The sequence below is a fragment of the Pseudomonas sp. 51_B genome (assembly GCF_017491595.1).
Lineage (GTDB): Bacteria > Pseudomonadota > Gammaproteobacteria > Pseudomonadales > Pseudomonadaceae > Aquipseudomonas > Aquipseudomonas promysalinigenes.
In genome coordinates this window covers 1-55,627 of the sequence record NZ_JAFGYW010000023.1, presented here as the reverse complement: position 1 = coordinate 55,627, position 55,627 = coordinate 1, and the positions used below count along the sequence as shown (strand labels likewise).

Below are 55,627 nucleotides of genomic sequence, written 5' to 3'. Positions count from 1 at the left end.
CAGGGTGAAGTACTTGGCGCTCTGGTAGTGGTTATGTTCGAGCAAGGTCGGCGGGTTGTTTTCGGCGCCGTCGATCACCCCAGTCTGCAGGGCGCTGAAGATTTCACCGGTGTCCATGGCAATGCCGTTACCGCCCATGGCGTTCATCATATCGATGAACAGCGGGTTGCCCTGCACGCGGATCTTCATGCCTTTGAGGTCTTCAAGCTTGCGCACGGGCTTTTTCGTGTACAGGCTGCGCGAACCGCCATCCATCCAGGCCAGGGCAACCAGGTTGAATTCGGAGTTGGTGATCTTATCGAGGATTTCCTGGCCGATCTCGCCGTCGATGACCTTGCGCATGTGTGCGTGGTCTCGGAACACGAACGGCATGTTGAACACGTTCACATCAGGCACTACCGGGCCGACGATGCCAAGGCTGACGCGGGTCATCTGCACCGCACCGATCTGTGCTTGCTCGATCACCTCCTTCTCAGAGCCCAATACCCCGCCTGGGAACATCTTGAACGTGATCTGACCATTGCTGGCCTGTTCAAGCTTTTTGCCCATGTTCTGTTCGGCAACCACGGTCGGGTAACCGGCCGGGTGGATTTCGGCGAACTTGATGTCCAGTGCCGAGGCTGGCATGGACAGGCTGAAAGCGAAGGGAAGTACGGCAAGAAGCAGCTTGCGTTTGAAGGTCATGGTGAAACTCCGTGGTTTTTATTATCTGGTTTCGCGCGTGATGCTGGGTGTTGGGTGATCGGGCCGGCCGCGTTCAAGGACGCCAGGCCGGCTCCTCCAGGCCCTGAACACCGGGGCGTAAAGCAAATACGCCTCCGGCCAGGGGTTGGTCGCTGAGGTCGCCCTCTGCCGGGCGAATGGAGGTGACGAACAAGGTGCTCAAATCGGCGCCGCCAAAGGCACACATCGCCGGTTTTTTCACGGGCACCGTCAGCGAGCGGTCCAGCCGCCCATCCGGGGTGAAGCGATGAATCTGCCCGGCGTCGTTAGCGCAGATCCAGTAGCAGCCGTCGGTATCGATGGCGGCGCCGTCAGGGCGGCCTGGGAAGGCCCGCATGTCGACGAACAGCCGCTGGTTGTGCGGGGTGGCGCTGTCGATGTCGTAATCGAAGGTCCAGATCTTCTGCACGTTGGGATGCGAGTCGGACAGGTACATGCGAGTGCCGTCCGGGCTGAAGGCCAGGCCATTGGGCACGATCATGCCCGTCAGTTGCTGGTGTACCTGGTTTGCGCCATCGACCCGATACAGTGCACCGACATGGGCACCTTGCGGCATGTCCATGAGCATGCTGCCGGCCCAGAAGCGGCCCTGGCGGTCGCAACGCCCGTCGTTCAAGCGCATGCCCGCTTGGGCGTGTTCGACCGCGCTGTACAGGTGGCTTTCAAGGCTACCGTCTGCCTTGGTTTGCAGCTGGAAAACGCCGCTTTCCATGCCCGCCAGCCAACCCTGGGCCGTGCGGGCAATACAGGCCAGCATCTCGTCGCCCTGCCACTGCTGATGGTTGCCATCCTTCCAGCGGTGCAACTGGCGGGCCGGGATGTCCACCCAGTACAGTGCTTGCTCGATCGGGTGCCAAACGGGGCTTTCGCCGGTGCCGTTGCGGGCGTCGACTATCAGTTCGCAGTGCATGCTCAAGCCTCCTGGCCGGGCGCTGAATCAGTTGAAGGGGCCGGATGCGACGAAGGCACCGCCCTGATAGACCATGCTCGGGTCGTCGGCGGCTGGCGCAGGTTGGGCCTCTACCGCTGCGCGAAACACTTCGGAGCTGTCCTTGGGCTGGTAACCCAAGTGCGCAGCGTGGCGGTTGTCCCACCAGACGGTGCGGTTGGCCGATGCGCCGTAGACCACGGTATGGCCAACCCCAGGGGTGAACAGGCCGCGCTCGATCAGTTGGGTCAGGTCGTCGTAGCTCAGCCACGTGCAGAGCATGCGTGGGTTTTGTGGCGCCTCGAACGAAGAGCCGATGCGAATGCTGACGGTTTCTATGCCATAGCGGTCGAAATAGAAGCTGGCGACATCCTCGCCGTAGCACTTCGACAGCCCGTAGTAGCTGTCAGGCCGGCGCAGGGCGTGGGCATCGATCGATTGGTCCTGGCGGTAGAAGCCGATCACGTGGTTGGAGCTGGCGAAGATAATGCGCTTGACCCCGTGCTTGCGGGCCGCTTCGTAGATGTGAAACACACCGCAGATGTTGGGGCCCAGAATGTCCTCGAACGCATGCTCGGTAGACACGCCGCCGAAGTGCACGATGGCATCGACGCCTTCGACCAATGCATGGACCGCAGCCTTGTCGGCAAGGTCACAGGTGATGACTTCTTCTTGAGGCCCGCTGGCGGGTGCCATGGGCGCGATGTCGGAAAGGCGCAAGACTTCGGCGCAGCCAGCGAGGCGTTGGCGAAGGACCTGGCCCAGGCCGCCTGCCGCTCCGGTGAGCAGCAGGCGCTTGAAGGGGGTGATGGTCATGGCAGCTCTACTTGTAATTGTTGTAAGTTGTCGTATGACTTGGGTGATTATCGACAGTGCTTCCGCGGGTTGTCAATGCTGCTTGTCTGGCTTTGTTTTTCTCTTTGCGGCGCAAGCCGCTGTTACGGGCTTGGGTCAATTGCAAAAGCAGGCCTGGTGGCAGCGGGTTTGCCCGTGAACACGGGCCAAGCCCGCGCCCTGGGATCACAACAACGACAGCGGATAGTTGAAGATCAACCGGTTCTCATCGAATTCATTGTTGCTGTAGTCCCGGCGAATGCTCGAGTTGCGCCATTTCACGCTCAAATCCTTGAACGGCCCGCTCTGGATCACATAAGCCAGCTCCGACTCGCGGACCCATTCCTTGCCGTTGTTCACCGCGCTGGTGTGTACATCACGGCCACTGATATAGCGGTTCATCAGGGTCAGCCCCGGCACTCCGAGCGTGACGAAGTTGAAATCATGGCGCACCTGCCAGGAGCGCTCGTTGGCATTGTCGAAACTGGAGTTGTAACTGTCGTTGGCCAATGTGCCGCCGCTGGTGCCGTTGACTCGCATCCAGGTATCGCCATCGACCTTCTGCAACCCGACCCAGAAGGTATTGCCGCCATATTTGGCCGAGAACATCCCTGAGTAGGTTTTGTTATCCAGTTTGCCGGCACGCTCAGAGCCGTCCTCACCCCCCCGGAAGTAGCCCAGGTTGGCACCGAGGGTCCAGTTACCCAGCGGTTGGCTATGGCTCAATTGCAGATACTGCTGTTCGTACACATCCTTGAGCACCGCGTTCCATGCGCCGAGCAGAGTGCGGTCCTGGTTGAACTTGTATTCACCGCCGACGAAGTTGAACCGATCCGACAGTGCACCGGCGTAACTCATGTCTTCCATGCTTGCGTCGTTGCGCGGGCTGTTGCCACGGAATTGACCGCCGTACAGGGTCAGCCCGGCAATTTCGTTGGAAGTGACTTGGCCGCCGCGAAAGGTCTGTGGCAGGGAGCGCCCGTCGTCCGAGCGCAGGATCGGCAGCACCGGCATCCATTCGCCGATTTTCAGCTCGGTCTTGGAGATACGTGCCTTGCCCGCCACCGCCAGGCGGCCATAGTCATCCGCCGGCCGCCCATCGTCATGGCGTGGCAGCAGTGCTGTACCGTAGGTGCCGCCACCGCCATCGAGCTTCACCGACCACAAGCCCAGCACATCCACGCCCAAGCCCACCGGGCCCTGGGTGAAGCCCGAGCGCGCATCGAGAATGAAGCTCTGAGTCCATTCTTCGGCCTTGCTTTGGGGGTTGCTGGGGTTGGTGAAATTACGGTTGATATAGAAGTTGCGCAGGCCTAACACGGCCTTGCTGTCTTCGATGAAGCCTTGGGCGAGGCTGATGCCCGGGATGCTACCTAGCAGGCTGGCGCCAACAAGTGCAAAGGGGAGGGTGTTATGGCAGATTTTCGACATGGAGAGGATTCGCTTTTGTTGTTTTTGTTATGTGTTGTCATACAACTTCGGCGATTTTTTAACAAGCTGGGAATGAACTGTCAACGCTGCGGAGTGCAATAAGTTCGCGCTGTCGAGTGAATATGTGGTGTCGAAAGCTCTAACTAAGGGCCTTGAATAAAATTAAGGTCATAGTATGACGGCGGCGAATGGGAGCCTTGGCGTTCTTTGGTCTCGAAGAACTGAGCCCTCCCGGTGCTTGGCTTGGACTTGGCTGTGGGGCGCAAATCGCGCGCCGCCCGCGCGCCGCTAGATCTCCCAGGCGCTAAAAGGCTCAAGCCAACGCCCAAAAAAAATCCGACACCAGATTACTGGTGTCGGATTTTTCAACCCCGGCTTGGGCTCAAAAGCTTAAATGAACAGCTTTAGGCCATGCGGCAGCCTTCTTTAGGCTCGGCCCGGACTATCAATCCCAGCTCAACGCACCACCGGTCTGATACTCGATAACCCGAGTCTCGAAGAAGTTCTTCTCTTTCTTCAAGTCCATGATTTCGCTCATCCATGGGAACGGGTTGGTAGTCCCTGGGTACTCTTCCTTCAGGCCAATCTGGGTCAGGCGACGGTTGGCGATGAACTTGAGATAGTCCTCCATCATCGCTGCGTTCATGCCCAGTACGCCGCGTGGCATGGTGTCACGGGCGTATTCGATCTCCAGCTGGGTCCCTTGCAGGATCATCTGGGTCGCTTCTTCCTTCATCGCCGCATCCCACAGGTGCGGGTTCTCGATCTTGATCTGGTTGATCACGTCGATACCGAAGTTCAGGTGCATCGACTCGTCACGCAGGATGTACTGGAACTGCTCGGCAACGCCAGTCATCTTGTTGCGGCGGCCCATGGACAGAATCTGGGTGAAGCCGCAGTAGAAGAAGATGCCTTCCAGTACGCAGTAGTAAGCGATCAGGTTGCGCAGCAGCTCTTTGTCGGTTTCCACGGTACCGGTGTTGAATTCCGGGTCGGAGATGGCGCGGGTGTATTTCAGGCCCCAGGCGGCTTTTTTCGCTACCGATGGGATCTCGTGGTACATGTTGAAGATCTCGCCTTCATCCATGCCCAGCGACTCGATGCAGTACTGGTAGGCGTGGGTGTGGATCGCCTCTTCGAACGCCTGGCGCAGGATGTACTGGCGGCACTCCGGGTTGGTGATCAAACGGTACACGGCCAGGGCCAGGTTGTTGGCAACCAGGGAGTCGGCGGTGGAGAAGAAGCCCAGGTTGCGCATGACGATGCGGCGCTCGTCCTCGGTCAGGCCATCCTGGCTCTTCCACAGGGCGATGTCGCCGGTCATGTTGACCTCTTGCGGCATCCAGTGGTTGGCGCAGCCGTCCAGGTACTTCTGCCAGGCCCAGTCGTACTTGAAGGGCACCAACTGGTTGAGGTCGGCGCGGCAGTTGATCATGCGCTTCTCGTCAACGGCAACGCGGGCCGAGGAGCCTTCCAGCTCGGCCAGGCCTTCGGCGATGTCCAGGGCGTCCAGCGCAGCCTTGGCACGCTTGACCGCATCGGAGTCCGATGCCGTGGCCGCGCGGGCTTCCAACGCGGCAGCACCGCCGGCGCTGTCGAGCTTGTCGAGGGTGGTGGCGGCAGCGGCCTGCGCGGGGGTGTTGCCTTTGGCGGCGACTTCGCCGTCTTCTTTATCGAATTCGTCCCAGCTCAGCATGGTGAGAGTCTCCTGCTTGAGGGTCATCTATGAAGTATGACCGGTGGATCTTGGTTGCGTTGCTTGGCCCCGGGTGGGGTAGTGCGGTGCACGCAAATCTGAATGCCCTTCGAAGGGCTAACCTGGGCGTGGGCGCCCGGGTCTATTGTGTCTGGCCGTGTGGCAGGCTGCGGCAGGGCCGGCCTCTTTGCAGGTGAACCCGACCCCACGACTGCATGGAAAAGAGGCTTCCCGTAGGAAGCCTCAGCCACGCCTTACTGGCAGGCTTCGCAATCCGGCTCGTCGATCGCGCAGGCTTTCGGCACTGGCGCTGGGCCTGCTGCCTGGGCCGGGGCGCTGTCGCCGCCGCTGGATACCGCGTTGAGCTTGCCGGTGTTGATGGTCGACTTCTCGGTGCTGGTCGCGGCCAGGGCACGGAGGTAGTAGGTGGTCTTCAGACCACGGTACCAGGCCATGCGGTAGGTCACGTCCAGCTTCTTGCCCGAGGCACCGGCGATGTACAGGTTCAGCGATTGCGCCTGGTCGATCCACTTCTGGCGACGGGAGGCTGCATCGACGATCCACTTGGTCTCGACTTCGAACGCCGTGGCATAGAGGTCTTTGAGCTCTTGCGGAATGCGCTCGATCTGCTGCACCGAACCGTCGTAGTACTTCAGGTCGTTGATCATTACCGAGTCCCACAGGTCGCGGGCCTTCAGGTCGCGGACCAGGTACGGGTTGATCACGGTGAATTCGCCCGACAGGTTCGATTTCACGTACAGGTTCTGGTAGGTCGGCTCGATCGACTGCGATACGCCGGTGATGTTGGCGATGGTCGCGGTTGGCGCGATGGCCATGATGTTCGAGTTACGGATGCCTTTCTGTACGCGGGCACGGATCGGGGCCCAGTCCAGCGATTCTTCCAGGTTGACGTCGATGTACTTGGCGCCACGGGCTTCGATCAGGATCTGTTGCGAATCCAGCGGCAGAATGCCCTTGGACCACAGCGAACCCTGGAACGTCTCGTAGGCACCGCGCTCGTCGGCCAGGTCGCAGGAAGCCTGGATCGCGTAGTAGCTGACCGCTTCCATCGACTTGTCGGCGAACTCGACGGCAGCGTCGGAGCCGTACGGGATGTGCTGCAGGTACAGCGCGTCCTGGAAGCCCATGATGCCCAGGCCGACCGGGCGGTGCTTGAGGTTCGAGTTACGCGCTTGCGGCACCGAGTAGTAGTTGATGTCGATCACGTTGTCGAGCATACGCACGGCGGTGTTCACGGTGCGTTGCAGCTTGGCGGTGTCCAGCTTGCCATCGACGATGTGGTTCGGCAGGTTGATCGAGCCCAGGTTGCAGACCGCGATCTCGTCCTTGTTGGTGTTCAAGGTGATTTCGGTGCACAGGTTCGAGCTGTGGACCACGCCCACGTGCTGCTGCGGCGAGCGCAGGTTGCACGGGTCCTTGAAGGTCAGCCACGGGTGGCCGGTCTCGAACAGCATCGACAGCATCTTGCGCCACAGGTCTTTGGCCTGGATGGTCTTGAACACCTTGATCTTGTTGTACTCGGTCAGGGCTTCGTAGTACTCGTAGCGCTCTTCGAAGGCCTTACCGGTCAGGTCGTGCAGATCGGGGACTTCCGATGGCGAGAACAGGGTCCACTTGCCGTCATCGAAGACACGCTTCATGAACAGGTCAGGGATCCAGTTGGCGGTGTTCATGTCGTGGGTACGACGACGGTCATCACCGGTGTTCTTGCGCAGCTCGATGAACTCTTCGATGTCCAGGTGCCAGGTTTCCAGGTAGGCGCAGACTGCGCCTTTGCGCTTGCCACCCTGGTTCACGGCCACGGCGGTGTCGTTGACCACTTTCAGGAACGGCACCACACCCTGGGACTTGCCATTGGTGCCCTTGATGTAGGAGCCCAGTGCACGCACAGGGGTCCAGTCGTTGCCCAGGCCACCGGCGAATTTCGACAGCATGGCGTTGTCGTGGATCGCGTGGTAGATGCCCGACAGGTCGTCCGGCACGGTGGTCAGGTAGCAGCTCGACAGCTGCGGGCGCAGGGTGCCGGCGTTGAACAGGGTTGGGGTCGAGGCCATGTAGTCGAACGACGAGAGCAGGTTGTAGAACTCGATCGCACGGGCTTCTTTGTCTTTCTCTTCCAGCGCCAGGCCCATGGCCACACGCATGAAGAACACCTGCGGCAGCTCGAAGCGCACACCATCCTTGTGGATGAAGTAACGGTCGTAAAGGGTCTGCAGGCCCAGGTAGGTGAACTGCTGGTCGCGCTCGTGGTTGATCGCCTTGCCCAGTTTTTCCAGGTCGAATTCGGCCAGCGCCGGGTTCAGCAACTCGAATTCGACACCTTTGGCGACGTAGGCCGGCAGAGCCTTGGCGTACAGGTCGGCCATCTCGTGGTGGGTGGCGCTGTCGGCGACATTGAGGAAGCCCAGGCCTTCGGCGCGCAGGGTGTCCATCAGCAGGCGGGCGGTGACGAACGAGTAGTTCGGCTCACGCTCGACCAAGGTGCGGGCGGTCATCACCAGGGCGGTGTTGACGTCTTTGATGGCCACGCCATCGTAGAGGTTTTTCAGGGTTTCGCGCTGGATCAGGTCGCCGTCGACTTCGGCCAGGCCTTCGCAGGCTTCGCTGATGATGGTGTTCAGGCGCGCCATGTCCAGCGGCGCCAGGGTGCCGTCAGCCAGGGTGATGCGGATGCTCGGGTGCGGCTCGACAATCGACTCGGTGCTGACACGGGTGGCGCGCTCCTTGGCGCGTTGCTCGCGGTATATCACGTAGTCACGGGCGACCTTTTGCTCGCCGGCACGCATCAGGGCCAGTTCGACCTGGTCCTGGATTTCTTCGATGTGGATGGTGCCACCCGATGGCATGCGACGCTTGAACGTAGCGCTGACCTGCTCGGTCAGGCGCGCGACGGTGTCGTGGATGCGCGACGAGGCAGCGGCGGTGCCGCCTTCAACTGCGAGAAACGCCTTGGTGATGGCAACGGTGATCTTGTCGTCGGTGTAAGGGACGACAGTGCCGTTACGCTTGATCACGCGCAATTGGCCGGGGGCAGTGGCGGCCAGATCCTGGTTGGAATCTGCGGCCTGCGGCGCCAAGGCCTGCGGGTTCTCGCGAGTTGTGTCGGTTTGCATGGGTGGGTGTCTCCACAGTTTCAATAGTGTTCAGGCGCCTTCTGAGCGCCCACCGTTCCGTCCACTTGCTCGATGACCTTTGCAGGGGATGCGCCGTGCACGCGCATCCGCCCGCTCGGGCGTACCGACTTCGGGACAGATCAGGAATTTGGGGCAAGAACCTTGCCGCTCCCTGGCCGAAGTCATTTGCTTTGGGCTACACCAAAGCAGGCTGTTCAGTGTCCGCTAGGAGCGGTTGGATCGTAGAAACCACAACGAGTTCTGCCAGAAAAATCGCTTGAATTTCTCTGCTGACTCATGCTTGGTGTTGATGGGTGAAACCCAACATCTAGTGGTTTGCTGTGCTGGGGATACAAGATAATGCGGTCCATGGGTCTTTGCAAGGCGATCGCTTGTGGATAACTTGTGCGTACTTTGTGAGTGAATAGTGGGTAATCGCTGTAGGCCTTGTGGCAACAGGTGTGCAGTATTTTTTGCGCTCAATCGATGGGGCATGGCATTAGATGTGTGGTGATTATGGGATCGAGGGCCGCCCGCACGGGCGGCCCTCGATCCCATGGACGGCAAACAACTACAGCCCTACCCTCAAGCCCTAACGCAATCCAAAAACAAGAAAGGCAAAAGCCATGGAGCACCCGACTCACCGCATCCTTATCGTCGAAGACGACCAGCGCCTGGCGGAACTCACTGCCGAATACCTTCAGGCCAATGGCTACGAAGTCGCCGTGGAGGCCGACGGCGCCCGCGCCGCCCGGCGCATAGTCGACAGTCAGCCTGACCTGGTGATACTCGACCTGATGCTGCCCGGTGAAGATGGCCTGAGCATATGCCGGCGCGTGCGCGGCCAGTATACCGGCCCGATTCTGATGCTCACCGCCCGCAGCGACGAGCTCGATCAGGTCCAAGGCCTGGACCTTGGGGCCGACGATTATGTCTGCAAACCGGTTCGCCCGCGCTTGCTGCTGGCACGGATTCAAGCCTTGCTGCGACGCAGCGAAAGCCCAGACCCCAAACGTCAGGCGCTTACCTTCGGTGCGCTGCGTATCGACAACCGCCTGCGCGAAGCCTGGCTCGGCACGCTGCCCATCGAGCTGACGAGTGCGGAATTCGACTTGCTTTGGCTGCTGGCCAGCAATGCTGGGCGGGTGTTGTCGCGCGAGCAGATCTTCACAGCACTGCGCGGGGTCGGCTACGACGGCCAGGACCGCTCCATCGACGTGCGTATTTCCAGGATTCGCCCCAAGATCGGTGACGACTCGATCCATCCGCGGCTTATCAAGACGCTGCGCAGCAAGGGTTACCTGTTCGTCGGCGATGCACCATGAAGCATTCGATCTTCCTGCGTATATACGGAGGCATGCTGGCCGTACTGGTGTTAGTGGCGCTGCTCGGGGTGCTCAGCCTACATCTGGTCAACGAAGTACGCGCGGCCCAGCACCGCGAGCGCCTGGCCCAAGGCACATTCAGCCTGATGGCCGATAACCTCGCGCAGCAGAACGCCACCGAGCGCAAGCGCTCACTGCTGATGTGGGAGCGCCTGCTGGGCGTGCCGCTGTCTCTGCAGCCCATGTCGGCCCGCACCCTGGAGGGAGGGCAGCGTGCGCGGCTGTATCGAGGCTTGGTGGTGGTGCAAAAAACCGGCCCGCACGCCGCTCAGGTGCTGCGTAAGGTGGGCCAGGAAGACCTGTTGCTGGTGGCGCAGGTCAAGCAGGTCAGCGAGCAGTTGGCGCGTGCCACCCTGTACCTTTTGGCCGATGAGTTGGTGCGCTACCCGGTTACCGAACAGCCGCAGCGCTTGGCAGAGCTGGCCCGAAGCAAAGGCTTCGGTTTTGGTGTGGCGCTGCAGCGCATCGAACGGGTTGGGCTAGATGATGATCAGCGGCGCCGGGTAGAGGAGGGTGACACGGTGATGGCCCTGGGCCGCGACGGTGATTCGGTTCGCGTGTTCGCCGGTCTGCCGGGCTCGCCGCTGGTGCTGGAAATCGGCCCGCTTCATCAGCTCAACCCCTATCCGCCGCAGTTGCTGATACTGATCACCTTCCTCGGCCTGTGCCTGATCGGCCTGGTGGTGTACTTGCTGGTGCGCCAGTTGGAGCGGCGGGTTTCAGGCATGGCGATCGCCGCCACGCGGATTGCCCAAGGCAGTCTGGACACTCGCGTGCCGGCCGGCGATGCCGACTCCGTGGGGCACCTGGCTGCAGCCTTCAATGGCATGGCAGAGCACCTGCAGCGTTCGCTGAACATGCAGCGCGAACTGGTGCGCGCGGTGTCCCATGAATTGCGCACCCCGGTAGCGCGCCTGCGCTTTGGCCTGGAAATGATCGAAAGTGCCACCAGCGATCAGGCCCGTGCCAAGCACTTGGCCGGCATGGATGGCGACATTCAGGACCTGGACAAGCTGGTCGACGAGATGTTGACCTACGCCCGCCTTGAGCAGGGCGCCCCGGCACTGAAGTTTCAGCGTGTCGAGCTCGATGCCTTGCTCGACCGGGTGATCGAAGAGCTGGCGCCGCTCAACAGCCAGGTCCGATTGCTGCGTGGCCCCTGCCAAGCCAATGAAGGCTGCTGGGTCGAGGCTGAACCGCGCTACCTGCACCGTGCACTGCAGAACCTGGTGAGCAATGCGTTGCGCCATGCCAGCAGCGAGGTGCGCCTGAGCTACCAGTTGGGCCAACAGCGTTGCCGGATCGATGTGGAGGATGATGGCCCGGGCATTGCGGAAGGTTACTGGGACCGCATCTTCACGCCGTTCACCCGGCTCGACGACAGCCGCAGCCGCGCCTCTGGCGGGCATGGGCTTGGATTGTCGATCGTGCGGCGGATCATTTACTGGCACGCAGGCCGCGCCACGGTGGGGCGCAGCCAGGCGCTCGGTGGCGCCTGCTTCAGCCTCAACTGGCCCCGCGAACAGCCGGAGCAGTAAGGCTCAGACGCTGATCAGGCTAAGCAGGTGGCCGTCTTGCAGGCAAAACTGGCCGTCCACTTCGGTGCCCTGCGGCCATTGGGCTGACAGGTCGGTGAGCAGGCGCAGGCGCGCCAAGCCATCGGCGGACCATGCCAGTACCTCGGCGTGTTCGAAATAGAAGCGCTGCCGGGTCAGGGGGTAAAGCGCCTTGAATAGGCTTTCCTTAAGCGAGAAGGTCAGGGTGACGGTCAGGCCCATCTGCCCAGGGTCCAGGCGCTCGCATTCGGCGGGAGTCAGGATTTCGCCCATCAGCCGCGCGGCGCGCTCGTCATCGAGTAGCGCTTCCTGGTCCAGGCCCAGGCCGCGACAGGTGCCTTCGCTGGCCACCACAGCGGCTGCCCAGCCCTTGCCATGGGTGATCGAGCCACAGATGCCGGCGGGCCAGATCGGCGCGCGGTCTTCATGGCTGCCTGGTACGTAATCGCGGCCATCCAGGCACTGCAGTGCGGCGCGGGCGCAGACCCGCCCGGCCAGGTATTCGGCCTGGCGCTTGGCAACCGAGCGCTGCAAGCTGGCGCTGGGCACGATACCTGCGCGTTGAAAATCGTCCACAGCAAGGCGGGCGGGGTCGAACGCACAACTGGCCAGAGCCGCACCAGGAAGCGGTCGCGGTAGAGGCCAGTGGTGCTGGAGCGGGGCACAGCAGGCGGGGTGATTGTTCATGGCCGTTATTGTAGCGGCCTGTGGGGCGCTACTTGAACACTTGCTTGAAGAATGCCTGCATGTCCGCCCAGGAGCTCTTGTCTGCCGCCTCGTTATAGCCGATGTCCGGCCCACCGTGTTCACCGTGGCTCAGCCGATCGGCGTCGGGGTTGGTGAAACCGTGTTTGGCACCGGCAATGCTGACGAACTGGTAGTTCACCTTGGCCGCATCCATCTCCGCCTTGAACGCGTCTACCTGCTGTTGTGTGACCATGCTGTCGTCAGCACCGTGCTCGACCAGTATATAAGCGCGAACCACACCAGGCTTGGTGACCGGCGTCTGGGTGGCCAGCGGGCCATGGAAGCTCACCACGGCGTCCAGCCTCGCGCCACGGCGCGCCGCATCGAGCACCACCTTGCCGCCAAAGCAGTAGCCGATGGCGCCAAGCTTGTGCCTGTCGGTGTAGGGCTGTTTTTTCAATAGGTCCAGCCCGGCGTCGAAGCGCTTGGCCGCTTCGTCCGGGTCTTTGCTCACCTCGGCCATGAATGCCTGGGCGTCCTGTGGGTGCTCGGTGTGCTTGCCTTCGCCGTACATGTCGATCGCCAGCGCGCTGTAGCCCAGCGCAGCAAGGTCGCGGGCACGACGCTTGGCATAATCGTTGAGCCCCCACCATTCGTGCACCACCAACACGCCCGGGCGCTCACCCTTGATGGCGTCGTCGTAAGCGTAATAGCCAATCAGCGCTGTGCCGTCGGCATCTTGATAGCGGATATCGCGGGTTTGCACTGCCGCTTGGGCGAGGGCGGCGCTGCACATCAGGGTCAGGGCCAGCAGGGCGCGCATGTTCACTACTCCTTGGTTTGCAGGCAGATCGTTCAGCTGTGGTTCAGTCAGGGTTCAGCCGCGGTTCAGGGCTCCCTGCTTACTCTAGCTTCCAGACCGCAACAGTGCCTTTATCTGGAGTATCACACCATGAAAACATTCCATTCCCTGCTCGCCGCCGTGGCCGTTTGCGCCGCAGGCATGACCTCGGTCCAGGCTGCCGATGACAACTTCGCCAGCCTGACCTACGGCCAGACCAGCGACAAAGTGCGCAAGTCTGGCTTGCTGCAGAGCAACACCGACCACCTCAATGCCGACGGCATCATTGGCAAGGACGATACCTGGGGCGTGCGCCTGGGTAAGATCAACGACCAGGGCCGCTACTACATGACCTATGACAACGTCTCGGGTGACCACAGCGGCGTCAAGCTGCGCCAAGAGAACCTGCTCGGCAGCTATGACCTGTTCCTGCCGGTGGGCGATACCACCAAACTGTTCGGCGGTGGCAGCCTGGGCATGACCAAACTGACTCAGGATTCACCAGGGGCCAGCCGCGATACCGATTACGGGTATGCCGTGGGCCTGCAGGCTGGGGTCATTCAGGAGATCACCGATAATGCCTCGATGGAGCTAGGCTACCGTTACCTGCGCACCAATGCCGCCACCGAGTTGGGTGCCAGCGGCGGGCCCAAGGAGGGCACCCTGCGCCTGACCAGCAGTGCACAAACCTACCTGGCCGCAACTTACAAGTTCTGACCGGCGAGCCGAGTTATCCTGTACTGTCCTGTTCGCGGGTAAACCCGCTCCTACAGCGATCCCCTGTAGGAGCGGGTTTACCCGCGAACAGGCCCATACAGGCACATACCAAAGGAGCCTTGCATGAAATTGCTGGTGGTCGAGGACGAAGCCCTGCTGCGGCACCACCTCCACACCCGTCTGGGCGAAAGCGGCCATGTGGTCGAGGCCGTGGCCAACGCCGAGGAGGCCTTGTATCAGGCCGAACACTTCCATTTCGACTTGGCCATCATCGACCTTGGCCTGCCTGGCATCAGCGGGCTTGAGCTGATCGGCCGCCTGCGCAGCCTGGGCAAGGTCTTTCCCATCCTCATACTCACCGCCCGCGGCAACTGGCAGGACAAGGTCGAAGGCCTGGCCGCCGGTGCCGACGATTACCTGGTCAAACCGTTCCAGTTCGAGGAGCTCGAGGCGCGTCTGAACGCCCTGTTGCGCCGTAGCAGTGGCTTCACCCAGTCGACCATTGCCGCCGGCCCGCTGCTGCTGGACCTCAACCGCAAGCAAGCGACCTTGGATGAGCAACCCTTGGCACTGACCGCGTACGAGTACCGGATTCTCGAATACCTCATGCGTCACCACCAGCAGGTCGTGGCCAAGGAGCGTTTGATGGAACAGCTCTATCCGGGTGACGAGGAGCGCGACCCCAATGTCATCGAGGTGCTGGTCGGCCGTTTGCGCCGCAAGCTCGAAGGTGATTGTGGCTTCAAACCGATCGACACGGTGCGCGGCCTGGGTTATCTGTTCACCGAGCGCTGCCGATGATCCGCTCGCTGCGGGTGAGGCTGATGCTCGCGGCGGCGGTGCTGGCGTTGCTGTTCATGCTGGCGCTGTTGCCGGCCTTGCAGAAAGCCTTCAGCCTGGCCTTGCAGGAGTCGATCGAGCAGCGCCTGGCATCGGATGTGACAACGCTGATTTCCGCCGCCCGCATCGAGCATGGCCAATTGCAGATGCCCGATCTGCTGCCGGACGAGCGCTACAAACTGCCCTATACCGGCCTGTTGGGCTACATCTTCGATCGTGATGGCAACCTGGTCTGGCGCTCGCGCGCAACCACTGACCGGCACATCAATTATCAGCCCCGCTACGACGGGCGCGGTAACGAGTTCGCCCGCATCCATCAGGACGATGGTGAAGAATTCTTCGTCTACGATGTCGAGATCAAACTGCTCGGTGGCCAGAGCGCCGCTTACAGCATCGTGGCGTTGCAGCCGGTCAGCGAGTACAAAGCTACGCTCAATGGCTTGCGCGAAAAGCTCTATCTGGGCTTTGGTGCAGCCCTGCTGGCCTTGCTGATGCTGCTGTGGGGCGGCCTGACCTGGGGCCTGCGCTCGTTGCGTCAGTTGAGCCTCGAACTGGACCAGGTGGAGTCCGGGGCGCGCGATGGCCTGAGCGGCGAGCACCCTCGTGAGCTACTGCGCCTGACCCGCTCGCTGAACCGCCTGCTGAGCAGCGAGCGCGAGCAACGCGCACGCTATCGCGATTCGCTGGGGGATCTGGCCCACAGCCTGAAAACGCCGCTGGCGGTATTGCAGGGCGTGGGCGAGAGCATGCAGCAGCGCGCAGGTGAACGTGAGCAGGCCCGAGTACTGCAAAGCCAGATCGAGCGCATGAGCCAGCAGATCGATTACCAGCTGCAACGCGCAAGCCTGCGCAAAAGCGGCCTGGTGCGCCACAGCGTAGCGCTGTTGCCGGTGCTGGAGAGCCTCTGCAGCACCCTGGCCAAGGTCTACCGCGACAAGCAGGTGCAGGTCCTGCTGGATGTGCCTGCCCAGGCCCATGTGCCGATGGAGCAGGGCGCGTTGCTGGAACTGCTGGGTAACTTGCTGGAAAACGCCTATCGGTTAAGCCTGGGGCAAGTGCGGGTGAGCCTTGAGCAGGCGCCAGGCACGCAGACCTTGTGCATCGAAGACGATGGCCCTGGGGTGCCGCCCGACCAGCGCGAGCGCATTCTGGAACGCGGTGAGCGCCTGGACCGTCAGCATCCAGGGCAAGGCATCGGGTTGGCTGTGGTCAAGGACATCGTCGACAGTTATGACGCCGAGCTGACCCTCGATGAATCCGCGCTGGGTGGTGCCGCGTTCTGCATCAAGCTGCACGTGGACTGATCGGCCCTTCGGGCGGATTCCCGCCATATCCGCTGTACATTTCCCGCCATCGGGCGGAAATCCGCCATCCATTTTCAGAGAAATCGCCCCGTCGTTGGGCATGTACGCCAGTCAAACACATGCTTTGCACCCAAGCTGGGCATTTTGGCATTGCCCTTGCTATGTCCATTGCCAGAGCCCAGCCAAGGCCGCTCGAACACAACGACAAATCCCTCCAGGTGCAGGAGGGTTAGCGATTCAGGTGCCCCACACCCTGGAAAAGGGTGGAGCCGGCACACTTGAGGAAAATGAGCCATGACGACACGTCAGCCGCTGTACAAATCACTGTATGTCCAGGTGTTGGTTGCCATCACCATCGGCATCCTGCTCGGCCACTTCTACCCGGAAACCGGCGTCGCCCTCAAACCTTTGGGTGATGGTTTCGTCAAACTGATCAAGATGGTCATCGCCCCCATCATCTTCTGTACCGTGGTCAGCGGCATCGCCGGCATGCAGAGCATGAAGTCGGTCGGCAAGACTGGCGGCTACGCGCTGTTGTACTTCGAAATCGTCTCCACCGTCGCGCTGATCATCGGCCTTGTTGTGGTCAACGTGGTGCAGCCAGGCGCTGGCATGCACATCGACGTCAGCACCCTGAACGCTAGCAGCGTGGCCGCTTACGCCGCTGCCGGTGCGCAGCAGACCACGGTTGGCTTCCTGCTCAACATCATCCCTAGCACCGTGGTGGGCGCTTTCGCCAACGGCGACATCCTGCAAGTGCTGATGTTCTCGGTGATCTTCGGCTTCGCGCTGCATCGTCTGGGCAGCTACGGCAAGCCAGTACTGGACCTGATCGACCGCTTCGCCCATGTGATGTTCAACATCATCAACATGATCATGAAGCTGGCGCCGGTCGGTGCCTTCGGTGCAATGGCCTTCACCATCGGCCAGTACGGCGTGGGTTCGCTGGTGCAGCTGGGTTATCTGATGGCGTGCTTCTACATCACCTGCCTGCTGTTCGTGCTGGTGGTGCTGGGCGGTATCTGCCGTGCCCACGGCTTCAGCGTCCTCAAGCTGATCCGCTACATCCGCGAAGAGCTGATGATCGTGCTGGGTACTTCTTCTTCGGAATCGGCCCTGCCACGCATGCTGGCCAAGATGGAGCGCCTGGGTGCCAAGAAGTCGGTCGTCGGCCTGGTCATCCCGACCGGCTACTCGTTCAACCTTGACGGTACTTCGATCTACCTGACCATGGCCGCGGTGTTCATCGCCCAGGCTACCGATACCCACATGGACATCACCCACCAGATCACCTTGCTGCTGGTGCTGCTGGTGGCGTCCAAAGGGGCTGCCGGTGTGACCGGTTCGGGCTTCATCGTCCTCGCCGCCACCCTGTCGGCCGTCGGTCACCTGCCGGTCGCAGGCCTGGCGCTGATCCTGGGTATCGACCGCTTCATGTCCGAAGCCCGCGCCCTGACCAACCTGGTTGGCAACGCCGTAGCCACTGTCGTGGTTGCCAAGTGGGTCAAGGAAATGGACGACGACAAGCTGGCCTCGGAGCTCGCTTCTGGTGGTGCACCACTGGAAATGAACCTGCCGACCGACGACTTGGGCGTTGCGGAAGTACCGGTTCGCTAAGACTTGCCGGTAAAAGAAAAGGCGACCCTCGGGTCGCCTTTTTCGTGCCTGGTTATTCGACGCGGGTTTCGCCGCTGTACACCAACACCGCCCGGCAGCGCCGGCACAGATAGCGCCGCCCCTGGCGTACCAGCTTGTGGCGCTGGGCCGTGAAGGGGAAATCACTTTCCGGGCATGGGCACCGGTAGATATAACGGGTCACCACTCGGCGCTCGACGGCATAGTTGTGGCAGCGATTGGGCGGGAGTTCGTACACGCCGCGCATGATCAGCTGCCATTCCTCACCGTGGGCCTGGATACGGTCGCCGAACAACTGATGAGCCACCAGGTGCGCCACTTCATGGGCCACCGTCTGGCGCAGGAAGTCGTCCTGGTTCTCTCGGTACAGTTGCAGATTGAAGCGCAGCCGGTTTTCGTGCAGGTGGGCAACGCCGGCCTTCTGGCCGCGAAGTTTGAAACTGACTTCCGGGCGCGGGAAGGGCCGCTTGAAAAAGGCTTCGGCTTGCTGGTAACAGGTTTCGACGCGTTGTTTGAGCAGCTCGGGCATGGCGGGGCGGTTCTCCTGGCCGGGCATTATGCCGCAAGCATGGCCAGCCTGCCGAGCCACCGGTCAGCAGGCAGACAAAGGCCGCCTTACGGCGGCCTCTGCTTGATGCCCTATGTTGGCTTGTAATTATGAAGCGCTAGTTGGTGTACACGGGCCCCACGCCCAGGCCCCAGATGATCACGGTCAGAGCCATGATGGCCACCAGTACCACCAAGCCTACTGCCAGTACGGAGCTTGAAAACAGAAAGCCCTCATCGGAAGGGATGTTCATGAATGTCGGCAACCCGACATACAGCAGGTAAACGGTGTAGCAAATGGCCGCGGTCCCCACCAGCATGCCAAGCCACAGGTGCGGGTACAGTGCCGCAAGGCCACCGATGAACAAGGGGGTAGCAGTGTAGGTGGCGAAGGCGATGCACTGCGCCATCGACGGGTTGGCGTCATAGGTGCGGGCCATCCAGTGAATGAATGCGCCCATCACTGCGACACCGGCGAGCATGGCCAGATACGACATGATGCTCATCCAGACAGCGCTTTCCATGGTCAGCATCACCGCCGGTCGGCTACCTATCACCCAGCCCACCTGGGTCGTGCCGATAAATGCGGAAATGGCGGGTATCGCCGCCAGAATCAGGGTATGGGTGAGGTACATGTGGCTGATGGTTTCTTCTTCGCCACGGATCTCGCGCCATTCCTGGTCGGGATGGGTAAACAGCCCCACTACGTGATGAATCATGCCGATCACTCCTCTTGTAGTTGCCAGTCGCCCCCCCTATGGAGCGCAAAAGGCCCGAGGCCATGGCACCGAAGCTCAACGGTAATGTGGCCTTATGTCGCAGTATAGGGAGTCAATCCCGGCATAAAGCCCGGTTTTTAGAGCAAATCGCGCTGTGTGGGCTGCTGTTGATTACCTTGAAGTCTTTATCGGAATCCCTACAGGTGCTCGCGGTTTGTGCGTAAAATAGCCGGCTTTTGTCACACCTCGCGGATCCAAGCGCTATGGGCACCCTCTCGGTCAACCAGAACAAACTGCAAAAACGCCTGCGTCGCCTCGCAGGCGAAGCCATTACCGACTACAACATGATCGAGGATGGCGACAAGGTCATGGTCTGCCTGTCCGGCGGCAAGGACAGCTACACCATGCTCGATGTTCTGTTGCACCTGCAGAAGGTGGCGCCGATCACCTTCCAGATCGTGGCGGTGAACATGGACCAGAAGCAGCCGGGCTTCCCCGAGCACGTGCTGCCGGCCTATCTCAAGGAACTGGGCGTCGAGTACCACATCGTCGAAAAAGACACCTATTCAGTGGTCAAGGAGCTGGTACCTGAGGGCAAGACCACGTGCTCGCTGTGCTCGCGCCTGCGCCGTGGCACCCTGTACACCTTCGCCGATGAAATTGGTGCAACCAAGATGGCTTTGGGTCATCACCGTGATGACATCGTCGAAACCTTCTTCCTCAACATGTTCTTCAATGGCGCGCTCAAAGGCATGCCGCCAAAGCTGCGCGCCGATGACGGCCGCAACGTGGTGATCCGCCCGCTGGCCTACTGCAGCGAGAAAGACATTCAGGCCTACTCGGACATGAAGCAATTCCCGATCATCCCGTGCAACCTGTGTGGCTCGCAGGAAAACCTGCAGCGTCAGGTGGTCAAGGACATGCTGGTTGAGTGGGAACGCAAGCACCCAGGCCGCACCGAGAGTATCTTCCGCGCCATGCAGAACGTGGCGCCCTCGCAACTGGCCGACCGCAACCTCTTCGACTTCACCAGCCTGAAGATCGACGAGAGCGCTACCCCTCGCTTTCTCGACGTGGTGAACATTTAACCTCATGCGCGATTATCAGTGGCTGCACGAGTACTGCCTCAACCGTTTCGGCTCGGCTCAGGCCCTGGAAGCGTTCTTGCCGCAGCCGCGCACGCCTGCGCAGCTGCGCGCAATCACTGACGACCGCTATCTGTCGACCCTGGCCCTGCGGGTGTTCCGGGCTGGGCTCAAGCACAGCCTGGTCGATGCCAAGTGGCCTGCGTTCGAGCAAGTGTTTTTTGGCTTCGATCCAGAGAAGGTCGTGCTGATGGGGGCCGAACATCTGGAGCGGCTGATGCAGGACGAGCGCATCATCCGCCATCTGGGCAAGCTCAAGAGCGTGCCGCGCAACGCACAGATGATCCTCGATGTGACGAAAGAAAAGGGTAGTTTCGGTGCCTTCGTCGCCGACTGGCCAGTGACCGACATCGTCGGCCTGTGGAAGTACTTGGCCAAGCACGGTAACCAGCTGGGTGGGCTTTCGGCGCCGCGTTTCTTGCGTATGGTCGGCAAGGATACCTTCATCCCCACCGATGACATGGCGGCCGCGCTGATTGCGCAGAAAGTGATCGACAAACAGCCGACCAGCCAGCGGGACCTGGCGCTGGTGCAACAGGCGTTCAATCAATGGCACCAAGAGAGCGGCCGGCCGCTGTGCCAGTTGTCGGTGATGCTGGCGCATACCGTTAACCATTGAGGCCTGCTCTGGCCGCTTCACGGGTAACCCCGTTCCCACTAGGGCTGATGATGTCGTGAGCTGATCGCCAGCCCATTGGAGCAACAGTGTTGCTCACTTTCGGCATGTTGCGCTGCGAAGGGCCGGGCACAGGTACACAAAGCCGCGCCTAGAAACCACCCACAAAGCGACTAACGCCCTTCGCCCGCCATGCGCCGTTCGAACTGAAACTTCCAGCGCACATACAGTAGCCCAGCGATGAACAACCCCAGGCTCGCCACTATTTCGACCCAACCGAACACCGCCCGCGCCGGGTCGAACGCCGCCAGTACGCCCTTGATGAAATAAATGTTCACCACGAAGCAGACCCAGGCATGCGCTCGGGCGCTGCCCAGCAGCATGCCCGGCAACAGCAACAGCAGCGGCACCACTTCGATCGCCAGAATCACTTCGACCCGCGCCCCGTGCAGGTTGGCGAACCACAGGTTGTTCACCACCAGCAGGGCGATCAGGCCCAGGAAGAACGCCAGGCTCAAGGCCCGCGCCAGCCGCAGGCGAGGTGCCAGCCAGTCGAGCGATGGGAGCACCTTGGGCTTTCTAGCCACGTGCCGCCTCCAAGGCCTTGGCCGTGTTCGCCAGGCGTTGGCCAAGGGCACGACATAGCGCGATCTCATGGGCGTCGAGTTCACGCTTGCCGTCCGCACCAGCATGGTGGCTAGCGCCATACGGAGTGCCACCACCACGGGTCTCGAGCAGGGCCGATTCACTGTAGGGCAAGCCCATCAGCAGCATGCCGTGGTGCATCAGCGGCAGCATCATCGACAGCAGGGTGGTTTCCTGGCCACCGTGAAGGCTGGCGGTGGAGGTGAATACGCCTGCCGGTTTGCCGACCAGCTCGCCACCGAGCCACAGGCTGCTGGTGCCGTCGAGGAAGTATTTCAGCGGCGCGGCCATGTTGCCAAAGCGCGTCGGGCTGCCCAGCACCAGCCCGGCGCAGTGGCGCAGGTCATCGAGGGTTGCATACAGTGCGCCGCTAGCCGGGATATCCGGCGCCACGGCCTCGCACTCAGTGGAAATGGCCGGTACTGTGCGCAGGCGCGCTTCCATGCCCGTCAGCTCGATGCCGCGAGCGATGTGCCGGGCCATCTCGCTGGTCGAACCATGGCGGCTGTAATACAGCACCAGAATATAAGGGGCGCTCACGGCAGGATCTCCAGCACCTTCTCAGGCGGGCGGCCGATCACCGCTTTGCCGCCAGCGACCAGAATCGGCCGTTCGATCAGCTTGGGGTGCTGGACCATAGCGTCGATCAGTTGCGCATCGGTCAACGCTGGGTTGGCAAGGTCCAGGGCTTTGTATTCGTCTTCGCCACTGCGCAGCAGTTGGCGGGGGGCGATGCCCAGTTTGCCGAGCAGGGCTTTGAGCGTCGCGGCGTCGGGCGGGGTTTCCAGGTAGCGCACGATGGTCGGCGTCAGGCCGCGCTGTTCGAGCAGTTCCAGCGCGCCGCGGGATTTCGAGCAGCGCGGGTTATGATAGAGCGTCAAGTCAGTCATGTCGGGTCGCATCCAGCTGGGTGTGGCGGCTATTCTAACCGCAGCGACTGACCTATTTGCTTGAAACTTCGAGAAGGATTGACCCATGGCAAAGCGTCTGGCAGCAGTACTGGCCATCACCGCAAGCTTGTTGCTCGGTGGTTGCGGTGCCGATTACGGCGTGGACCAAGATGGCAAGACGGTAAAAGCCCAGCAGATCGACGGGCACTGGGTGGTACTCAATTATTGGGCCGAATGGTGTGGCCCTTGTCGCACCGAAGTGCCGGAGCTGAATCAGGCAGCCAAGCAGTGGGCGGCCGACGGCATCAAGGTGGTGGGGGTGAATTTCGATGGCCTGCAAGGTGCTGAGCTCAAGGAGGCAGCGCAGGCCCTGGGTATCGATTTCACGGTGCTGGCCCAGGACCCGGCCGAGCGCTATGACCTGCCGCGCAGCGAGGCACTGCCAGTCACCTACATCATCGACGACAAGGGCAAAGTGCGTGAGCAGTTGCTGGGCGAGCAGACCCTGGAAGGGCTGCAGGCGAAGATCAAAGCCCTCAAAGGCGCGTGATCGATGAGGGCCGCACAGCGGCCCTGTGAGTTTTCAGCCTTCCTCGGGCCAGAAGCGCAGCGGCTTGCCCTCGGCCGGCCAGAAGCGCATTTGTTCGATGGGCGATACATCCCAACGCTGGACGCTCTCCAAGGCCTGCAGGAACTGTTTTTCCTGCTCCATCAAAGCAGGCCCACAAAGCTTGCGGGTCTTGCCTACCTTGCCGAAGCTCAAGTGCTTACCGTCCAGTGTGTACGGGGCAAACCAATGGTTGCAGCCGGCGTTACCGTAGGCGCGGCCATCGCTGGCCAAGGTCAGGGTGAGGTGGCTGTAGTCGATCAGCGGGCGCTCGCCGATCCACTCCAGTACATAGCTGCGGTCTTGCTGTAGCCGGTTGGGTTCATTGGCGCAGCCGAGCAGGCCGATGGCTACCAGTGCGCCCGTCAGCAGATGCTTCACTCGGCGCTCTCCTGGCAACGCGGGCACAGGTGCTTGTCGCCACGGCTCGCCCAGCCCAGTTCTGCGACACGGGCACTGGCAGCTGGCTGCCGGGCAGCTTTGCCAAGTTTTGCATCGACGGCGAACTCGAAGTCCAGTACAGCGTCGCAGCTGTCGCACTCGACCTTCCAGGTGAGTATTTCCAACTCGTTGAACACCGGGCCGCTGGCTACAGCAACCCATTGCCCGCGAGGGTTGATCAGGTGGCGTACGCTTTCAACGGTCAGGCGCATGGCCAGGTCCTTGCTGCCCTTGAGGGTGACGATCAGGACATCGCCTTTGTGCATCGAGCCGCCATTGCCAGTCACCTGATAACGGCCGGGCAGCAAGGCGCGGCATTCGATCAAGGTGTGTTGCGGGTTGAAAAGGGTATAGCGGAAATCGTGTTCGACCATGGGTCCTCCAGAAATGCCGCGTATCCTAGCATCAACCACTGACCACATTCTGCGGATTGCCAGCCGCCCAGCGGATGATGTTGTCCAGCGTGGTACTGGCGATACCGTCCAGTGCCTCGCGGGTCAGAAAAGCCTGGTGGGCGGTCACGATCACATTGGGGAAGGTCAGCAGCCGTGCCAGCACATCATCCTGCAGTGGCATGTCGGAGCGGTCTTCGAAGAACAGTTGCGCCTCCTCTTCATAGACGTCCAGGCCCAGGTAGCCAAGCTGGCCGCTTTTGAGGGCGTCGATCAACGCCGGGGTGTCGACCAGTGCGCCACGGCCAGTGTTGATCAGCATCGCACCGGGTTGCAGCAGGCTTAGGCTCTGGGCGTTTATCAAATGCCGGGTGTGCTCGGTCAGCGGGCAGTGCAGGCTGATGATCCGAGCTTCGCGCAGCAGTTCGGGCAGCTCCAGATAGCGGGCGCCGAGGGCCAACAACTCAGGGTTGGGGGAGGGGTCGTATGCCAGCAATTGGCAGCCGAAACCGGCCATGATGCGCGCGAACGCAGCGCCGATCTGGCCGCTGCCAACCACGCCGACGGTCTTGCCATGCAGGTCGAAGCCGGTCAGCCCATGCAGGCTGAAGTCGCCTTCGCGGGTGCGGTTGTAGGCGCGGTGCAGCCTGCGGTTAAGCGCCAGAATCAGGGCCACGGCGTGCTCGGCTACTGCATGGGGTGAATAGGCCGGAACGCGTACGATGCCCAGGCCAAGGCGCTGCGCGGCAGGCAGGTCTACGTGGTTGTAGCCGGCCGAACGCAGGGCAATCAACCGCGTGCCGCCAGCGGCCAGGCGCTGCAACACCTGAGCGTCGAGTTCATCGTTGATGAATGCGCAGACCACCTCGAAGCCACTTGCCAGAGTAGCGGTGTCCAGGGTCAGGCGGGCGGGCTGATAGTGCAGGTCCAGGGCGCTGCCGCTGGCGGCCCGGGTAAAGCTTTCCTGGTCGTAGTGTTGGCTACTGAACAACAGCACGCGCATGGCATACCTCCGTTAGTGCAATGGCAACCGCCCGGCTACAGGGCCTGTGCTGCGAGGCGGCCGATCGCCGCATCCAGCTCATCCAGCGCCTGCAGTGCCTGGGGGCTGCCCTGTTTGAGCAAGGTTTCGCTGCGCTGGCAGGCCGCACGCAACTGGGGTACGCCGCAATAGCGCGAAGCGCCGTTGAGCCTGTGCACCTGCTCGATCAGCGTCGTGCTATCGCGCGCCTCGCGGGCAGAACGGATTGCCAGGCGGTCACTTTCCAGCGATGCCAGCAGCATCGCCAACATGTCGGCTGCCAGGTCGGACTTACCAGCGGCCAGGCGCAGACCCTCGTCCGGGTCCAGTACCGGCAGCTCGCGGCTTTCACCCTGCTGTTCGTTTGTGAGCTCCTGTGCCGAGGTGCCAAGGCTCAAGCCGGCCCACTTCATCACCACCTGGGCCAGTTGTCGCTCGCTGATCGGTTTGGTCAGGTAGTCGTCCATGCCACTGTGCAACAAAGCGCGCTTTTCGTTGGCCATGGCATGGGCGGTCAGGGCAACGATCGGCAGCGGGCTGCCGCTTTGGGTCTTTTCCCAGAGGCGGATCTGCTCGGTACAGGCGCGCCCGTCCATGCCTGGCATCTGCACGTCCATGAACACCAGGTCGAACGGCTCGGCCTGTACCGCTTGCACTGCGGCATAGCCGTTGTCCACCGCGACCACTTGCGCGCCCAGGTCTTCAAGTAGCGTCTGCACCAGTAGCAGGTTGGCGGCATTGTCGTCGACGCACAGGATCTTCGCCCTGCGCTGGCCGCCGCTGGTCAGCCCCGGCTCGGCCAGTGGCCGGCGCGGCTGCACCAGCTCCAGCAGCAGGCGGCGCAACTTGCGCGTGCAGGTCGGCTTGGTCAACAACTGCCCATGGCCATTGGGCAGGTAGGGGTGGTAAAGCCCCTGCTCGGTGGTTGGGCACAACACTACGCACTGGCACTGCAAGCGCTCCAGTTGCTGGTTGTACCGGCCTAGCTGCTCCGGCGACAGGCTGCCGAGGTTAGCGCCGAGTACCGCGAATTCGAATGGCATGCCCGCCTGCAGGCCTGCCTGCACCGCTTCGAGCAATTGGTCGTAGGACGCGAATAGGCTGACGCTCAGGCCACAATCTTCCAGTTGGTGCTGCAGGGCCTGGCGCGCCAGTTCATGGCCGTCGACGATTGCCGCTCTGCGCCCGAGCAACGGTTGCAGCGGTTGCTGCTCTATGTCGTCATGGGCCTTGGGCAGGCTCAGGCTGATCCAGAACTGCGAGCCTTCCCCAGGCGTGCTGTCGACGCCTATTTCACCGCCCATTTGTTCGATCAGGCGCTTGGAGATCACCAGCCCCAGGCCGGTACCACCGGGCTGACGGGCCAGCGAGTTGTCAGCCTGGCTGAATGCCTGGAACAACGTGCGCACATCCTGCGGCGACAGGCCGATGCCAGTGTCTTGAACGCTGATGCGCAACTGGGCGCTGTCTTCATGCTCGTCTTCGAGCATGGCCCGGACCACGATGGTGCCTTCGCGGGTGAATTTGATCGCGTTGCTAACCAAGTTGGTGAGGATCTGCTTGAGCCGCAACGGGTCGCCGATCAATGACGAGGGGGTATCGCGGTAGATCAGGCTGAGCAGTTCCAGCTGTTTGGCATGGGCGGCGGGGGCCAGGATGGTCAGGGTGTCCTGGACCAGGTCGCGCAGGTTGAACGGGATGCTGTCGAGCACCAGTTTGCCGGCCTCGATCTTGGAGAAGTCGAGGATCTCGTTGATGATGCCCAGCAGGTTGTCGGCAGATTTCTCGATGGTGCCCAGGTAGTCCAGTTGCCGCGGCGTCATTTCGCTTTTCTGCAGCAGGTGGGTGAAGCCAAGAATGCCATTGAGCGGTGTGCGGATTTCATGGCTCATGTTGGCCAGGAACTCCGACTTGATGCGGCTGGCTTCCAGGGCCTCTTTGCGTGCCATGTCCAGCTCGATGTTCTGGATCTCGATGGTTTCCAGGTTCTGGCGAACATCCTCGGTCGCCTGGTCGATGCTGTGCTGCAACTCTTCGTGTGCCCCGTGCAGTGTCTCGGCCATGCGGTTGATGCCGCGGGCCAGCTCGTCCAGTTCATGGCTGCCCATGGCCGGCAGGCGCTCGTCCAGGTGGCCGTCCTTGAGCTGGTTGACCGCATGCTTGATGCGTGCGATCGGGTCATTGATGGTGCGGCTCATGCGCATCGCCAACAGGCCACTGAGGGCCAGGCAGGCAAGGATCAGCAGCACGCTGGTGAACAGGTTACGGTAGCCGCGCAGCAACATACCGTCGTGGGACAGCTCGATTTCCACCCAACCCAGCAACCGCTCGGCCTCGTCGGGCACGGCATCGGTCGCCAGGTCGCGGTGGTGGCCGAAAACCGGCATCAGGTAGCGGGTTGCATCATTGCCGGTGCGTTGCAGCAACTGTGTACCGGTTCCGCCACTGGGGGGCAGGTTGATCATGCTTGGGCCGGCGTGGGCCAGGCGGCTGCGATCAGGCGCCAGAAACGCCACTGCGCGCACGTCGGCCTGCTCCAGGGTCTGCGCGGCAATGCGCTCAAGTTGGGCCGGTGTGCGGCGTGCCAGGGCCGGTGCGGCCAGCGGTGCCAATTGCTCGGCGAGCAGCTTGCCGCGCTGCATCAGTTGCGTGCGCAATTGGTCTTGTTGCAACCAGGTGAAATAGCTACCCAGCACCAGTGCCATCAGGCTGGCCGGCAGCAGCGCCAACAGCAGCACCCGGCTTCTGATTCCCAAACGATCGAGCACAGTCGCCTCCTGTGATGTGCCTGCGCCGTCGTCGCTGCGACGGGACAAAGCGGAAAGTTACTCCGCTGGCTGCCCTAATGCACCTTTTCAATTTCTTTTCATTGCCCTGCCGAGGCGCTTGTCGCTGGGCAGTTGCCTGGCGAGTAGGCATACACAATAATCCAGCAATTGAGAATTTATGGCAGTTGCTAATGAATCCTGTAACTAATTGCGTTTCCCGCATCCTCGCCATCGAAGACGATCCGGTGCTGGGGGGTACCTGCACGACGCGTTACAGCGAGGTGGCTTTCAGGTCACTTGGTGCCGCGATGGGCTTGAAGGGCTGGAAGCGGCAAAGCGGCAGTCCTTCGACGTGGTGTTGATGGACATCCTGCTGCCAGGCCTCAACGGCCTGGATGCCCTTGCCCGGTTGCGCCATAGCCATGCCACCCCGGTGATCCTCATGTCGGCGCTGGGTGCCGAGGCGGATCGTATCAGCGGGTTCCAGCGCGGTGCCGACGACTACTTGCCCAAGCCCTTCAGCATGGCCGAACTGCAGGTGCGAATAGAGGCGATCCTGCGCCGGGTTGCCCTCGAGCGCCGGCATCAGCCGCCTTTGCAAGCCGACGATGGCACGTTGCAGTTCGACGAATCCCTGAGTGACGTCAGCCTGGCAGGGCAGCCGGCTGGCCTGACCCCTAGCGAATATCGCCTGTTCGATATGCTTTACCGCAATCGCGATGAAGTGCTCAGCAAGCCCTTTCTTTATCAGCACGTGCTCCAGCGCGGCTATTCGCGTCATGACCGCAGCCTGGACATGCACGTCAGCCAGATACGCCGCAAGCTTAAGGGCATCGGTTACCACGAGCGGCAGGTCCGCACGGTATGGGGCAAAGGCTACGTACTGAGCGCCGGCGAGGCGGACTGAAGATGCTCGATCGCCATTCGTTGTTCTGGAGGCTGGCCATTTTGCTGGTGGGCTTCTGCCTGTTGATGATCGGCCTTAGCTACAGCTGGGGCCGGCATATGGAAACCCGCAACGCATTTCTCGACGAACCGGCCCGCCAGGTGCTGCGCGGCTATGCCAGCGAGGCTGAGCAGGCGTGGCGCGGCGGTGGGCGCGAAGGCCTGGACCGATGGGTCAGTGCAATGCATCAGCGTGAGCACGGCTGGATCGGCGTGCTCGACCTCAACCTCAAACCGCTCAACAGTGCAGCCCCAGGGCCCGAGGTGATGCAGCGGCTGACCCGCTTGCGCGGCGTCGACTGGCCCATGAGCCGGCGCAGCACTGAGCAGCCGTGGTTGCGCATACCGTTTCCCGGCGCGCCGCAGCAAGGCATGCTGGTGATGGAGCTGCCCACCCGGCTCAACCCCGGCCAGTACCGCCTGGCCTGGCAGATCGTCACCAACGGCATCATCCCCGGTGTGTTTACCTTGCTGCTGTGCGTGGGGCTTTACCGGATGTTGATCGTGCCCCTCAACCAGTTGCGCGAGCAGGCCTCTGCTTGGCGCGCCGATCAACTCAACGCCCGCCTGGACTCGCGCCTGATCGCCCGGCATGACGAACTGGGGGAGCTGGCGCGCGCTTTCGACCAGATGGCCGAGCGACTGCAGGATACCGTGGCCATGCAGCAACAGCTGCTGCGTGATCTGTCCCATGAAATGCGCACGCCACTAAGCCGCTTGCGAGTGGCTTGCGACGGCGAGACCGACCTGGTGCGCCTGCGTGAACGCCTGGTGCGCGAGGTGGGCTGCATGCAGCAGTTGGTGGAGGACACACTGCAATTGGCCTGGCAGGATGCCGAGCGGACACCGATGAACCTTGAACCTATCCAGGTACAAGCGCTATGGGACCTGCTGGCAGAGAATGCTCGCTACGAAAGCGGTTGGGCCCCTGAACGCCTGCGCTGCGACTTGCCAGCTGATTGTTGGGTACAAGGCAACCTCAACTACTTGGCCCAGGCGTTGGAGAACCTGTTGCGCAACGCCATCCGTCATTCGCCTGACAATGGTGTGGTGCGCCTGGACGGCCAGCGAGAGGGCGGCTATTGGCGTTTATGGCTGCAGGACGAGGGCGCAGGTGTAGCCGATGCAGATCTGGAGCGGATCTTCGCACCGTTCTCCCGGCTCGAAGGCTCACGACCCGGGGATGGTGGTTTTGGCCTGGGCCTGAGCATTGCCCGCAGTGCCATCCAGCGTCAGGGCGGCACGCTTTGGGCAGAGAATGCAATCCAAGGCTTGCGCTTGTGCATGCGGCTGCCGGTCATCCCGCCAGCCTGTGGCGGAGCGGGCGTGGTTGATAAGGGCACCAGCGCTGCGGGCGCACAGGGATTTGGCCGCTTATAGCGGTTGGCTATAGTCACCGCAGATTGCGTGATATGGCCGGGAAGGGTTTGCCGGTATGATAGGCGCCCCTGCCGTCCGGATTGTGAAATACACCATGACCTTGCAGTACCCAACCATCGCCGATTGCGTCGGCAATACGCCTCTGGTTCGCCTGCAGCGCATCGCTGGGCAAACCAGCAATACCCTTCTGCTCAAGCTTGAAGGTAACAATCCTGCCGGCTCGGTCAAGGACCGCCCGGCGCTGTCGATGATCACCCGCGCCGAACTGCGCGGCCAGATCAAGCCAGGCGACACCCTGATCGAAGCCACCTCTGGCAACACCGGCATCGCTCTGGCGATGGCCGCGGCGATCAAGGGTTACAAGATGATCCTGATCATGCCTGACAACTCCACCGCTGAACGCAAGGCAGCGATGACCGCCTACGGCGCCGAGCTGATTCTGGTGACCAAGGAAGAGGGCATGGAGGGTGCTCGCGATCTGGCCGAGAGGCTGCAGGCCGAGGGCCGCGGTTTGGTTCTTGACCAGTTCGCCAATGGTGACAACCCCATCGCCCACTACAACAGCACCGGCCCGGAGATCTGGCAGCAGACTCATGGCAGCGTCACCCATTTCATCAGCTCGATGGGCACCACTGGCACCATCATGGGCTGCTCGCAGTACCTCAAAGAGCAGAACCCCAACGTGCAGATCGTCGGCCTGCAGCCGATGGAAGGCTCGGCCATCCCCGGTATCCGCCGTTGGCCCGAGGAGTACCTGCCGAAGATTTTCGATGCCACCCGTGTCGACCGGGTTATGGACATGTCGCAGCAGGAGGCCGAAGACACAACCCGCCGCCTGGCGCGCGAAGAGGGCATTTTCTGTGGCGTGTCCTCAGGTGGTGCGGTAGCCGCCATGCTGCGCCTGTCCCGCGAGGTGGAAAACGCCGTGATGGTCGCGATCATCTGCGACCGCGGCGACCGTTACCTGTCCACCGGCCTGTTCGACCCAAGTTAAATGTCAAAGAAAAAAAGCAATAGCGGCCTGCGCTTTCAACCAGCTGGCGGCAGCCGCACGCCTCAGGTCCCCGTGGGCAAGAAGCAGCGCCTGGATATCGAGCGCCTGGCCGGTGACGGCCGCGGCATCGCCTTCGTGGAAGGGCGCACCTGGTTCGTCAGTGGCGCCCTGGCAGGTGAAGCGGTCGAAGCGCGCGTGCTCAATGCCCGCGGCAAGGTGGTCGAGGCGCGCCTTGAGCGTGTGCTGCAGGCCAGCCCCGAGCGCCGTCAGGCCCCATGCCGCCATTATCAGCGGTGTGGCGGCTGTAACCTGCAACACCTGCCCCACGACGCCCAGTTGGCGCTCAAGCAGCGGACTTTGGCAGAGCAGCTGCAACGTGTGGCTGGTGTGCAGCCCGAAGCCTGGGCCGCACCGCTGAGTGGGCCGGAATTCGGCTATCGGCGCCGGGCACGTGTGGCCGTGCGCTGGGACGCCAAGGCCAAGCACCTGGACGTTGGGTTCCGCGCCGAGGCCAGTCAGGAAATTGTCTCCATTAATGACTGCGCCGTGCTGGTACAGCCTTTGCAGTCTATTCTCCGGCATTTGCCGACCGTGCTGCGCTCGCTGAGCAAGCCGCAGGCCATCGGCCATGTGGAGCTGTTCAGTGGGACCGCCGAAGCTGTGCTGGTGCGCCATGTGGCACCGCTGCCGGAAGACGATCTGCTGCGCCTGCAGGCATTTTGCGACCAAGCCAAGGCCCAGCTTTGGCTGCAGGGTGAAGGGGAGCCGCAACCTTGCGATGGCGCTGCGACGCTGGGCTTTGCCTTGTCGCCTTGGCAGCTTGAGCTGGCATGGCGCCCCGGGGACTTCGTTCAGGTCAACGCCCAGGTCAACACCGCGATGATCGAGCAGGCCTTGGCCTGGCTCGCGCCCCAGGCGCACGAGCGGGTGCTGGACCTGTTCTGCGGGCTGGGCAACTTCGCGCTGCCGCTGGCGCGCCAGGCCCGGGAGGTGGTGGCGGTTGAAGGTGTACAGGCCATGGTCGATAGAGCCGCAGCCAATGCCCGAAACAACGATGTGCATAACGCAGCGTTTTTTCAGGCCGATTTATCGCAGCCTTTGGCAGGCGCCGAATGGGCCGCCGAGGGCTTTTCTGCGGTACTCTTGGATCCACCGCGCGACGGTGCATACGAGGTGGTGCAAGGCATCGCCCGTCTCAACGCCAAGCGCTTGGTGTACGTATCGTGCAACCCGGCCACACTGGCGCGAGACGCCCAGGTGCTGGTCGGCCAGGGGTACCGGTTAAAAAGGGCCGGGATTCTCGACATGTTTCCTCAGACGGCACATGTCGAAGCCATGGCGTTATTCGAAGCGGGCTAGCAAACTGGCCCCTTGGTGCGGTTTCCACGGAAGTGAAGCTGTACGGTGATAGCCAGCGCACCCGTGTGGTGCGCTGTATGGAAAGGTATAACAAAGATGGTACAGGTGAGAGTGCACCAGCCGGTCAATACGGACGGCAGTATCAATCTCGATGCATGGCTGGACCATGTGGTGAGCGTCGATTCGGCTCTGGATCGCGTGGCGTTGAAAGAGGCCTGCGAGTTCGCCCAGGAAATCGAAAAGAAGGGTAACCCGGCAAAGCATTCGTGGGCCGATGGTACGTCCAGTTTTCAGGCTGGCCTGGAAATTGCCGAAATCCTCGCCGATCTGAAGCTCGATCAGGACTCGTTGGTCGCGGCGGTGATCTACCGCTCGGTACGCGAAGGCAAGGTGACCCTGGCCGAGGTTGGCCAGCGTTTCGGCCCGGTAGTGTCCAAGCTGATCGACGGCGTGCTGCGCATGGCCGCCATCAGTGCCAGCCTCAGCCCACGTCAGTCGCTGGTGCTTGGTTCCCAGGCGCAGGTCGAGAACCTACGCAAGATGCTCGTGGCCATGGTCGATGACGTGCGTGTGGCCCTGATCAAGCTGGCCGAACGCACGTGCGCGATCCGCGCCGTGAAATCCGCCGATGACGAAAAACGCCTGCGCGTGGCGCGCGAGGTGTTCGACATCTATGCGCCGCTGGCACATCGGTTGGGTATCGGCCACATCAAATGGGAGCTGGAAGACCTGTCTTTCCGCTACCTGGAGCCTGACCAGTACAAGCAGATCGCCAAGCTACTGCATGAGCGCCGCCTGGACCGTGAGCGGTTTATCAGCGATGTGATGAACCAGCTGCAGAACGAACTGTTGGCCACCGGGGTCAAGGCCGATATCAGCGGCCGGGCAAAACACATCTACTCGATCTGGCGCAAGATGCAGCGCAAAGGCCTGGAGTTCAGCCAGATCTACGACGTGCGTGCGGTACGGGTACTGGTGCCGGAGGTGCGTGACTGCTATACCGCGCTCGGTATCGTGCACACCCTGTGGCGGCACATCCCCAAAGAGTTCGACGACTACATCGCCAACCCCAAGGAAAACGGCTACCGCTCGCTGCACACGGCGGTGATCGGCCCCGAGGGCAAGGTGCTGGAAGTGCAGATCCGCACCCACGGCATGCACGAAGAGGCCGAACTTGGCGTTTGCGCCCATTGGCGCTACAAGGGCACCGACGTCAAGCCAAGCTCGAACCATTACGAAGAGAAGATTTCCTGGCTGCGCCAGGTACTTGAGTGGCATGAAGAGTTGGGCGATATCGGCGGCCTGGCCGAACAGCTGCGGGTCGATATCGAACCCGACCGGGTCTATGTATTCACCCCCGACGGCCATGCCATCGACCTGCCCAAAGGTGCCACGCCGCTGGACTTCGCCTACCGGGTGCACACCGAGATCGGTCATAACTGCCGGGGCGCCAAGATCAACGGGCGCATCGTGCCGCTCAACTACACCCTGCAGACCGGCGAGCAGGTGGAGATCATCACCAGCAAGCACGGTAACCCAAGCCGTGACTGGCTGAACTCCAACCTGGGCTACGTCACCACTTCACGGGCCCGGGCCAAGATCGTTCACTGGTTCAAACTGCAGGCCCGTGACCAGAACGTCGCTGCCGGCAAAACCTTGCTTGAGCGCGAACTCAGCCGCCTGGGCCTGCCGCAGGTGGACTTCGAACGGCTCGCCGAGAAGACCAATGTCAAGACGGCCGAGGACATGTTCGCCTCGCTCGGTGCCGGCGACCTGCGCCTGGCGCATTTGGTCAACGCCGCCCAGCAGTTGCTCGAGCCCGAGCGGATCGAGCAGATCGAATTGGTGCCGCGCAAGCCTACGGGGCCGCGCACCGGCAAGCGTGGCGATATCCAGATCCAGGGTGTCGGCAACCTGCTCACGCAGATGGCCGGCTGCTGCCAGCCGCTGCCGGGCGACGCCATTGTCGGCTATATCACCCAGGGCCGCGGCGTCAGCATCCACCGCCAGGACTGCGCCTCGGCGCTGCAGCTTGCAGGGCGCGAGCCAGAGCGAATGATCCAGGTTAGCTGGGGCCCGATCCCGGTTCAGACCTACCCGGTCGACATCGTGATCCGCGCCTATGACCGCCCGGGGTTGCTGCGCGACGTATCGCAAGTGCTGCTGAACGAGAAAATCAACGTACTGGCGGTCAACACCCGTTCGAACAAGGAAGACAACACCGCGCTGATGTCGCTGACCATCGAGATTCCGGGCCTGGACGCGCTGGGGCGCCTGCTGGGGCGGATATCGCAGTTGCCGAATATCATCGAAACGCGGCGTAACCGTACCCCTTGAGCGCGCGTGGCCATTTTCGCGGGTAAACCCGCTCCTTCAGGTACAGTGCATATTTTCACGCTGCACAAATCCCTGCAGGACCGGATTGACCCGCGAACCAGGCACCACCGAAGGACCTGCTTAAATGACCTACACCCTCCAAGACCTGCTGCACCTCATGGCCCGCCTGCGCGATCCGCAGTATGGCTGCCCTTGGGACCTCAAGCAGAACTATGCGAGCATCGTCCCCTACACCCTCGAGGAGGCGTACGAAGTCGCCGACACCATCGAGCGTGGCGATTTCGAGCATCTGCAGGGTGAGCTGGGCGACCTGTTGTTTCAGGTGGTCTACTACAGCCAACTGGCACGAGAAGAAGGGCGCTTCGAGTTCGACGGTGTGGTCGACAGCATCACCCGCAAGCTGATCCGTCGTCATCCTCACGTATTCCCCACAGGCGAGCTGTATGCGCCGCTGGATACCCCCAGCCTGAACGAAGCTCAGGTCAAGTCGCGCTGGGAGCAGATCAAGGCCGAAGAACGCGCCGAAAAGAGCACACCCGAACAACTGTCTTTGCTCGACGATGTACCAGCGGCATTGCCTGCCCTGTCACGCGCCGCCAAGCTGCAGAAGCGTGCGGCCACCGTAGGCTTCGACTGGCCAGCGGCGTTGCCGGTGCTGGACAAGGTACGTGAGGAGCTGGACGAGGTATTGCAGGCCATGGCCGACAATGACGCCGACGCGCTTGAGGATGAAGTCGGCGACTTGTTGTTCGCCGCCGTGAACCTGGCTCGCCACCTCAAGCAAGACCCTGAAAATGCCCTGCGCCGTGCCAACCGCAAGTTCGAGCGGCGTTTCCGCTTCATCGAACAGGCATTGCGCGACAGTGGCCGCCCCATAGAAACTTGTAACCTTGACGAGCTGGACGCCCTGTGGGGCGAGGCCAAACGTCAGGAAAAGAACCTGCCCAGCTGCGGCTGAGCTGTTGCATAAGTGAGTGAACATTCATGAGCCTTTCCCTTCGCGACCAATTGCTCAAAGCCGGTCTGGTCAACCAGAAACAGGTCTCGCAGACCAACAAAGCCCAGAAGAAACAGAAGCGCCTGGAGCACAAGGGCCAGGTCGAAGTCGATGACAGCCAGCAGCGCATGGCCAAGGAGGCGATGGCCGAAAAAGCCAAGCGCGACCAGGAGCTCAACCGCCAGCAGCAGGAAAAGGCCGAGCAGAAGGCCCGTGCGGCGCAGATCAAACAGTTGATCGAAGCTACGCGCCTGCCCAAGTTGACCACCGAGGACTACTACAACTTCGTCGACGACAAGAAGGTCAAGCGCATTGCAGTCAATGCCCTGATGCGCACCAAGCTGAGCAATGGCGCGTTGGCCATCGTGTCGCACGGCGGTAGCTATGAGGTAATACCCCGTGAGGCGGCAGTGAAGATTCAGGAGCGTGACCCTAACCGCATCCTGCTGCTCAATACCCACGTGGAGGAAGCCGACGAGGATGATCCGTATGCGGCCTACAAGATCCCTGATGACCTGATGTGGTGACCGCGAAAACCCGCTCTGGCCAAGGCCAGTCGGTTTGATTGTCCTGCTCATCCATTTGGGCTGCATTGCAGCCCTTCGCGGCCAAACCCGCTCTTGCAGGTAATGCGTCGGCTAACTTTCGAGCGCATCAACTGTAAGAGCGGGTTCAGCTGCGCCGGGCTGCGAAACAGCCCCAATCGGCTTCACTGACCGGCATCACCGCTTAAGCGGGTTTGCTATCGAGAAGCGGTTTATTGCGTCGTGCGCTGTTTTTCCAGGTCTTCGAGTTCGGCACGGTACTGGTGGGCTTGCTGTTCGTCGTGGAACATGCCGACCAATTGGCCCTGCTGGTGCACATCCCAGATCCGCACACCAGCGGCCAGGCCTTCGTGGGACATTTTCGATTCGTCACGTTCGGTTACTTGGACTGTCATCGGTAAACTCCACTGCTTTAGTTGGCTGCGACGCTGTGTCGCACACCCCCTTTATAGAGTTTGTTAGCAGGCTAAGTAAATAAACTGGCCATGAAACAATTTTCATGAACGCCAGCCAAAAAGAAGCCCCGCACAAGGCGGGGCTCCGGTTATTGCGGGCTACAGCGAATCAGTTGCCTTTAACCGACTTGCCGTCGACCGTACCTTCTTGCAGTACGATCACGTACTCCTTGCCGTCGGTTTCGACCTGGCGCAACTGCACCAGCAAGTAGTCCCAGTCTTTGGCGAACCACAGTTCGGTAATGCGTTTGTTCTGGCTCGGAGCCCGAACGCGCTCGACCTTAACCGCCTCGACCTGGCCGGTTTTAGTGGTGATTTTCTCAGTACCCAGCACGCGGAAGTCGTAGGTATCGATTTCGTCACCATCGACCACCTGGTACGTCATGCTCTTCTTGCCAGCGGCCACGTCGTGTTGCAGGGCCAACTGGTAGGACGACTTGTCCAGCACGCCGCGGTTGAGCGGCAGGCTGATCGGGTCCTTGCGGTCGGTGCCGGTGATCTTCTTGCTGTTCCAGTCGAAGGTCAGGTCGACGGTCTTGGCTTTGCCCAGGCCGCCCCGCTCGAAGTGGTATTTCTGCGGCAGCATGGTGTCGTTGTCCATGCGCAGAGTGCTTTGCTCGGTCAGGCTGGCAATCATCATGGAGGCCTTGAAATCAAGGTCCCAGCTGCCGTCCTTGTTCTTGACCAGGCTGCGCTCGGCGGTGCCACTCATGGGCAGTTGCTTCCAGTCGGCGGTGTAGCTTGCCGAGAACGGCTTCAGCTCGGCTGCCTGCAGAGGCAGGGCGAGTACGGTGAGGGCCAATAGCAGGGCGCGACGCATAAGTTCTCCTAGGGTCGGATCAAGTGACCACTGGCCGGCAGTGGCTGGTCGTCCAGTAATGCACCCTGTTCGCCCAGGTGCAAGCGACCTTGGGCAAACCAGTGCACCGCCAGCGGGTAGATCTGGTGTTCCTGATGGTGAACCCGTTGGGCCAGGCTTTGCACCGTGTCATCAGGCAGTACCGGTACCACAGCCTGTACGACCAGTGGCCCGCCATCGAGTTCCTCGGTGACGAAGTGTACGCTGCAGCCATGCTCCGCGTCGCCTGCTTCCAGTGCCCGGCGGTGGGTGTGCAGCCCCTTGTAACGGGGTAGCAGCGACGGGTGGATGTTGAGCAGGCGGCCCTGGTAGTGGCGCACGAAGTCGCCACTGAGGATGCGCATGAAACCGGCCAGTACGACCAGGTCGGGGGCAAAGCCGTCGATGCGCGCCATCAAGGCGGCATCGAAGGCTTCACGGCCATCGAACTGGGTGTGATCGAGCACCACGGTGGCGATCCCCGCTGCCTGGGCCCGTTGCAGGCCGTAGGCGTCGGCACGGTTGGAAACCACCGCGCCGATGCGAACCGGGCTGTCCTGCACGTGGCAGCTGTCGATCAAGGCTTGCAGGTTGCTGCCGGAACCCGACAGCAGTACCACAACATTGCAGGGCTTGCTCGGCATCAGTGTGCCTTGAGGTTCTGCAGTTCGACCTGGGCGGCGCCTTCGGCGGCTTCGGCGATGTGGCCGATGACCCAAGGTTGCTCACCGGCGGCGCGCAGTTCGTTCAGGGCAGCGTCTACCTGATCCTGAGCGACGCAGATGACCATGCCGACACCGCAGTTCAGTACACGGTGCATTTCGTGCTCATCGACATTGCCTTGCTGCTGCAGGAAGTCGAACACCGCCGGGCGCTGCCAGCTGGCTACGTCGATCACGGCCTGGGCGTTGTCTGGCAGCACCCGTGGGATGTTGTCCAGCAGGCCGCCACCGGTGATGTGGGCCATGGCCTTGACCGCGCCAGTGTTCTTGATCAGTTGCAGCAGTGGCTTGACATAGATGCGGGTCGGCGCCATCAGCAGGTCGGTCAGCGGCTTGCCGTCAAGCTGAGTGTTTTCGATGTCGGTTGCCGACACTTCGAGGATCTTGCGGATCAGCGAGTAGCCGTTGGAGTGCGGGCCGGAAGATGGCAGGGCGATCAGCGCGTCACCGGTGGCCACTTTGGAGCCATCGATGATTTCGGCCTTTTCCACCACGCCCACGCAGAAGCCGGCCAGGTCGTAGTCTTCGCCTTCATACATACCCGGCATTTCGGCGGTTTCGCCACCAACCAGGGAGCAGCCAGCCAATTCGCAGCCGGCGCCAATGCCGGTGACCACGGTGGCGGCCACGTCGACGTTCAGTTTGCCGGTGGCATAGTAATCGAGGAAGAACAGCGGTTCTGCGCCGCAGACCACCAGGTCGTTGACGCACATGGCGACCAGGTCCTGGCCGATGCTGTCGTGCTTGTTCAGGTTCAGTGCTAGGCGCAGTTTGGTGCCGACGCCGTCGGTGCCAGAGACCAGCACCGGCTGCTTGTAGCCGGCCGGGATCTCGCAGAGGGCGCCGAAGCCGCCCAGGCCACCCATGACTTCAGGGCGTGCGGTGCGTTTTGCCACGCCCTTGATGCGTTCGACCAGTGCTTCGCCGGCGTCGATGTCTACACCGGCGTCCTTGTAGCTCAGGGAGGGTTGCTTGCTCATTGATCCAGGCCTTTAAGAGGGAGGGATTCGTAAAAACGACCATGACGGCCAAGGCCGGCTCGAAAGCGGCGGCTGCCTGAAACGTCAGTGGTCTGTGAAGGCGCGCGATTTTATCAGGGTTGCCGGGCAGCGGCCATCCTCAGGCCGACGGGCAGGGCGGTTAATTGCTGAAAAAGGTAAGTGGGTGGTTGATAACCATGCTTGTGTATAAGCTGCAAATCACAAGCTCGATGCTCAACCGGACAGGAATCCTCATGCGACTTTTCATTTATTTGGCAGCAGGGTGCATGGCGCTGGCCAGCATGGGTGCGCAGGCCGAATCCGTCTCTGGCCTCTATCAGGTGCGCGAACCGATTGAAGGGCAGGGCGCCGAGGCGCGTACCGCAGCCACTGCCAAAGCCTTCGAAACCTTGGTGTTGCGCCTGACCGGCGACTCCAAGGCGGCGCAGAACCCTGGCTTGGCCGAGCTGCGCAAGAACCCGCAACCGCTAATCAACCAAGTCGGTACCGATGCCGGGCCGCCCGAATCGGTGGAAGTCGAGTTCGACCCCGGCAGCACCGAACGTGCCTTGCGCAAAGCTGGCCTGGCGCTTTGGGGCAGTAACCGGCCCTCCATCCTCGGCTGGTGGCTTACCGATAGTGTCGATGGCAGCAACCTGATCGGCGACGGCCAGGCCAGTGCCCAGCCATTGCGCCGCGCCGCCCAGCACCGTGGCTTGCCTCTGCGCCTGCCACTGGCCGACCTGCAGGAGCAACTGCTGGCCAATGCCAAGCAGCTCGAAAGCAATGACCCTGCACCGCTGCGCGATGCGGCGCAGCGCTATGGCGCCGATGCCCTGTTGGCGGTGCACGCCCAGGAGGCCGACGGCAAATGGCAAGGTAAATGGCAACTGTGGCTGGGTGACCAGCATGAGCAGGGCACTGCTGAAGCCGGTGACCAGGCTGCACTTGCCGATGCTGTGATGCTTGCGGTGGGTAACCGGCTTGCGCCACGTTACGTCATCAAGGCCGGTGCCAGCAGCCAGCTGCAATTGCAGGTGCAAGGCATGAACCTGCAACGCTATGCCGAGCTTTCCCGTGTACTTGAGCCCTATGGCCCGCGCCTGCAGTTGGCCGATGGCGGCACGTTGACCTATGCGGTGAGCGGTAATCGTGAGCAGCTACGGGCGCAGCTGGGCCTGGCCAAGTTGCAGGAAGTGCCGGCCGAGCAGGCCCCGCCTGCTGCAGCGCCCACGCCAAGCCCAGGTGCTGCACCAGGCCAGCCGGTCACCCCTGCGCCTGTCTCGGCCAAGCCGTTCGATGGCCTGCGGTTTCGCTGGTAAGGGGCCTATTGATGACTGACATGCGTCGTTGGATCGGGTGGGGTGCAGTACTGCTGATCGTGGTGCTGCTTTATAGCTTGCATAACATTCTTACGCCATTCCTGGTGGGCATTTTGCTGGCCTACCTGGCCGACCCGCTGGTCGATCGTCTGGAGCGTATCGGCCTGTCACGTACCTGGGGTGTGGTGGTGGTGTTTGGCCTGTTCACCCTGATATTGATGGCCCTGCTGCTGATACTGGTACCGATGCTGGCCAAGCAGTTGCTGCGCCTTTACGAACTGGCGCCACAGATGCTCGATTGGCTGGAGCACGTGGCGCTCCCTTGGCTGCAAGGCCATCTGGGGCTGGCCGACGGCTTCTGGAAGTTCGACAAGATCAAAGCCGCCATCGGCGCCCACATGGACAAGACCACCGACATCGTCGGCATGGTGCTGTCCCATGCCACTGCCTCGAGCCTGGCGCTGATCGCCTGGCTGGCCAACATGGTGCTGATCCCTGTCGTGGGCTTTTATCTGTTGCGTGACTGGGATTTGATGATGGCCAAACTGCGCAGCCTGCTGCCGCGTCAACGTGAACCTCAGGTGGTGGCGCTGGCAAGCGAATGCCACGAAGTGCTGGGGGCGTTCGTACGCGGGCAACTGTTGGTGATGCTCGCACTAGGCGTGATCTACTCCGCGGGCCTGATGCTGGTCGGGCTCGAGCTTGGCCTGCTGATCGGCATGCTCGCGGGCCTGGCGGCCATCGTGCCTTACATGGGTTTCATCATCGGCATTGGGGCTGCTTTGATCGCGGGGCTATTCCAGTTCGGCGGCGACCTGTACCCGATGCTGGGGATCGTCGCAGTGTTCATGGTCGGGCAGGCGCTGGAAGGCATGGTGCTGACGCCCCTGCTGGTCGGCGACCGCATCGGCTTGCATCCGGTGGCAGTGATCTTCGCCATTCTCGCTGGCGGCGAGCTGTTCGGCTTTACGGGTGTACTGCTGGCCTTGCCAGTGGCTGCCGTGATCATGGTGCTGGTGCGTCATGTGCACGACCTGTACAAGGAATCGGACATGTACGCCGGGGATATCGACCCTGATCTGTAACCACGCCTAGCCGCCGGGTAACCCGTTGATTTTACTAAGGCTATCCGGCTGCGTGATTGTGCGCCCTGCATTGCAGGTATAGACTTTGCAGATTGTTTACCAAAGGCCCCCTGCGGTCCCTGTCGACTGCCCGCGAGCATGAAACCACCAATCCAGTTGCCCCTGGGTGTGCGCCTGCGCGATGACGCCACCTTCATCAACTATTATCCGGGCGCCAATGCCGCGGCGCTGGGCTATGTCGAGCGGCTTTGCGAGGCCGACGCTGGCTGGACAGAGAGCCTCATCTATCTGTGGGGCAAACAGGGCGTTGGGCGCAGCCACTTGCTGCAGGCGGCGACCCATCGCTTCCAACAGCGTGGCGAACCTGCGGTGTACTTGCCGCTGGCGCAATTGCTCGATCGGGGTGTGGAGCTGCTGGATTACCTCGCTCAATACGAACTGGTGTGTATCGACGACCTGCACGTCATTGCCGGCAAGGCGGACTGGGAAGAGGCGATGTTTCACCTGTTCAACCGCCTGCGTGACAGCGGGCGCCGCCTGTTGCTGGCTGCCTCGGCCTCGCCCCGTGAACTGCCGATAAAGCTGCCCGACCTCAAGTCGCGCCTCACCCTGGCGCTGGTGTTCCAGATGCGCGGCATGTCCGACGAGGACAAGCTGCGTGCCCTGCAGCTGCGGGCGTCGCGCCGCGGCCTGCACCTGACCGACGAAGTCGGCCATTTCATCCTCACCCGCGGCACCCGCAGCATGAGCGCACTGTTCGACTTGCTCGAGCGCCTCGACCAGGCCTCACTGCAGGCACAACGCAAGTTGACCATCCCTTTCCTGAAGGAAACCCTCGGCTGGTAAGCCCCGTAAACACAGGGCTTTGAGGGGTAAAACGAAAAAGTCACATTTTTTTCGATAAAATTTGCAAATGGCCATGATAGAGGGCATAGTTCCCTCCCACTAAAGGATTACTGACACGGTCGTGCCCATGCTAAAGCGCTTCGCACCCCTCGTGCCTCTCGCACTCGTGACCCTGCTTTTTGGCTGTGCGGCCCAAGGCCCAGTTTCCCAGCCCCAGGATCACACCCCGGTTGCCTCGCAGTCGGTCCACAAAGTCAAAGCTTCGCCTTCGTCGGTCTTCGGTGAAGAAGAGCAGGCCACTGAAGACGATCTGGAGGCCTTCTCCAGCAGCAAGCCGTATCAGCTTCCGGTGCTGGCAGACAGCATTCTGGAGCGTGGGATGTCGCTGATCGGCACCCGCTATCGCTTTGGCGGCACCTCTGAAGCGTCGGGCTTCGACTGCAGCGGTTTCATCGGTTATCTGTTCCGCGAGGAAGCTGGCATGAACCTGCCGCGCTCCACCCGCGAGATGATTAACGTCGATGCGCCGAAGGTGGCGCGCAATAAGCTCAAGCCAGGCGACCTGCTGTTCTTCAGCACCAATGGCCGTGGCCGTGTGAGCCACGCCGGTATCTACCTGGGTGACAACCAGTTCATCCACTCCAGCAGCCGTCGTAGCGGCGGTGTGCGCATCGACAGCCTCGGTGACCGCTACTGGAGCAAGACCTTCATCGAAGCCAAGCGCGCCTTGGCCATGGCGCCGACGACCAATATCGCGCGCAACTGATATCAAAATGATGTACCCTGCCACGGCGGTGTTGCTTGATAAAAAAAGCTCGCCGCCGTGCGCATTTACAGAAAGCGTCTAATCTAAATTCTCAACTCTTTTCGGCTCCGGCCGGTCGGTCTTTGACAGGAAGTTCTGGCCATGAAGATGATGGCGCGCTTCGCATTCCTTTCCATGGTGGCTTTACTTGCCGCCTGTTCTAGCCATGCCCCGGCGCCTGCGCCTGTGGTTCAGCCCACCATCACCTACAGCCAGCCAGAGGGCTCGCCGCTGGCTGACGACGTGTTGATCCGTGCTATCGGCCTGGTGGGTACGCCTTACCGTTGGGGTGGCAATACACCGGATTCCGGGTTCGATTGCAGTGGCCTTATCGGTTACGTGTACCGCGATGCTGCTGGTATCAGCCTGCCACGTTCGACCCGCGAGATGATCGTGATGCGCGCGCCCACGGTGAGCATCAACGCCTTGCAGTCGGGCGACCTGGTGTTCTTCGCCACTGCCGGCGGTTCGCAAGTGAGTCACGCGGGCATTTATGTGGGCGAAGGGCGCTTCGTGCACGCGCCTTCCACTGGCGGTACCGTACGCTTGGATTACCTGTCCAACAGCTACTGGGCCAAAGCCTATCTGCAGGCCAAGCGTGTGATTCCCCAGGAGCACCTGGCGCAGAATCGCTGAGGGAACACCGGGTTCCTCTGCATGGCCACGCCGATTGACGGTCCCGGTGCAACCCTCTAACCTTCGCGGCGTGTTTCAGGTGCCCTGCCAGCTTCGACTGGGCAGGGTGAAACTGGGAAGCCGGTGGTCGCCAGCATGGCGCGATTCCGGCGCTGCCCCCGCAACGGTAAATGAGTGACGGCCGCGCAGTGCCACTGGGTGTGAACACCCGGGAAGGCGCGTAGCCCTGGGCCCACGGCCCGCTCATGAGCCCGGAGACCGGCCTGATACTGCCAACGGCATCACGGAGGGTGATGTGCGGTGCATCGCGGCCTCGGCCGTGGCTGCTGCGCGTTCTCCGTCTGCCCGCCTTTTACCTGCCGCCACTGCCCACGTGGCCGCAGCCTGCGGAGAACCTTCCATGAGCGAATCCACCGAACGCGACGAGCGCCACCTGGCGCGTATGCAGCGCAAGAAGGCGGTCATCGACGAGCGCATCGCCAATTCCCCCAACGAGTGCGGCTTGCTGCTGGTGCTCACCGGCAACGGCAAGGGCAAGAGCAGCTCGGCGTTCGGTATGCTTGCCCGTGCCCTGGGCCATGGCATGCAGTGCGGAGTGGTGCAGTTCATCAAAGGCCGCAACAGCACTGGTGAGGAGCTGTTCTTCCGTCGCTTCCCCGAGCAGGTGCGCTACCACGTGATGGGTGAGGGCTTCACTTGGGAAACCCAGGATCGTCAGCGTGACATCGCTGCCGCCGAGGCGGCATGGGCGGTCTCGCGCCAGTTGCTGCAAGACCCGAACGTGCAGTTCGTAGTGCTCGACGAGCTCAATATCGCGCTCAAGCACGGCTATCTCGACCTGGACCAGGTGCTTACTGACATTCAGGCCCGGCCACCGATGCAGCATGTGATCGTCACCGGTCGCGCGGCCAAGCCTGAAATGGTCGAGCTGGCCGATACCGTCACCGAGATGGGCATGCTCAAGCATGCCTTCCAGGCCGGGATCCGCGCACAGAAAGGCGTCGAATTGTGAGTGAAACCCGCAGCTGTCCAGCGGTGCTGATCGCGGCACCTGCCTCTGGCCAGGGCAAGACTACCGTGACCGCGGCCTTGGCCCGCTTGCACCGTAACCTGGGGCGCAAGGTGCGGGTATTCAAATGCGGCCCGGACTTTCTCGACCCGATGATCCTCGAGCGCGCCAGTGGCGCCCCGGTGTACCAGCTGGATCTGTGGATGATCGGTGCTCAGGAGAGCCGTCGGTTGCTGTGGCAAGCCGCACAAGAGGCAGACCTGATTTTGATCGAAGGCGTGATGGGCCTGTTCGACGGCACCCCATCGAGTGCCGATCTGGCACGACACTTTGGAGTGCCGGTGTTGGCGGTCATCGATGGCACGGCCATGGCCCAAACTTTTGGCGCCCTGGCATTGGGCCTGGCACGTTACCAGGCCGACCTGCCCTTCGCTGGCGTACTGGCCAACCGTGTCGGCAGCCTACGTCACGCGCAATTGCTCGAAGGTAGCCTGACCGAGGGCCTGCGCTGGTATGGCGGCCTGTCGCGCGAGCGTGGCATCGAGTTGCCCAGCCGGCACCTGGGGTTGGTTCAGGCCAGCGAGTTGAATGACCTCGATGCCCGCCTGGATGCGGCTGCGCAAGCTTTGGGTGCCAGCTGCGACGCCGCGTTGCCGCCGCCGGTTACGTTCGCCGCGCCGGCGCCGCAGGGGTGCACCGCAACCCTCGATGGGGTGCGGATCGGCGTGGCACGTGATGAAGCCTTTGCCTTTATCTACGGCGCCAACCTTGACCTGTTGCGTCAGCTTGGCGCTGAGCTGGTGTTCTTCTCGCCTCTGCATGACCGGGCACTGCCCGCGGTAGACAGCCTGTATCTGCCCGGCGGCTACCCAGAGTTGCATCACCACGTATTGGCGGCCAACATTTCGATGTGCCAAGCGATCCGTGCCCATCATGCCGAGGGTAAACCACTGCTGGCCGAGTGCGGGGGCATGCTGTATCTGCTCGAGGCGCTGACAGACGTAGCAGGCGAGCGTGCTGAGCTGTTGGGCTTGCTGCCGGGCGAGGCGAGCATGCAGAAGCGCCTGGCTGCCTTGGCCCTACAGGCCGTGGAACTGCCCGAGGGCACCCTGCGTGGGCATACCTATCATCACTCGCTGACCAGCACCGACCTTGAGCCGCTCGCCCGCGGCCTGAGCCCCAATGGCGGGCGCGGCAACGAAGCGGTGTATCGCTTGGGACGGTTGACGGCCTCTTACGTGCACTTCTATTTCCCGTCCAACCCTGACGCGGCGGCGGCGCTGTTGCGGCCATGAGCGATCACGCCTACAGCGCCGCCGAGCGCGCCGCGATCTACCGCGCAATCGGTGAGCGGCGCGACATGCGCCACTTCGCCGGTGGCACGGTTGCGCCCGAGCTGCTGGGTCGCCTACTGGCCGCTGCGCACCAGGCGCCGAGTGTCGGCCTGATGCAGCCTTGGCGGTTCATCCGCATCAGTCAGTGCGAGTTGCGCGGGCGCATCCAGGCGCTGGTGGAGCAGGAGAGGGTGCGCACCGCCCAAGCGCTGGGCGAACGCTCGGATGATTTCATGAAGCTCAAAGTGGAGGGCATCAGCGATTGCGCCGAGGTGCTGGTGGCGGCACTGATGGATAACCGAGAATCGCACATCTTTGGCCGCCGTACCTTGCCGGAGATGGACCTGGCGTCGCTGGCCTGCGCAATCCAGAACCTATGGCTGGCTGCCCGTGCCGAAGGGCTGGGGCTGGGTTGGGTATCACTGTTCGACCCTCAAGCCCTGGCCGCGTTGCTCGGTATGCCGCCCGGCGCCAAACCGGTGGCGGTACTGTGCCTGGGGCCGGTCACGGAGTTCTACGCACAACCGATGCTGGTGCAGGAAAACTGGGCCGAGGAACGGCCTTTGACTGAGATGCTGTTCGAGAATCGATGGGGAGAGCGTCAATGAGCGTAGCGCTGCTAACCGTGGCCGGCGTGGCGCTGGATGCACTGTTGGGCGAACCCCGACGCCGGCACCCCTTGGTGGGCTTCGGCAACCTGGCGGCAGGGCTGGAGCGCCGTCTGAACGCGGGTGGGCGCGGTTGGCGTAGCCACGGCGTGACGGCCTGGTTCCTGGCCGTGGTGCCCCTGACCTTTGTGGCGCTGATCCTGTCCTGGCTGCCGGGTGTCGGCTGGCTGATAGACGTGCTGGCGCTGTATTGCGCCCTGGGCCTGCGTAGCCTCGGTGAGCATGTGTTGCCGGTGGCCAATGCTTTACGCCTCGGTGACCTGGACGAGGCGCGGCGCCGTGTGGGTTTTCTGGTCAGCCGCGAAACCCGCGACCTGGACCAGCCTGCCGTTGCCCGCGCGGCTACCGAGTCGGTGCTGGAGAACGGCAGCGACGCGGTGTTCGCCGCGTTGTTCTGGTTCGTGGTGGCTGGCGCGCCAGGGGTGGTGCTGTACCGCCTGAGCAACACCTTGGACGCTATGTGGGGCTACCGCAATGAGCGCTTCGAGCGCTTTGGCTGGTGCGCGGCGCGTATCGATGATGTGCTGAACTACATTCCTGCCCGCCTGGTGGCGTTGACTTACGCGCTGCTTGGCAAAACGCGGTTGGCATTGGCCTGCTGGCGCAAGCAGGCGCCGCTGTGGGACAGCCCCAATGCCGGGCCGGTGATGGCTTCAGGCGCTGGCGCCCTTGGCGTAGAGCTGGGCGGCCCAGCGGTGTACCACGGCCAAGTGCACGAGCGCCCGCGCCTGGGCGAGGGGCCTGTGGCCGATGCCGATGCCATCGAGCGCGGCTGGAGCTTGGTGCAGCGAGGTGTGTGGTTGTGGGTGCTGGTGATCTGCATAGGGGCTTACGTCAATGCTTGAACATGGCGGGCGCCTGCAGCGCGCGGTGCAGCGCTACGCAATCGCGCGCGAAGAGTGGCTCGACCTTTCCAGTGGCATCGCACCTTGGCCCTATCCGATTCCACCGATACCACTGGACGCCTGGGCGCGTTTGCCCGAGACCGAAGATGGCCTCGAAGAGGCGGCGCGCGCTTATTACCACGCGGCGCAACTATTGCCAGTAGCTGGCTCCCAGGCAGCGATTCAGGCGCTACCGACATTGCGCCCAACGGGGCGTGTAGGGATATTGTCGCCATGTTATGCAGAACATCCCTACGCCTGGCGGCGCGCTGGGCATGAACTGATCGAGCTGGCTGAACACGAGGTGGAGGCTGCACTGGCTGGTCTGGACGTACTGGTGCTGGTGAACCCGAACAACCCAACGGGCCAGCGAGTGCCGCGAGAGCGGCTCTTGGCGTGGCATGGGATTCTGGCAGAGCGGGGCGGCTGGCTGGTGGTCGACGAGGCGTTCATGGACACCACGCCGCACGATAGCTTGGCCGACTGTGCCGAGCGCCCAGGCTTGATCGTGCTGCGCTCGTTCGGCAAGTTCTTTGGCCTGGCCGGTGTACGTCTGGGCTGCGTGGTGGCACCCGCTGCATTGTTGCACAGTCTGGCTGAGTCGCTCGGGCCCTGGACGGTCAATGGTCCTACCCGGGTGTTGGCCCAAGCGTGTTTTGCCGACCAACAGGCCCATCGGGCGCAGATCGAACGCTGCGCCCAGGCCAGTCAACGGCTTGCCGTAGTGCTGCTGAATCATGGCCTTGCACCCAGTGGCGGCTGCGATCTGTTTCAGTATGTGCGCAACGAGCAGGCGGCGGCTTTACATGAGTTTCTCGCTCGCCGGGGCATCCTGGTGCGCCTGTTCGAGCAGCCTGGCGCAGTGCGATTGGGTTTGCCAGCGACTGCCGCCGACGAGCAGCGCCTGGCCCAGGCCCTGGCCGATTATCAGAAGGAAACGGCATGACCACGCTTATGGTGCAAGGCACCACCTCCGATGCTGGCAAGAGCACGCTGGTTACCGCCCTTTGCCGCTGGCTGTTGCGCCAGGGCGTCGGTGTGGTGCCGTTCAAGCCTCAGAACATGGCGCTCAACAGCGCGGTGACCGCCGACGGCGGTGAGATCGGCCGCGCACAGGCGGTACAAGCCCAGGCTTGCCGGCTGGCGCCCCACACCGACATGAACCCGGTACTGCTCAAGCCCAACAGCGACACTGGGGCGCAGGTGATCATCCATGGTCGTGCGGTCACCAGCATGAACGCCGTGGCTTATCACGATTACAAGGCCATCGCCATGCAGGCCGTGTTGGCCTCCCACCAACGCCTCAGTGCGGCCTACCCAGTGGTGATGGTCGAAGGCGCAGGTTCCCCGGCCGAGATCAACCTGCGCGCCGGTGACATCGCCAATATGGGCTTTGCCGAGGCGGTCGATTGCCCGGTAATCCTGGTGGCCGACATCAATCGCGGCGGGGTCTTCGCCCATTTGGTCGGCACCCTGGAGCTGCTATCGCCCAGCGAGCAGGCGCGGGTCAAGGGCTTCGTGATCAATCGCTTTCGCGGCGATATCGCGCTGCTGCAACCGGGCCTGGATTGGCTGGAGCAGCGCACGGGCAAGCCTGTGCTGGGCGTGCTGCCTTATGTGACAGACCTGCACCTTGAGGCCGAGGATGGCATCGATAACCGCCAGGGTGCCAAGCACAGCCAGGTGCTCAAAGTGATCGTCCCGGTGCTGCCGCGTATCAGCAACCACACCGATTTCGACCCGTTGCGCCTGCACCCGCAGGTTGACCTGCAGTTCATCGGCCCAGGCCAGCCGATCCCGCCGGCCGATCTGATCATCCTGCCCGGGTCCAAGAGCGTGCGTGGCGACCTGGCACAGTTACGCGAGCGCGGCTGGGACAAGGCCATCGCCCGGCACTTGCGCTATGGCGGCAAAGTGATCGGGATCTGCGGCGGCCTGCAGATGCTTGGCCGTGAAGTGCACGACCCGCTGGGCCTTGAAGGCCCTGCGGGCTCAAGCCTTGGGCTGGGCTTGCTCGACTATGCGACCGTGCTGGAGGCTGACAAACAACTGCGCAACGTGGCCGGCACCCTGAGCCTGGACGCTTCAGCGGTGGCCGGTTATGAGATTCATGCCGGCGTTACCACAGGCCCTGCCTTGGAGCAGCCTGCCGTGCAGCTCGCCGATGGCCGCTGGGATGGCGCGATCAGTGCGGACGGCCAGGTTCTTGCCACCTATCTACACGGCCTGTTCGAGGGTAGCGAGTCGTGCGCCGCGCTGTTGCGCTGGGCTGGCTTGGAGCAGGTCCAGAGCATCGATTACCAGGCCCTGCGCGAGCGTGATATCGAGCGCCTGGCCGACCTTGTGCACACACATCTCGATACCGCGCGGCTGCGCGAGCTTTGTGGAATGGCCTGACATGCGCAACTTGATCCTTGGCGGTGCCCGTTCGGGCAAGAGCCGGCTGGCCGAGCAATTGGCCATCGACAGCGGCCTGGCAGTCACCTATATCGCCACCAGCGAACCGCTCGATGGTGAAATGAACGACCGTGTGCGCTTGCATCGTCAGCGTCGGCCAGCCCACTGGGAACTGATCGAAGAACCCCTGGCGCTGGCGGCAGTGTTGCGTGCAGAGGCGTTACAGGGCCGCTGCTTGCTGGTGGACTGCCTGACGTTGTGGCTGACCAACTTGCTGATGCTAGACGATCCGAAACGGCTGGCGGCAGAGCGCGATGCGCTGCTCGACTGCCTGGAGCAACTGCCCGGCACGATCATTCTGGTCAGCAATGAAACCGGCCTGGGCGTGGTGCCCATGGGCGAACTCACCCGTCGTTACGTCGACCTGGCCGGTTGGCTGCACCAAAGCATTGCCGAGCGCTGCCAGCGCGTAGTGCTGACCGTGGCCGGCTTACCCCTCATGCTCAAAGGACCCGCACTATGAACCCAGCCTGGTGGCGTGACGCCTGCCACCCCCTCGACAATGCAGCCATGGAGCAGGCGCGTGCCCGTCAGCAGCAGCTGACCAAACCAACCGGCTCGCTGGGCCAACTGGAAGGCCTGGCCGTGCGGCTTGCCGGGTTGCAAGGCCAGGAGCGGCCAAGCCTGGAGCAGGTCGCCATTACCCTCTTCGCAGGCGACCACGGCGTAGTCGAAGAAGGGGTTTCGGCATATCCGCAAGCGGTCACTGGGCAAATGCTACGCAACTTCGTAGGGGGCGGCGCGGCAATCAGCGTGCTCGCGCGTCAGTTGCAGGCGAGCCTGGAAGTGGTCGACTTGGGCACCATCGACCCCGAACTGGAACTGCCTGGGGTGCGCCATTTACGCCTGGGTGCTGGCACCGCTAACTTCGCCCGCCAGCGGGCCATGACCGAGGCCCAACTGCAGTCTGCGCTGCAGGCCGGTCGTGACAGTGCCCTGCGTGCAGCGGCCACTGGCGCGCAGCTGTTCATCGGTGGCGAGATGGGCATCGGCAATACCACCGCCGCCGCTGCCGTAGCCAGCGCCTTGCTGGGCTGCCCGGCTCGGGAATTGAGCGGGCCGGGCACTGGCCTGGACAACTCAGGAGTCAGCCACAAGGCCGATGTCATTGAGCGTGCCCTGGTGCTGCACAACCTGCCGATGGATGAACCACTGCAGGCGCTGGCCTGCGTCGGCGGCTTTGAAATCGCCGCGCTGACCGGTGCCTACCTTGCCTGCGCACAGCAGGGTATAGGTGTGCTGGTAGATGGCTTCATCTGCAGTGTCGCGGCACTGCTGGCGGTACGCATCAACCCGCAGAGCCGTGACTGGTTGCTGTTCGCCCACCAAGGCGCGGAGCCTGGCCACCGAGCCGTGTTGACAGCGCTGCAGGCCGAGCCGTTGCTGGCGCTGGGGCTGCGTCTGGGCGAGGGCAGCGGTGCTGCCCTGGCCGTGCCCTTGATGCGCCTGGCCTGTGCCCTGCACGGGCAGATGGCGACCTTCGCAGAAGCCGCCGTAGCGGATCGTCCGGCATGATATTGGACCTGCTGCGTCATGGCGAAACCGAGCTGGGTGGTGGCCTGCGTGGCAGCCTGGACGATGCCCTGACAGACAAGGGCTGGCGCCAGATGCGCGAGGCCGTTGCAGGCGCAGGCCCTTGGGATGCGGTGGTCAGCTCGCCGCTGCAGCGTTGTGCACGTTTTGCCCAGCAGCTTGGCATGCCGGTTCAACTGGAAGCAGGGCTGCAGGAATTGCATTTTGGCGAGTGGGAAGGGCACACGGCCTTGCAGATCATGCAAACCCAGGCTGATGAACTGGGGCGCTTCTGGGCCGATCCCTACAGTTACACGCCACCAGCTGGGGAGCCTGTGGCAGCTTTTGCCGAACGTGTGCTAATGGCGATCGCCCGCCTGCGCCAGCGGTACGCAGGCAAACGCGTATTGCTGGTTACCCATGGCGGCGTCATGCGCCTGCTGATGGCGCGTGCCCGTGGGTTGCCTAAAGAGCAGTTGTTGCAAGTAGAAGTGGGCCACGGGGCCTTGCTGCACCTGAGGGTGAGTGAAGACGGCACGCTGCAGGAGGTGCTTTGACATGCTGGCGTTCTGGATTGCCTTGCAGTTTCTGAGCAGCTTGCCGGTGCGTTTGCCGGGGATGCCAGCGCCCCGCGAAATGGGCCGCTCAATATTGTGCTACCCCTTGGTCGGGCTGTTGTTCGGGGTGTTGCTGTGGTTGGCCAGCTACCTGCTGCAAAGCGTCGCCGCGCCCTTGCAGGCAGCGCTGCTGTTGACCTTGTGGGTCTTGCTCAGTGGGGCGCTGCACTTGGACGGTCTGGCCGACAGTGCCGATGCCTGGCTAGGTGGGTTCGGTGACCGTGAGCGTACGCTACAGATCATGAAAGACCCGCGCAGTGGGCCGATTGCCGTGGTCACTCTGGTGTTGGTCCTGCTGCTGAAGTTCTGTGCGCTGTGGGTGCTGGTCGAGCGAGGCGCAGGCGCTTCGCTGGTGCTTGCGCCTGTCGTTGGGCGCAGCGCAATGCTTGGGCTGTTTCTTGTGACACCTTATGTGCGCAAGGGCGGCCTGGGGCAGGCGTTGGCAGAGCATTTGCCGCGCCGTGAAGCGGTTTGGATGTTGCTGGGCAGTTTGCTGCTGTGCTCGCTGATCGGCGGTTGGCAAGCACTGTGGCCTTTGCTGGGTGCGGTTGCTGGGTTCTGCTGGTTGCGACATCTGATGTGCCGGCGGTTGGGTGGGACCACGGGTGACACAGCGGGCGCGATGCTGGAGTTGCTGGAACTGACGGTTGTACTCGGGTTGGCGCTGGTGAAGTGACTTGGCCCATCCTTTGAAACTTCTTGCAACATCGACTCATGCGGGTATATACACGTATTCATGTTGACCAGTGATTGCATCTGCACGCATCTGCGCCGTGCTGCCCGCGGGGTGAGCCGGCATTACGACGAGGCGCTTGCCAGCGCCGGGATCAATGTCGCCCAGTTTTCCTTGCTACGTCACCTGCAAAGGCTCGATCGCCCGAGCATCACGGTATTGGCCGAGGCCATGGGCCTTGAGCGCAGTACCTTGGGCCGTAACCTGAAGGTGCTGCAGGCAGAGGAGTTGGTTGCGTTGGTCGAGGGTGACGACCAGCGCAACCGTGTTGTGCTGCTGACAGCCACTGGCGCGGCACGCTTGCAAGCCGCTCTTCCGGCGTGGGAGCAGGCGCAGTCGTCGCTGCTGGACCAGCTGGGCGAGGGCCAGCGTGAGACACTCGTGCGCTTGCTTGAGCGCCTGGCGTGAATCAAGACCAAAAATAGCGGGCTCACACCCGTACACCTTGCGATGGACTGGAGATAACGACAATGGCTTCGGTGTGGCGAACCAGCGGCTGGGTACTGGTGGGGGCGGCGTTGATCCTGGCGTTGTCTTTAGGCGTGCGTCACGGCTTTGGCCTGTTCCTGGCGCCGATGAGCGCCGATTTTGGCTGGGGCCGTGGCGTGTTCGCTTTTGCCATTGCCCTGCAGAACCTGATCTGGGGGCTGGCACAGCCGTTTGCTGGCGCGCTGGCTGACCGCCTCGGGGCGGCGCGCGTGGTGATCATCGGTGGCATCCTCTACGCCGCTGGCCTGCTTTTGATGAGTACCGCCGATTCGGCCTGGTCGCTGTCCCTGAGCGCCGGCCTGTTGATCGGTATGGGGCTGTCGGGTACTTCTTTTTCGGTGATTCTCGGCGTGGTGGGCCGCGCTGTGCCCGCGGAAAAGCGCAGTATGGCAATGGGTATTGCCAGCGCTGCCGGCTCCTTCGGGCAGTTCGCCATGCTCCCAGGCACCCTCGGCCTGATCGAATGGCTGGGGTGGTCGTCGGCGCTTTTGGTGCTGGGTTTGCTGGTGGCACTGATCGTGCCTTTTGTCGGGCTGCTGCGTGATCGGCCGCTGGCAAGCCACGGTGTGGAGCAGACACTGGGCCAAGCCTTGCGTGAGGCTTGCTCGCATTCCGGGTTCTGGCTGCTTGCCCTGGGGTTCTTTGTGTGTGGTTTTCAGGTGGTGTTCATTGGCGTGCACCTGCCGGCGTACCTAGTCGATCAACACCTACCGGCGACCACTGGCACCACCGTGCTTGCATTGGTCGGGCTGTTCAATATTGTCGGGACCTACACTGCCGGCTGGCTGGGCGGTCGTATGTCCAAACCTCGTTTGCTCACCGCGCTCTATCTGCTGCGCGCCGTGGTAATTGCATTGTTTCTGTGGGCGCCGATCACTCAGGTCAGTGCCTACCTGTTCGGTATTGCCATGGGCCTGCTCTGGCTGTCCACCGTGCCGTTGACCAACGGTACCGTAGCCACGGTATTTGGCGTGCGTAACCTATCGATGCTCGGTGGCATCGTTTTCCTGTTCCATCAGTTGGGGGCATTTCTGGGTGGCTGGCTGGGCGGCGTGGTGTACGACCAGGCTGGCAACTATGACTTGGTCTGGCAAATTTCCATTCTGCTCAGCCTGCTGGCGGCGGGGTTGAACTGGCCGGTGCGCGAGCGCCCCGTTGCCCGTTTGCAGGCACAAGCCGCATGAGCCGCTTGCTGGCTCGTGGGCTGCTGCTGGCAGCCTTGGCCTTGTTGCTGGCGCTGGTGTGGTGGGGCTGGCAGCGAGGTGGGCTGGCGTTGATGCAACTGGGCATGAGTGTTTGTTAGGCGCTACCCTGCAAGTGAAGAATTGGCTTGCAGGAGAAACGAACGATGCGTGCTCATTGGTTGACGATGCCTTTGCTGGTTTTGATGGGTGCTAGTGCTTCTTGGGCTGCCGAATGTCCGGCGTTGTTGCAGGGTAGCCTGCCGGAATTGCGTGGCAAGGAGCAGGTGGACCTTTGCCAGCGTTTTGCCGGCAAGCCGTTGGTGGTAGTCAATACGGCGAGTTATTGCGGTTTCGCGCCGCAATTCGAGGGGCTGGAGGCGACCTACAAGGCGTACCACGAAAAGGGCCTGGAGATGTTGGGGGTGCCATCGAATGACTTTAAGCAGGAAGATGCGGACAGTGAGAAGACGGCCAAGGTGTGTTATGCCAACTACGGTGTGACGTTCACCATGACCAAGGCCCAGGCGGTTAGGGGCAAGGATGCGATACCGCTGTTCGCTGAGCTGGCCCATCAGAGCAGTGCGCCAAAGTGGAATTTCTATAAGTACGTTATAGATCGCCAGGGTAGGGTGATTGGCAACTTCTCGAGCCTGACCAAACCTGATGATCCTGAATTCCGCGCCGCGATCGAGAAAGCGATAGCTTCGCATCCCTAACGAAGGCAGCAATTGCTGGATCCTTGCTCTTGCTCTTGCTCTTGCTCTTGCTCTTGCTCTTGCTCTTGCTCTTGCTCTTGCTCTTGCTCTTGCTCTTGCTCTTGCTCTTGCTCTTGGCTTTTGCTTCTAAGCGCACGGTAGTTCAGGCGACGCAGATTGCGACTTCAGGAGGCCGAACGCAGGGCTTGCGGAGGGAGGTGACGGGCATGGATGCCCGTCAAGCGCTGGGCCCCAGGATGGGGCCTGCAGCGCGGTCCTCCCGGGAGCAAGGCCGGAG

General features: G+C 62.2%; 55 protein-coding genes, 1 pseudogene and 1 riboswitch (1 of these 57 cut by a window edge). Of the genes and pseudogenes, 35 read left to right on the top strand and 21 right to left on the bottom strand.

The features are described from left to right. From J5M56_RS19875 to J5M56_RS19850, 6 genes are all read right to left on the bottom strand, one after another. A protein-coding gene (locus J5M56_RS19875) for a TRAP transporter substrate-binding protein (protein ID WP_186476482.1) crosses the window boundary here: on the bottom strand, positions 1-684 show its 5' portion. It extends 288 nt beyond the left edge of the window; 684 of the gene's 972 nt are visible here — the first part of the coding sequence; the start codon lies at positions 682-684; the stop codon falls past the left edge of the window. 73 nt (positions 685-757) lie between these two features. Continuing rightward, positions 758-1,633 carry an SMP-30/gluconolactonase/LRE family protein gene (locus J5M56_RS19870; protein WP_186476483.1) on the bottom strand — a complete coding sequence of 292 codons (876 nt, stop codon included), beginning with the start codon at positions 1,631-1,633 and terminating at the stop codon, positions 758-760. A 27-nt stretch (positions 1,634-1,660) separates the two neighbouring features. Beyond that, positions 1,661-2,467, bottom strand: a complete 807-nt coding sequence (locus J5M56_RS19865; RefSeq protein ID WP_186476484.1) for an NAD(P)-dependent oxidoreductase — start codon at positions 2,465-2,467, stop codon at positions 1,661-1,663. A gap of 204 nt (positions 2,468-2,671) precedes the next feature. Next, positions 2,672-3,916, bottom strand: coding sequence for an OprD family porin (locus J5M56_RS19860; RefSeq protein WP_060480221.1), 1,245 nt, complete (start codon positions 3,914-3,916; stop codon positions 2,672-2,674). A 445-nt stretch (positions 3,917-4,361) separates the two neighbouring features. Continuing rightward, positions 4,362-5,612 (bottom strand): ribonucleotide-diphosphate reductase subunit beta, encoded by a 1,251-nt coding sequence (locus J5M56_RS19855; protein ID WP_207937598.1) that lies wholly within the window; start codon positions 5,610-5,612, stop codon positions 4,362-4,364. A gap of 254 nt (positions 5,613-5,866) precedes the next feature. Continuing rightward, the gene (locus J5M56_RS19850; RefSeq protein WP_186476486.1) at positions 5,867-8,746 is read right to left on the bottom strand and encodes a ribonucleoside-diphosphate reductase subunit alpha; all 2,880 of its coding nucleotides are present in this window, start codon (positions 8,744-8,746) and stop codon (positions 5,867-5,869) included. Between the two features lie 626 nt (positions 8,747-9,372). Between J5M56_RS19850 and J5M56_RS19845 the strand changes: the two genes are divergently transcribed. Together J5M56_RS19845 and J5M56_RS19840 are read left to right on the top strand one after the other, a co-directional pair. Continuing rightward, a complete protein-coding gene (locus J5M56_RS19845; protein WP_186476487.1) occupies positions 9,373-10,071 on the top strand; it encodes a response regulator transcription factor in 699 nt (232 codons plus the stop codon). Then, the gene (locus tag J5M56_RS19840; protein WP_186476488.1) at positions 10,068-11,669 is read left to right on the top strand and encodes an ATP-binding protein; all 1,602 of its coding nucleotides are present in this window, start codon (positions 10,068-10,070) and stop codon (positions 11,667-11,669) included. The genes J5M56_RS19845 and J5M56_RS19840 overlap by 4 nt, the downstream gene beginning before the upstream one ends. Before the next feature lie 3 nt (positions 11,670-11,672). On the opposite strand, the gene J5M56_RS19835 is transcribed toward J5M56_RS19840, so the two are convergent. Continuing rightward, entirely contained in the window at positions 11,673-12,374 is a 702-nt protein-coding gene (locus J5M56_RS19835) for a 4'-phosphopantetheinyl transferase superfamily protein (protein WP_186476489.1), read from the bottom strand. 28 nt (positions 12,375-12,402) lie between these two features. Then, complete coding sequence (locus tag J5M56_RS19830; RefSeq protein ID WP_207937597.1) at positions 12,403-13,197, bottom strand: dienelactone hydrolase family protein; 795 nt, start codon at positions 13,195-13,197, stop codon at positions 12,403-12,405. A gap of 129 nt (positions 13,198-13,326) precedes the next feature. Here J5M56_RS19830 and J5M56_RS19825 point away from each other — a divergent pair, with 129 nt between their 5' ends. The 4 genes from J5M56_RS19825 (at position 13,327) to J5M56_RS19810 (ending at position 17,693) form a co-directional block, all read left to right on the top strand. After that, complete coding sequence (locus J5M56_RS19825) at positions 13,327-13,932, top strand: outer membrane beta-barrel protein (protein WP_060480619.1); 606 nt, start codon at positions 13,327-13,329, stop codon at positions 13,930-13,932. Positions 13,933-14,055: 123 nt separating this feature from the next. Beyond that, positions 14,056-14,733: a response regulator gene (locus J5M56_RS19820; RefSeq protein WP_060480620.1), complete on the top strand. Its 678-nt coding sequence runs from the start codon at positions 14,056-14,058 to the stop codon at positions 14,731-14,733. Next, complete coding sequence (locus J5M56_RS19815) at positions 14,730-16,076, top strand: ATP-binding protein (protein WP_186476491.1); 1,347 nt, start codon at positions 14,730-14,732, stop codon at positions 16,074-16,076. Before J5M56_RS19820 ends, J5M56_RS19815 begins: the two co-directional genes overlap by 4 nt. Before the next feature lie 294 nt (positions 16,077-16,370). Further along, entirely contained in the window at positions 16,371-17,693 is a 1,323-nt protein-coding gene (locus tag J5M56_RS19810; RefSeq protein WP_060480622.1) for a dicarboxylate/amino acid:cation symporter, read from the top strand. 52 nt (positions 17,694-17,745) lie between these two features. On the opposite strand, the gene J5M56_RS19805 is transcribed toward J5M56_RS19810, so the two are convergent. Further along, complete coding sequence (locus tag J5M56_RS19805; protein WP_060480623.1) at positions 17,746-18,240, bottom strand: SprT family zinc-dependent metalloprotease; 495 nt, start codon at positions 18,238-18,240, stop codon at positions 17,746-17,748. Positions 18,241-18,376: 136 nt separating this feature from the next. After that, positions 18,377-18,976 carry a Yip1 family protein gene (locus tag J5M56_RS19800; RefSeq protein ID WP_186476492.1) on the bottom strand — a complete coding sequence of 200 codons (600 nt, stop codon included), beginning with the start codon at positions 18,974-18,976 and terminating at the stop codon, positions 18,377-18,379. A 263-nt stretch (positions 18,977-19,239) separates the two neighbouring features. Here J5M56_RS19800 and ttcA point away from each other — a divergent pair, with 263 nt between their 5' ends. After that, positions 19,240-20,064, top strand: coding sequence for a tRNA 2-thiocytidine(32) synthetase TtcA (ttcA, locus tag J5M56_RS19795; protein ID WP_186476493.1), 825 nt, complete (start codon positions 19,240-19,242; stop codon positions 20,062-20,064). Between the two features lie 4 nt (positions 20,065-20,068). Further along, a complete protein-coding gene (locus tag J5M56_RS19790; protein ID WP_060480314.1) occupies positions 20,069-20,740 on the top strand; it encodes a DNA-3-methyladenine glycosylase I in 672 nt (223 codons plus the stop codon). Between the two features lie 170 nt (positions 20,741-20,910). Here J5M56_RS19790 and J5M56_RS19785 read toward each other — a convergent pair whose 3' ends face one another. The 3 genes from J5M56_RS19785 to arsC are packed head-to-tail and all read right to left on the bottom strand — an operon-like array spanning position 20,911 to position 22,272. Beyond that, complete coding sequence (locus tag J5M56_RS19785) at positions 20,911-21,324, bottom strand: DUF2069 domain-containing protein (protein WP_060480313.1); 414 nt, start codon at positions 21,322-21,324, stop codon at positions 20,911-20,913. Then, positions 21,317-21,922, bottom strand: coding sequence for an NAD(P)H:quinone oxidoreductase (gene wrbA / locus J5M56_RS19780; RefSeq protein WP_060480312.1), 606 nt, complete (start codon positions 21,920-21,922; stop codon positions 21,317-21,319). Before wrbA ends, J5M56_RS19785 begins: the two co-directional genes overlap by 8 nt. Continuing rightward, positions 21,919-22,272, bottom strand: coding sequence for an arsenate reductase (glutaredoxin) (gene arsC / locus J5M56_RS19775; RefSeq protein ID WP_060480311.1), 354 nt, complete (start codon positions 22,270-22,272; stop codon positions 21,919-21,921). The genes wrbA and arsC overlap by 4 nt, the downstream gene beginning before the upstream one ends. A gap of 85 nt (positions 22,273-22,357) precedes the next feature. Here arsC and J5M56_RS19770 point away from each other — a divergent pair, with 85 nt between their 5' ends. Next, positions 22,358-22,822, top strand: a complete 465-nt coding sequence (locus J5M56_RS19770; protein ID WP_060480310.1) for a TlpA disulfide reductase family protein — start codon at positions 22,358-22,360, stop codon at positions 22,820-22,822. Between the two features lie 33 nt (positions 22,823-22,855). Here the strand turns inward: J5M56_RS19770 and J5M56_RS19765 are convergent, their stop codons facing one another. The 4 genes from J5M56_RS19765 to J5M56_RS19750 are packed head-to-tail and all read right to left on the bottom strand — an operon-like array spanning position 22,856 to position 27,501. Beyond that, positions 22,856-23,260 (bottom strand): META domain-containing protein, encoded by a 405-nt coding sequence (locus tag J5M56_RS19765; protein ID WP_207937596.1) that lies wholly within the window; start codon positions 23,258-23,260, stop codon positions 22,856-22,858. Beyond that, positions 23,257-23,694: a hypothetical protein gene (locus J5M56_RS19760; RefSeq protein WP_060480308.1), complete on the bottom strand. Its 438-nt coding sequence runs from the start codon at positions 23,692-23,694 to the stop codon at positions 23,257-23,259. The genes J5M56_RS19765 and J5M56_RS19760 overlap by 4 nt, the downstream gene beginning before the upstream one ends. A 31-nt stretch (positions 23,695-23,725) precedes the next feature. Then, positions 23,726-24,715 carry a 2-hydroxyacid dehydrogenase gene (locus J5M56_RS19755; protein ID WP_207937595.1) on the bottom strand — a complete coding sequence of 330 codons (990 nt, stop codon included), beginning with the start codon at positions 24,713-24,715 and terminating at the stop codon, positions 23,726-23,728. A gap of 35 nt (positions 24,716-24,750) precedes the next feature. Continuing rightward, on the bottom strand, positions 24,751-27,501 hold the full coding sequence (locus tag J5M56_RS19750) for a response regulator (RefSeq protein ID WP_207937594.1): 2,751 nt from the start codon (positions 27,499-27,501) through the stop codon (positions 24,751-24,753). Positions 27,502-27,692: 191 nt separating this feature from the next. On the opposite strand from J5M56_RS19750, the pseudogene J5M56_RS19745 reads away from it, so the two are divergent. The 7 genes and pseudogenes from J5M56_RS19745 to J5M56_RS19715 all read left to right on the top strand — a co-directional run bounded on the left by J5M56_RS19745 (position 27,693) and on the right by J5M56_RS19715 (position 36,040). Further along, positions 27,693-28,408, top strand: a pseudogene (locus J5M56_RS19745) (response regulator transcription factor). A 2-nt stretch (positions 28,409-28,410) separates the two neighbouring features. Next, positions 28,411-29,826: a sensor histidine kinase gene (locus J5M56_RS19740; protein ID WP_207937593.1), complete on the top strand. Its 1,416-nt coding sequence runs from the start codon at positions 28,411-28,413 to the stop codon at positions 29,824-29,826. Positions 29,827-29,920: 94 nt separating this feature from the next. Next, on the top strand, positions 29,921-30,820 hold the full coding sequence (gene cysM / locus J5M56_RS19735; RefSeq protein ID WP_060480304.1) for a cysteine synthase CysM: 900 nt from the start codon (positions 29,921-29,923) through the stop codon (positions 30,818-30,820). After that, on the top strand, positions 30,821-32,179 hold the full coding sequence (gene rlmD / locus J5M56_RS19730; protein WP_207937592.1) for a 23S rRNA (uracil(1939)-C(5))-methyltransferase RlmD: 1,359 nt from the start codon (positions 30,821-30,823) through the stop codon (positions 32,177-32,179). A gap of 96 nt (positions 32,180-32,275) precedes the next feature. After that, complete coding sequence (relA, locus tag J5M56_RS19725; RefSeq protein WP_186476500.1) at positions 32,276-34,516, top strand: GTP diphosphokinase; 2,241 nt, start codon at positions 32,276-32,278, stop codon at positions 34,514-34,516. Positions 34,517-34,640: 124 nt separating this feature from the next. Continuing rightward, a complete protein-coding gene (gene mazG / locus J5M56_RS19720; RefSeq protein WP_060480301.1) occupies positions 34,641-35,474 on the top strand; it encodes a nucleoside triphosphate pyrophosphohydrolase in 834 nt (277 codons plus the stop codon). A gap of 26 nt (positions 35,475-35,500) precedes the next feature. After that, the gene (locus J5M56_RS19715) at positions 35,501-36,040 is read left to right on the top strand and encodes a DUF2058 domain-containing protein (RefSeq protein WP_060480300.1); all 540 of its coding nucleotides are present in this window, start codon (positions 35,501-35,503) and stop codon (positions 36,038-36,040) included. Positions 36,041-36,270: 230 nt separating this feature from the next. Here the strand turns inward: J5M56_RS19715 and J5M56_RS19710 are convergent, their stop codons facing one another. From J5M56_RS19710 to purM, 4 genes are all read right to left on the bottom strand, one after another. Beyond that, positions 36,271-36,453 (bottom strand): hypothetical protein, encoded by a 183-nt coding sequence (locus J5M56_RS19710; protein ID WP_060480299.1) that lies wholly within the window; start codon positions 36,451-36,453, stop codon positions 36,271-36,273. A 169-nt stretch (positions 36,454-36,622) separates the two neighbouring features. Continuing rightward, the gene (locus J5M56_RS19705; RefSeq protein ID WP_060479779.1) at positions 36,623-37,333 is read right to left on the bottom strand and encodes a DUF3108 domain-containing protein; all 711 of its coding nucleotides are present in this window, start codon (positions 37,331-37,333) and stop codon (positions 36,623-36,625) included. A gap of 8 nt (positions 37,334-37,341) precedes the next feature. Continuing rightward, positions 37,342-37,995, bottom strand: coding sequence for a phosphoribosylglycinamide formyltransferase (gene purN / locus J5M56_RS19700; protein ID WP_186476501.1), 654 nt, complete (start codon positions 37,993-37,995; stop codon positions 37,342-37,344). Continuing rightward, positions 37,995-39,053, bottom strand: a complete 1,059-nt coding sequence (purM, locus tag J5M56_RS19695) for a phosphoribosylformylglycinamidine cyclo-ligase (protein WP_060479781.1) — start codon at positions 39,051-39,053, stop codon at positions 37,995-37,997. Before purM ends, purN begins: the two co-directional genes overlap by 1 nt. Before the next feature lie 254 nt (positions 39,054-39,307). On the opposite strand from purM, the gene J5M56_RS19690 reads away from it, so the two are divergent. The 19 genes from J5M56_RS19690 (at position 39,308) to J5M56_RS19605 (ending at position 55,350) form a co-directional block, all read left to right on the top strand. Beyond that, complete coding sequence (locus J5M56_RS19690; RefSeq protein ID WP_207937591.1) at positions 39,308-40,375, top strand: DUF2066 domain-containing protein; 1,068 nt, start codon at positions 39,308-39,310, stop codon at positions 40,373-40,375. 11 nt (positions 40,376-40,386) lie between these two features. Continuing rightward, positions 40,387-41,460 (top strand): AI-2E family transporter, encoded by a 1,074-nt coding sequence (locus tag J5M56_RS19685; RefSeq protein WP_186476503.1) that lies wholly within the window; start codon positions 40,387-40,389, stop codon positions 41,458-41,460. Between the two features lie 138 nt (positions 41,461-41,598). Further along, positions 41,599-42,306 carry a DnaA regulatory inactivator Hda gene (hda, locus tag J5M56_RS19680; protein WP_060479784.1) on the top strand — a complete coding sequence of 236 codons (708 nt, stop codon included), beginning with the start codon at positions 41,599-41,601 and terminating at the stop codon, positions 42,304-42,306. Between the two features lie 127 nt (positions 42,307-42,433). Continuing rightward, positions 42,434-43,072: an NlpC/P60 family protein gene (locus J5M56_RS19675; RefSeq protein WP_207937590.1), complete on the top strand. Its 639-nt coding sequence runs from the start codon at positions 42,434-42,436 to the stop codon at positions 43,070-43,072. Positions 43,073-43,213: 141 nt separating this feature from the next. Further along, on the top strand, positions 43,214-43,747 hold the full coding sequence (locus J5M56_RS19670) for a C40 family peptidase (protein ID WP_207937589.1): 534 nt from the start codon (positions 43,214-43,216) through the stop codon (positions 43,745-43,747). Positions 43,748-43,807: 60 nt separating this feature from the next. Then, positions 43,808-44,029: riboswitch (cobalamin riboswitch) on the top strand. Between the two features lie 118 nt (positions 44,030-44,147). Beyond that, positions 44,148-44,759: a cob(I)yrinic acid a,c-diamide adenosyltransferase gene (gene cobO / locus J5M56_RS19665; RefSeq protein WP_207937588.1), complete on the top strand. Its 612-nt coding sequence runs from the start codon at positions 44,148-44,150 to the stop codon at positions 44,757-44,759. Beyond that, positions 44,756-46,051, top strand: a complete 1,296-nt coding sequence (locus J5M56_RS19660) for a cobyrinate a,c-diamide synthase (protein ID WP_207937587.1) — start codon at positions 44,756-44,758, stop codon at positions 46,049-46,051. Before cobO ends, J5M56_RS19660 begins: the two co-directional genes overlap by 4 nt. After that, positions 46,048-46,698 (top strand): 5,6-dimethylbenzimidazole synthase, encoded by a 651-nt coding sequence (gene bluB / locus J5M56_RS19655; RefSeq protein ID WP_207937586.1) that lies wholly within the window; start codon positions 46,048-46,050, stop codon positions 46,696-46,698. The genes J5M56_RS19660 and bluB overlap by 4 nt, the downstream gene beginning before the upstream one ends. Beyond that, positions 46,695-47,603 (top strand): adenosylcobinamide-phosphate synthase CbiB, encoded by a 909-nt coding sequence (gene cbiB, locus J5M56_RS19650; RefSeq protein ID WP_207937585.1) that lies wholly within the window; start codon positions 46,695-46,697, stop codon positions 47,601-47,603. The genes bluB and cbiB overlap by 4 nt, the downstream gene beginning before the upstream one ends. Beyond that, the gene (gene cobD / locus J5M56_RS19645) at positions 47,596-48,588 is read left to right on the top strand and encodes a threonine-phosphate decarboxylase CobD (protein WP_207937584.1); all 993 of its coding nucleotides are present in this window, start codon (positions 47,596-47,598) and stop codon (positions 48,586-48,588) included. Before cbiB ends, cobD begins: the two co-directional genes overlap by 8 nt. Next, positions 48,585-50,039: a cobyric acid synthase gene (locus tag J5M56_RS19640; RefSeq protein ID WP_186476509.1), complete on the top strand. Its 1,455-nt coding sequence runs from the start codon at positions 48,585-48,587 to the stop codon at positions 50,037-50,039. Before cobD ends, J5M56_RS19640 begins: the two co-directional genes overlap by 4 nt. 1 nt (position 50,040) lies before the next feature. Continuing rightward, on the top strand, positions 50,041-50,562 hold the full coding sequence (cobU, locus tag J5M56_RS19635; RefSeq protein WP_186476510.1) for a bifunctional adenosylcobinamide kinase/adenosylcobinamide-phosphate guanylyltransferase: 522 nt from the start codon (positions 50,041-50,043) through the stop codon (positions 50,560-50,562). Next, positions 50,559-51,614 (top strand): nicotinate-nucleotide--dimethylbenzimidazole phosphoribosyltransferase, encoded by a 1,056-nt coding sequence (gene cobT, locus J5M56_RS19630; RefSeq protein WP_207937583.1) that lies wholly within the window; start codon positions 50,559-50,561, stop codon positions 51,612-51,614. The genes cobU and cobT overlap by 4 nt, the downstream gene beginning before the upstream one ends. Next, on the top strand, positions 51,611-52,168 hold the full coding sequence (gene cobC / locus J5M56_RS19625; RefSeq protein WP_186476512.1) for an alpha-ribazole phosphatase family protein: 558 nt from the start codon (positions 51,611-51,613) through the stop codon (positions 52,166-52,168). The genes cobT and cobC overlap by 4 nt, the downstream gene beginning before the upstream one ends. A gap of 1 nt (position 52,169) precedes the next feature. Then, a complete protein-coding gene (locus J5M56_RS19620) occupies positions 52,170-52,904 on the top strand; it encodes an adenosylcobinamide-GDP ribazoletransferase (protein ID WP_186476513.1) in 735 nt (244 codons plus the stop codon). A 60-nt stretch (positions 52,905-52,964) separates the two neighbouring features. Then, positions 52,965-53,369 carry a MarR family winged helix-turn-helix transcriptional regulator gene (locus J5M56_RS19615; protein ID WP_207937582.1) on the top strand — a complete coding sequence of 135 codons (405 nt, stop codon included), beginning with the start codon at positions 52,965-52,967 and terminating at the stop codon, positions 53,367-53,369. 71 nt (positions 53,370-53,440) lie between these two features. Further along, a complete protein-coding gene (locus J5M56_RS19610) occupies positions 53,441-54,634 on the top strand; it encodes an MFS transporter (RefSeq protein WP_186476891.1) in 1,194 nt (397 codons plus the stop codon). Beyond that, a complete protein-coding gene (locus J5M56_RS27080; protein ID WP_261744987.1) occupies positions 54,631-54,753 on the top strand; it encodes a hypothetical protein in 123 nt (40 codons plus the stop codon). The genes J5M56_RS19610 and J5M56_RS27080 overlap by 4 nt, the downstream gene beginning before the upstream one ends. A gap of 45 nt (positions 54,754-54,798) precedes the next feature. Next, positions 54,799-55,350, top strand: a complete 552-nt coding sequence (locus J5M56_RS19605; RefSeq protein WP_060479798.1) for a glutathione peroxidase — start codon at positions 54,799-54,801, stop codon at positions 55,348-55,350. Positions 55,351-55,627 lie beyond the last annotated feature (277 nt).

Excerpts from the sequence above, each read along its gene's own strand:
- J5M56_RS19710 (WP_060480299.1), bottom strand. The coding sequence starts at position 36,453 with ATGACAGTCCAAGTAACCGAACGTGACGAATCGAAAATGTCCCACGAA.
- J5M56_RS19810 (WP_060480622.1), top strand. The coding sequence starts at position 16,371 with ATGACGACACGTCAGCCGCTGTACAAATCACTGTATGTCCAGGTGTTG.
- cysM (WP_060480304.1), top strand. The coding sequence starts at position 29,921 with ATGACCTTGCAGTACCCAACCATCGCCGATTGCGTCGGCAATACGCCT.
- J5M56_RS19615 (WP_207937582.1), top strand. The coding sequence starts at position 52,965 with ATGTTGACCAGTGATTGCATCTGCACGCATCTGCGCCGTGCTGCCCGC.
- J5M56_RS19815 (WP_186476491.1), top strand. The coding sequence starts at position 14,730 with ATGATCCGCTCGCTGCGGGTGAGGCTGATGCTCGCGGCGGCGGTGCTG.
- J5M56_RS19715 (WP_060480300.1), top strand. The coding sequence starts at position 35,501 with ATGAGCCTTTCCCTTCGCGACCAATTGCTCAAAGCCGGTCTGGTCAAC.
- cobO (WP_207937588.1), top strand. The coding sequence starts at position 44,148 with ATGAGCGAATCCACCGAACGCGACGAGCGCCACCTGGCGCGTATGCAG.
- rlmD (WP_207937592.1), top strand. The coding sequence starts at position 30,821 with ATGTCAAAGAAAAAAAGCAATAGCGGCCTGCGCTTTCAACCAGCTGGC.
- J5M56_RS19845 (WP_186476487.1), top strand. The coding sequence starts at position 9,373 with ATGGAGCACCCGACTCACCGCATCCTTATCGTCGAAGACGACCAGCGC.
- J5M56_RS19705 (WP_060479779.1), bottom strand. The coding sequence starts at position 37,333 with ATGCGTCGCGCCCTGCTATTGGCCCTCACCGTACTCGCCCTGCCTCTG.
- cobU (WP_186476510.1), top strand. The coding sequence starts at position 50,041 with ATGCGCAACTTGATCCTTGGCGGTGCCCGTTCGGGCAAGAGCCGGCTG.
- J5M56_RS19800 (WP_186476492.1), bottom strand. The coding sequence starts at position 18,976 with ATGATTCATCACGTAGTGGGGCTGTTTACCCATCCCGACCAGGAATGG.
- J5M56_RS27080 (WP_261744987.1), top strand. The coding sequence starts at position 54,631 with ATGAGCCGCTTGCTGGCTCGTGGGCTGCTGCTGGCAGCCTTGGCCTTG.
- J5M56_RS19755 (WP_207937595.1), bottom strand. The coding sequence starts at position 24,715 with ATGCGCGTGCTGTTGTTCAGTAGCCAACACTACGACCAGGAAAGCTTT.
- J5M56_RS19620 (WP_186476513.1), top strand. The coding sequence starts at position 52,170 with ATGCTGGCGTTCTGGATTGCCTTGCAGTTTCTGAGCAGCTTGCCGGTG.
- J5M56_RS19790 (WP_060480314.1), top strand. The coding sequence starts at position 20,069 with ATGCGCGATTATCAGTGGCTGCACGAGTACTGCCTCAACCGTTTCGGC.
- J5M56_RS19770 (WP_060480310.1), top strand. The coding sequence starts at position 22,358 with ATGGCAAAGCGTCTGGCAGCAGTACTGGCCATCACCGCAAGCTTGTTG.
- cobT (WP_207937583.1), top strand. The coding sequence starts at position 50,559 with ATGAACCCAGCCTGGTGGCGTGACGCCTGCCACCCCCTCGACAATGCA.
- J5M56_RS19605 (WP_060479798.1), top strand. The coding sequence starts at position 54,799 with ATGCGTGCTCATTGGTTGACGATGCCTTTGCTGGTTTTGATGGGTGCT.
- bluB (WP_207937586.1), top strand. The coding sequence starts at position 46,048 with ATGAGCGATCACGCCTACAGCGCCGCCGAGCGCGCCGCGATCTACCGC.
- cobC (WP_186476512.1), top strand. The coding sequence starts at position 51,611 with ATGATATTGGACCTGCTGCGTCATGGCGAAACCGAGCTGGGTGGTGGC.
- J5M56_RS19840 (WP_186476488.1), top strand. The coding sequence starts at position 10,068 with ATGAAGCATTCGATCTTCCTGCGTATATACGGAGGCATGCTGGCCGTA.
- J5M56_RS19830 (WP_207937597.1), bottom strand. The coding sequence starts at position 13,197 with ATGCGCGCCCTGCTGGCCCTGACCCTGATGTGCAGCGCCGCCCTCGCC.
- mazG (WP_060480301.1), top strand. The coding sequence starts at position 34,641 with ATGACCTACACCCTCCAAGACCTGCTGCACCTCATGGCCCGCCTGCGC.
- J5M56_RS19805 (WP_060480623.1), bottom strand. The coding sequence starts at position 18,240 with ATGCCCGAGCTGCTCAAACAACGCGTCGAAACCTGTTACCAGCAAGCC.
- arsC (WP_060480311.1), bottom strand. The coding sequence starts at position 22,272 with ATGACTGACTTGACGCTCTATCATAACCCGCGCTGCTCGAAATCCCGC.
- J5M56_RS19860 (WP_060480221.1), bottom strand. The coding sequence starts at position 3,916 with ATGTCGAAAATCTGCCATAACACCCTCCCCTTTGCACTTGTTGGCGCC.
- cobD (WP_207937584.1), top strand. The coding sequence starts at position 47,596 with ATGCTTGAACATGGCGGGCGCCTGCAGCGCGCGGTGCAGCGCTACGCA.
- J5M56_RS19640 (WP_186476509.1), top strand. The coding sequence starts at position 48,585 with ATGACCACGCTTATGGTGCAAGGCACCACCTCCGATGCTGGCAAGAGC.
- J5M56_RS19870 (WP_186476483.1), bottom strand. The coding sequence starts at position 1,633 with ATGCACTGCGAACTGATAGTCGACGCCCGCAACGGCACCGGCGAAAGC.
- J5M56_RS19865 (WP_186476484.1), bottom strand. The coding sequence starts at position 2,467 with ATGACCATCACCCCCTTCAAGCGCCTGCTGCTCACCGGAGCGGCAGGC.
- purN (WP_186476501.1), bottom strand. The coding sequence starts at position 37,995 with ATGCCGAGCAAGCCCTGCAATGTTGTGGTACTGCTGTCGGGTTCCGGC.
- relA (WP_186476500.1), top strand. The coding sequence starts at position 32,276 with ATGGTACAGGTGAGAGTGCACCAGCCGGTCAATACGGACGGCAGTATC.
- hda (WP_060479784.1), top strand. The coding sequence starts at position 41,599 with ATGAAACCACCAATCCAGTTGCCCCTGGGTGTGCGCCTGCGCGATGAC.
- J5M56_RS19690 (WP_207937591.1), top strand. The coding sequence starts at position 39,308 with ATGCGACTTTTCATTTATTTGGCAGCAGGGTGCATGGCGCTGGCCAGC.
- purM (WP_060479781.1), bottom strand. The coding sequence starts at position 39,053 with ATGAGCAAGCAACCCTCCCTGAGCTACAAGGACGCCGGTGTAGACATC.
- J5M56_RS19855 (WP_207937598.1), bottom strand. The coding sequence starts at position 5,612 with ATGCTGAGCTGGGACGAATTCGATAAAGAAGACGGCGAAGTCGCCGCC.
- J5M56_RS19835 (WP_186476489.1), bottom strand. The coding sequence starts at position 12,374 with ATGAACAATCACCCCGCCTGCTGTGCCCCGCTCCAGCACCACTGGCCT.
- J5M56_RS19675 (WP_207937590.1), top strand. The coding sequence starts at position 42,434 with ATGCTAAAGCGCTTCGCACCCCTCGTGCCTCTCGCACTCGTGACCCTG.
- J5M56_RS19670 (WP_207937589.1), top strand. The coding sequence starts at position 43,214 with ATGAAGATGATGGCGCGCTTCGCATTCCTTTCCATGGTGGCTTTACTT.
- J5M56_RS19825 (WP_060480619.1), top strand. The coding sequence starts at position 13,327 with ATGAAAACATTCCATTCCCTGCTCGCCGCCGTGGCCGTTTGCGCCGCA.
- ttcA (WP_186476493.1), top strand. The coding sequence starts at position 19,240 with ATGGGCACCCTCTCGGTCAACCAGAACAAACTGCAAAAACGCCTGCGT.
- J5M56_RS19760 (WP_060480308.1), bottom strand. The coding sequence starts at position 23,694 with ATGGTCGAACACGATTTCCGCTATACCCTTTTCAACCCGCAACACACC.
- J5M56_RS19685 (WP_186476503.1), top strand. The coding sequence starts at position 40,387 with ATGACTGACATGCGTCGTTGGATCGGGTGGGGTGCAGTACTGCTGATC.
- J5M56_RS19740 (WP_207937593.1), top strand. The coding sequence starts at position 28,411 with ATGCTCGATCGCCATTCGTTGTTCTGGAGGCTGGCCATTTTGCTGGTG.
- J5M56_RS19850 (WP_186476486.1), bottom strand. The coding sequence starts at position 8,746 with ATGCAAACCGACACAACTCGCGAGAACCCGCAGGCCTTGGCGCCGCAG.
- J5M56_RS19820 (WP_060480620.1), top strand. The coding sequence starts at position 14,056 with ATGAAATTGCTGGTGGTCGAGGACGAAGCCCTGCTGCGGCACCACCTC.
- cbiB (WP_207937585.1), top strand. The coding sequence starts at position 46,695 with ATGAGCGTAGCGCTGCTAACCGTGGCCGGCGTGGCGCTGGATGCACTG.